Below are 50,178 nucleotides of genomic sequence, written 5' to 3' on the forward strand. Positions count from 1 at the left end.
CCAGTACGCCGCCAAGCAGGCACACCAGCACCGACTCGATCAGGAACTGCTGCAGGATGTCACTGCGACGCGCGCCCACGGCCATGCGCACGCCAATCTCGCGGGTGCGCTCGGTAACTGATACCAGCATGATGTTCATCACTCCTATACCGCCCACCACCAGCGCGATGGCGGCAATGGAGCTGATCATCATGGTGAGGATGCCGGTGGTCTGTTCAATCGACTGGCGGATCTGCGCGTTGTTGCTCATGTAGAAATCGGTGCTGCCATGACGGCGCGTCAGCAACCGTGCAATGGCCTGCTCGGCCGCTTCCATGCTGATCGCATCGGATACGCGCACGGTGATGCTGGACACATGGCTCTGGCCCAACACCCGGGCCATGGCGGTGGTGTAGGGCATCCACACCCGCAGCAGCGAGGCGTCGCCGGCGGCGCCGGCGTCCTTCTTCACCACACCCACCACGCGCACCGGCACGTTGCCCAGCAGCAGGGTCTGCCCGATGGGCTTCTCGGCTGCGGCGAAGAAGCGGGCGCGGGTGTTGGCGTCGATGATCGCAACCTGCTGATAGCCAATCACAGCTGGTGCGCCGAAGAAGGCGCCTTCCCCCAGCTTCAATCCATGCACACGGAAGTACTGTTCGCTGACGCCCTGCACCTGCACGCTGGCGGAGCGGTTGCCACGCATCGCGGTACCCGTGGTGGCTACGCCAGGGGTGGCACTGTCCACGAACGGTTGCCCGGCCAGGGCCACGCTGTCACCCGGGGTAAGGGTCTCCACCCGCGCCGCGTGCAGGTCGCCAAAGCCGGAGCCTGGATAGATTTCGATGGTGCTGGTACCCAGCGAAGAGATGTTGGACAGGATGGCCTGACGCGCGCCCGTACCCAGCGCGACCACTGACACCACCGAGGCGATGCCGATGATGATGCCGAGCATGGTCAGGAAGGTACGCATGCGGTGTGCGTTCATGGCGCGCAGGGCCATGCGGAAAGCCTCGGAGAAGCGATCGCGCACGGCTTGCCAGCCGATGCCATCGTTGCGTTGCGGCATCGCGGTCGGCGCCATGCCCGCTGCCGAGCCAGCACCCGTGGCACGATCATCGACAATCCGACCATCGCGGATCTCGATGATGCGCTGGGCGTGTTCGGCCACCGCCATGTCATGGGTCACCAGCACCACGGTGTGGCCTTCGGCATGCAGCTCGCCGAGGATCTTCATCACTTCCTTGCCCGACTGTGTATCCAGGGCGCCGGTCGGTTCGTCGGCGAAAATCACCGCACCTCCGTTCATCAGTGCGCGGGCAATCGACACGCGTTGCTGCTGGCCCCCCGACAGCTCGCCGGGCAGATGTTGCATGCGTTCCCCCAGGCCCAGCCGCGCCAGCAGTTCGGCGGCCCGCGCGTGGCGCGCGGGGGAGGGCATGCCGACATAGATCGCCGGCACTTCCACGTTGCCCAGCGCGGTCAGGTCGGCCAGCAGGTGGTAACGCTGGAAGATGAAGCCGAAGTGTTCGCGGCGCAGTTCGGCCAGTTCGTCGGGCGACATCTGCGCGGTCTGGCGTCCTGCAATCCGGTATTCGCCGGCAGAGGGGCGATCGAGGCAGCCGAGGATGTTCATCAGCGTCGACTTGCCCGAGCCGGACTGGCCGACAATGGCCACCAGTTCACCGGCATGGATGTCCAGGTCCACACCGTCCAGTACCACCAGCGTCTGCTCGCCGGCGGCGAATTCACGGCGCAGCCCACGTACGCTCAGCAGAGGCTCGCTCATGGGGGCGCTCATCGGGGCTGCGCGGGTGCGGCGGCGTCTTCGTCGCCGGCTTGAGCCAGAACGACCTGCTCGCCTTGCTTCAAGCCGCTGCGTACTTCCACCTGGATCTGGTCATCCAGCCCGATGGCGATGCGCCGCGCCACGGCGCGCCCGTCTGCACCGCGAACCTGCACGCTGTAGCTGCCATCGCCGGCCCGCGCACCCAGCGCGGCGGAGGGGATGGTCAGCACGTTGTAGGCACGGCCGAGCACAATCCGTACCTGCGCGGTCATGTAGCTGCGCAGGCGCCCATCACGGTTGTCCACGTCGAACTGGCCGTTGTAGTACATGGCGGTACGGCTGCCGGCGGACAACGCCGGTGACGTGAGGCTGGATGCATCTTCGTTGGTGATCGATTCGGGCGCTGGCGCAATGTCGCGCAGCGTGCTGCTGTAGCGGCGGCCCGCATCGCCAAGGATGGTGAAGAAGGCTTCCTGGCCGACCGTGATGTGCACAACGTCGGCCTCGGAGATTTCGGCATAGACGGTCATCACGTCCTGGTTGCCCAGCATGACGATGGTGGGTGCGCTCTGTACCGCGTTCACCGTCTGCCCCTGGCGGGCGACCACCGCCAGCACCGTGCCATCGGTAGGCGCGGTGACGCGGGTGTAGTCCAGATTGGTCTGCGCGATATCCACCTCGGTCTGCCGCTGCACGATCTCCCCATCCAGCGCTTTGATCTGTTCGCGGGTTGCCTCCACCTTGGCATTGGCCGCGTCGAAGTCGGCGCGGGCAACCAGCTGCGATGCGACCAGCCGTTGCTGACGCCGCAGGGTCAGTTCGAACTGGCGCAGATCGGTGGCCAGTGCATCGCGGTTGGCGCGTGCGGTGCGCTGCGCTGCCTGCGCACTCAGCAGTGCATTGCGCTGGGTACGGGAGTCGATGTCGGCAATCGGGTCACCTGCCTTCACCTTGTCGCCCAGCTTCACGTGCAGGGCTTCGATTCGTCCGGAAACCTGCGCGCCCACGCTTACCAGCCGTGATGGCTTCAGGGTGCCGGTGGCCTCCACCACCTGCTCGATGTTCCCACGCACCACGGGCGTGAGCCGCAGCGGTGGTGGCGGTGCCGGTCGGAGCCAGAACCAAGCGGCAATGGCAGTGCACAGTACGGCACCGGCGGTCAACAGCAGTCGGCGGTGTTTACGCGGTGCCGTGCTCATTCGCACAGCATCCAGAAGGGGCAGGTCATCGGTGGTCCTCGCGGCAGGGGAGATGCACGCGCCGGGTACCGGGCGTGGATGGCCGTCGAGTCTCAAGGTGATGGATTGCGTGAACCTTGCGGCGCTATCGTGGTTGTCAGGTCACTTCCATGGCGATGACCAGCGCCACGGCGACGAACTGCAAGGCACTGCCCAGCACCAGCAATGCGCTGCGAAGGCGGTTGGACGTCACGCGCATGCTGCAGAGCTGGCACAGCGTGCCGATCACCAGGCCTGCGACAGCGACCGTGCTGGTCGGCTGCGCGTGCACGCGATGTATCACCAGCAGGACCCACGCGCTGGCCAGCATCATCCACGCTGCATGCCTGTCCATGTTGCGCAGGGCGGCAGGGACGGTTCGCGCTGTAGTTGATCGCCATGCGGACAGCGCGTGCAGCGCGGCATGCGCGACGACGAAGAGCAGCACCGCGCTGGTCAGGGCTGCGTGTGCATGGCGGTGCGTTGAAACCACCAGTGCACCGCCTGGCAGCAACAGGAACAGCGCGGCAAAAAGGCGCATCAGAACGTTCGGTCGCTTCGCCGCAGGGATCGCGCGCAGCCACTGTGGCCAATGCGGCAGTCCGCGCGCGCGAGCGGCATGCGAGCGTCTATTCCACGCAGCCGCGGTCAAACCAGATGTAGCTGGTGTCGCGCGGGATCGGGCAGAAGAGGAGGGGGGAGGAACTCCTTCGGTCACGTGCAGGCTTCCTGTCAGGATGGAACGCGATGGCACCGCAGATGCCGTCGGCCCGATGCTGCGCAGCGAACATTGCCGCAACCTTGCGTGTTATCGCTGTCTGCAGCGCACGGACAGGCGGCAGTCACCGACGTGCGGACGTCCTCAGTGCTCTACCGATGGCGCAGAGGCAACGCCCGGGTGCTGTGGGAATTCGACGCGGATCAGCGCGCCGCCACCGGGGGCATCCAGAATCGTGACATGGCCACCGTGACGGTCGATCACCTGCCGCACCAGGTTCAGTCCCAGGCCGGCGCCGGTCTGCCGCGGGCGCAGTCGCTGGAACGGCTCGAACACACGTTCGCGCTGGTCCACCGGAATGCCGGGACCATCGTCTTCCACTTCCAGGCAGCTGCCCTGCACCCGCAGGATGATCTGGCGGCCACCGTGCTCGGCGGCATTCAACACCAGGTTGGAGATCACCCGTTCGACCGCGCCAGCCTCACCCAGCACCGGGAAGTGTGGTTCCACCGCCACCGCCACCGTCTTGTCCGACTGGATCAGAAGGGGCGCAAGATCGGCCGCCACCCGTTTGGCCACCCGGGCGAGGTTGAGGGTTTCCTTCGGGCCGTCCTCTTCCATGCGGTGCAGGTCCAGCAGCTGCTCGGCCAAGGTTGCCAGACGTGCAACTTCCACGGCCAGGCTGCGCGAAGTCGACTCATCAGCGGCATCGATCTTTACCCGCAGGATCGCGATCGGCGTGCGCAACTCATGCGCCGCTGCGGCGATGAAGCGGCGTTGCCGCTCGTGTCCTTCATCCAACCGGTCCAGTGCATCGTTGACGGCGGTCACCAGCGGCGCGATCTCCACCGGCACGGCGGTCTCGGTCAGGCGGATGCCACGACGGCTGGCCGAGATGTTGCGGGCTTCCTGCGCGATGCGCTCGACACCGGCCAGTGCCCGCCGCACGATGATCGGCGTCAGGATGATGGTGGCCAGCGCCAGCAGCAGGAAGATCGGCAGGGTGATGATGTGCGCGGCCAACGCCATCTGCATGGTCAGCGAATCGGTTTCGCCATGGGCCATGATGGTCAGCTTGCCGGCGGGTCCGCTGTGCTGGCGCACCACCACGGCCAGGCCATCGCTGCGATCACGCCCGCGCAGGTCGCCATAGGGGATGCCATCGAGGGCGCCGACCAACGATGAATACGCCGATGGCACATGGCCGAAGGTGACGTGGTGCCCATGCTCGTCCTCGGCGATGAACCAGGCACCGGGGACGATCTTCAGCAGTTCGGCCAGCTCCGCTGTGTGCTGCACGTACAGTTCGCCGTTGCGGTCGCGGTGCACGGCCTCGGCGGCCACCGGCGCGAAGGTCTGGATGGTGAAGTAGCCACCGCTGTCGGCACGGATGAGCACCATCAGCAGGGCGAAGAAGGCCACCAGCAAGGCCAGCAACTGGTAGATCAGCGTCTTGACGATCAGCGGTCGCTTCAACGACGGGCGACGCGCCATCACTTGCTTTCCCGCATCAGATAGCCAACTCCTCGAATGGCGTGGATCTCCACGCCCGCATCGGCGTCAGCGAGTTTCCGGCGTAGGCGCGAGACGTGCGAATCCAGGGTGTTGGAATGGATGCCGTCGTCGAAGCCATACACCGCCATCTCGATGGATTCGCGCAGCACGGTGCGGCCCAGGCGCCGTGCGAGGGCGGCCAGCACCCGGATCTCGCGTCGTGGCAGCTCCAGCCGCTGGCCGCCCACGCTGGCTTCGCCCGAGGCGGGATCGAACACCAATCGGCCGATGCTGATGGACTCCACCTGCAATCCGCTTGGGCGACGGCCCGCAGCACGGATCCGCGCGAACAGCTCCTCCAGCGCGAAGGGCTTGGCCAGGTAGTCATCGGCGCCTTCATCCAGCCCGGCAATCCGGTCCGGCAACTGGCCCAGCGCGCTCAGCACGATGATCGGCACCCCGGGGTTGCGCTCGCGCAGCAGGGAAATCAGCGCCAGGCCATCGCCATCGGGCAGGGTGCGGTCCAGCAGCACCAGATCGTGCAGTCCGCACAGGGCCGCTTCCCGCGCCAGCGCCAGGCTGTTGGCCAGGTCCACCACGTAGCGCTCGCGCTGCAGGGCGGACTTGAGGGTGGCGGCCAGTTCGGTTTCGTCTTCGATCAGCAGGATATGCATCAGCAGGGCTTGGGCAGGGAGAGGCCGCAGAGAGGCGGTTCGGCACGCGCCGGCACCGTATTACAGGAACATTGCGTGAACATGGCGTGCCTGCACAGCCGCCGATAGGTCATGCAGGGATGCGATGACGCCGCGGGGACGGCGCAAGGTTCACGCAATCCAGGCGCTCCAGCCTTGGCGCCCATTCGCAGTTCCCATCCCTGGAGTCACCATGAAGTTGTTCGTTCCGCTGCTGTTCCTCGCCACGCTGACCGGCTGCACCACCGCCAAGATGACCGTCACCCCCGACGGCCGCCGTGGCGTTTCCATCGACTGCAGCGGCTCCAGTTCCTGGAGCGGTTGCTACGAGAAGGCCGGGCAGATGTGCCCCGGTGGCTACGTGGTCTTCAGCAAGGATGGCGATGAGGGCAATGCCATCGCGGTGGGCAACAAGAACGGGGCTGACGCCGGGGGGGCATGGGGCCATGCCACTTCCCCGCCGCGTTGCTCTGCAGCGCTGACCTAGAAGCTGTAACCGGCCTGCACATACACCCGACGCGGCTCGCCCGGGAAATGGCCGTTGCGCTCGATGAATCCACTGGCGGCATACACCTTGTCGAACAGGTTCTTGACGTTGGCCTGGAACTGCCACTGTTTCCACGTGGTTTTCCAGCTCATGTCGAACACGGTGTACGGCTTCACGCGCTGGCCATCCAGGCTGATGCGCTCATCCACGTAGTCGGCACCAAAACCGATGGCTGAACTGATCGCCGGCAGGTCGTAGCGTGACCACAGGCCCAGCTTGTTGCGCGGTGCATTGGCGAAGCGATCGCCAGAGGCATTGGTGATGCCATTCGGGCCTGCGTCTTTCACCCGCGCGTCGTTGTAGGCATAGGTCAGGTTCAGCACCCAGCGCTCGGTCACGTCGGCCAGAAGATCCAGTTCCATGCCGGTGCTGCGCACCAGGCCCAGCGCCGCCAGCTGGTTCACTCCATTGATGACCTCGCCAGTGGCCTGCACGATGTTGCTTCGGTCGATGCGGTAGGCCGCCAGGTTCAGGCTCAGGCGCTCGGCAAGCAGCGATTTCATGCCCACTTCCCACTGCCTGCTGCGCTCGGCATCGAACGGGCCGCCTGCGGCGGAATTCTGGTTGGCCGCCGACTGCGGCACGAAGCCGCTGGCCACGTTGGCATACAGGTTCAGTCCGTCGCGAACGGTGAACGTACTGCCCAGCCGCCAGCTGATGTCGTTGCCATCCACGCTGCTGCCGGCAAGGCGGTCATCGTCCTTGAAACCGTCCCAGCGCAGGCCAGCCAGCACGTGCCAGCGCGGGGTCAGGGCCAGCTCGTCCTGCAGGTAACCGCCATAGCGCCTGCTGCGCGTGCTGGTGCTGCGCCAGGGCAGGCTGGACAGGTTGTAATCGTGCCAGGTGCTGGCGCCATACACCGGATTGAACAGGTCGATGCCACGCACCGGGCCGGCCCCGCGCGCGAGGTCGGCGCTGTTGGCGGTCTGCGCGGTGAAGTCCGCATCCAGCTGGTACACGTCCGCCCCGAACAGCACCTTGTGTTCCACCGGACCGGTGCTTACCCGCCACACCGCATTGGCGTTGGCGGTGAACGCCTCGTTGTCGCGGATCTGGTTGCGCAGCTGCCGGGTCATCCATTCGGCCACGCCATCGCGGTCGCGGTCGATCAGGCCCATCGGCTCGTGGTACATCTGGTGTTCGTTGTTGCTGAACCAGCGCGCGGCAATATCCACGTCCAGGTTGTCGCGCGGCGCGAAACGGTACTGTGCCAGCGCCACCTTGGCCCGCATGTCCAGGAAGTCGCTGGCCTCGTTGTGGTTCCAGCGGCGGTCGGTCAGGAAATTGCCCCTGTCATCGACCGGAACACCGCGCAGGCGATTGCCGCCCAGGTTCTGGGCAATGTCGGTGAACTGCAGCACCAGCTCGCCGGTGTCGCCCACGTCGAAGGCCAGCGAGGCATCGCCGATCACGCTTTCACTGTCGGTGTTCCAGCGCACGCCCTGCTCGTTGTCGCCATACAGGCCGGCGCGGTAGCGCACCGTGCCGGCGGCATTCAATGGGCCGGTACCTTCGATCGAGCCGGCGCGGAAATCCCTGTTTCCCATCTGCAGTTCAACGCGGCGTTCGGCAGTGACTTTCGGCTTGCGGGTCACATAGTTGATGACGCCACCAGCGTCGCCGCCCCCGTACAGCGCGCCGGCCGGTCCCTTCAGCACCTCCACCCGCTCGATGTTGAACAACTGCGGTACCGAGAATCCCGCATAAGGGTCGCCCCGCAGCCCGTCATACAGCACGTTCTCCTGGCGGAAACCGCGCAGGGTCACCCCGGCATAGCTGAAGTAGCTGATGCCGCTGATGCTGCGATAGAGATCGGTCACCTGGCGTGCAGCCTGGTCGTCGATCAGTTCGCGCGGCAGTACCTGGATGGACTGCGGCACCAGTTCCAGCGGCGTATCGGTGCGGGTGCCGACCGCCGCGTCATCCACCCGATACAACGTCTGTGCGCGGCCACGCACCTCTACCTTGTCCAGCTCCTGCACGCGGCTGGGCGGGGCGTCGGCGGCGTATCCGGGGGTGGCCAAAGCCAGTGTCGTCGCCAGGCACAGAATGCTGCGGCGGGGCAGGAAGTGGGGCATGGGCGTATCGGGCTTGTCTGCAAATGAGAAAGATTAGCATTTGCGGTGAGCCGATGCCCATCCCCCGATTGCGTCATGGACGCGCGGACGGATCCGAATACGGCGTGCCGGCCAAAGCCACCAGCACGCCGGTGGCGCCGCCGCGCACGATCAGCGGCAGCATTGCCTGCCGCAGATCGCCACCGCAGGGCAGGACGCGCAGTCCCTGTTCGTAGGCGGCCCCATCGAGGCCATCAGCATCGAGGCGCCCAGTCGCGCCTCGGCATCATCCGCGGACTGCCACACCTGGGATCAGGCGCAGCCCGCGCAGGGTGTGCGCCGCCGTCTTTCAGAGATCCTTCTTCTTGCCGCTCAGGTCCAGCGGCTGGTCACTGCCTTTGCGCTCGCTCGACCAGACCTCAACGCTCTTGCTGCATCGGCTTTCGCGGGCGGCAACCTCAGGCGGCAGGTCCTTCACATGCGGCGACTCCTGGCAAGCTGCGTGCATGGCCGAATCGTCATAGGTGGCACAGGCGCTGATCGAAGCGAGAGCAAGGACACAGACAGAGGAGCGGAGCAGGGGCTGCAGCAGGCGCATGGGAGGATCTCAAGAGGGCCGGTCTGGCCATCGAATTCAATCCGTGACTTGGCTCACGCGCAATCCGACTGGCAGCACTTGTTATTGAGTAACAATTGTGGAACTGCTCGGAAGCTGCCGACTGCCGGTCAGGCAATGCAGATCAGGAACACCGTCGAAAGCGCGAGCATCAGCACGAACACACGCCGGCTCAATGCCAGGCAGGTCAGGCAGGCCGCCAGCGCCCATGCTGCCAACACAGCACATCCCAGCAGCCACAGCGCCACCGTCATCATCGAGCCTGCCGCCGCTGCGGAGAGTGCAAAGGCCTTGAACAGCGCCACGCCCAACACGCTGCCCAGCGCGCCGGCCCGCAGGGCAATCGCATCATGGCAGGTGGGGGAAAGCTGGCGGTGCATGAGGGCTGTGTCGCGCTTGGGGGCTGGCGTGCGCAACTCTGCAACAACGCAGATCTACGCCGTGTGTTTGTCGTACCGCCAGCGCGCAGACGCCGTGATGAGTTCACCACGGCACGTGCATGCTGCCTGCCAGTGCTGCCCGGTCAGCGCGCCGGTTGGGAGGCCAGCATGTCGCGCCCACGCGGGGTCAGGTCGATATCCGCATCTTCCGCCTGCACGGCCAGGCCTTCCTTCACGGCCCACGTCGCCGCATCGCTTCCCACAGGGTGCGCATCGGCAATGGCGCGCAGGATGTTGAACTGTTCTTCAGTCAACGGCATGGTACGTCCTCATACGCCCAGCAGGGGCGGCAGTTGCCAGTCCGAAAGGCGCGCATTGCTGATGGCCTGATGGCAGCCACAGGCATCACAACGGAACAGCGTACCGCCCGGCAGGTGCAACAGGTTTGCATCCTGGGCGCAGGTGATTTCCGCACAATGACAGCATGACACGGTAAGCGAAATGATGCGCTCCACGTCGCCGGAAATATTGAACGCCGCCTCGAAGGCATGGATGGCGAAGTGGCCGGGGTCCGGCATGGTGTTCTCGGTTGCAGACAAGTGTCTCCATCCTCGTTTTCCTGCCGTGATGAGTCTGTCAGGCCGGCGCGGTGGCGAAGTCAACGAGGTCCGCTGCTACGCTTCAGGACTGCGCATGCGGCCGGCATGGCATGCAAGCTGGATTTCCACTCGCCGCTGGTAACGGAGTAGCCCGCAATGGACATCGAACTGGACGGCAACCGCATCCATAGCGAGCGGGCATTCCACGAGACGCTGGCGTTCGAACTGGGTGTCGAGCGCGGTTATGGGAACAATCTCGACGCCCTCTGGGATCTGCTGAGTGCCAGCGTCGAGCGCCCGCTGCAGCTGACCTGGAGCGGCCATCAGGTTTCCAGAGAGGCGCTGGGGGCTCGCTTCCAGCAGATCGTCGATGTGCTTGAGCGGGTGCAGCGCCAGGATGAGGCCATGGCACTGGGCGAACGCTTCAGCTATTACCTGCGGTAGGTTCGGTGTGCAGCCGCTGCCAGCGCGGTGCTATCTGTTGCCTCCAAGGCAACACCGTCGCCTGGGCGACGGCTGACGAACCGTGCGCAGTTCAGCGGCTGCCGGCGATGGCAACCCTGCGCTTCTCCAGCATCACCGACACGCACCACAGCACCAAGCCGCCTACCGCCGTCGCCGCACCGACGTAACCGGTGGTGGCCGGGCTGAAGCCGGCGCTGATCGCCATGCCGCCCAGCCACGGGCCGAGTGCATTGGCGGTGTTGAACGCCGCATGGTTGGAGGCGGCGGCCAGGGTCTGCGCTTCGCCCGCCACGTCCATCAGGCGCGTCTGCAGTACCGCAGCCAGGGCGCCCATCGTGCCCACGGTGATGATCATCGGTCCGATGGTCCACACCGATTCTGCAGCAAGCGGGTACAGCAGCAGCATCACGATCGACCACACCAGCACCACGGCGGCGGCCTTGAAGTGGAATTTGTCGACCAGCCAGCCGCCGGCGATGTTGCCGATGATCGCGCCGATGCCGAATACGCCCACCGCCAGCGGCATCCACGATTCGGCCACGCCGGTCACCTGCACCAGGGTCGGTGCCAGGTAGGTGAACACGCAGAACATGCCGGCAAAGCCCACCGCGCCGATCGAGAGCGCCAGCCAAACCTGGGTCGTGTTGAATGCGCGCAGCTCGCGCATCGGCGAGGTCCGCACCTCATCCGGATCGGGCAGCAGGAAGCGCGCGATCATCGCTACCGTAGCGATGGCCAGCACACTGACCAGGGCGAAGGCGGTGCGCCAGCTCAGCTGCTGGCCCAGCCAGGTGGTCAGCGGATTACCGATCAGGATCGCCACCGACAGCCCCAACAGCACGCGCGACATCGCCTGGCCGCGCTGGCCGGCCGGGCTGATCGCAGCTGCCACCAGCATCGCCACGCCGAAGTAGGCACCATGCGGCAGGCCAGCGACGAAGCGCGCCACCAGCATCGTGCCGTAGTTCGGGGCCAATGCGCTGGCCAGATTGCCGACCGCATAGAACCCCATCAGCGCCAGCAGCAGCTTGCGGCGCGGGAAGCTGGCGCCGACGAAGGCCAGGATCGGTGCGCCCACCACCACGCCGATGGCGTATGCGCTGATCAGGTGGCCGACCTGCGTCTCGCTGATCGACAGGCCGCGGCTGATCTCCAGCATCAGGCCCATGCTGGCGAATTCGCTGGTGCCGATGGCAAAGCCGCCCAGTGACAGGGCGAGGATGATCAGGGTGCGCTGGCGCGGCGTCAGCCGAGCGGCCAGGGAGGAGTTGGGGCTCATTCGGNGGCGCAAAGGCCATTGTACTGCTGCACCGCAGCAGGCATCAGCCGGGCTGGGGGTAAATCAGTGTTCGATCGGTGGTGCTGCCGGCGTGGCCGGCTTGCCCAGCGCCGCCAAGGCCCGTCGGTACTTGTCACGCAGGCGCTCGGCGGTGGCGGCATCCAGCGATGCCAGCCGCGCTTCATCGGCATTGTCGGCGATGTCGGCCAGCTTGACCTTCAGTGCCAGCGGATCCGCCGAAATTCGTGCGTAGTACGTGTCAGCATCCACCGCAGACGTCCGGCTGAGCAGCCGGACCGCGTCCTGCAACGGAGCGGGAAAGGCCTGCACCCACTCAGCGAAAGCCGGGCAGTCCTCGATCACATCATGCAGCCAGGCCACCACCTCGGCGTCATCATCGCCACGCACGGCAGCGGCCACCCGGCCGACGTGGCCGATGTAGGGCTGTCCTGCCTTGTCGACCTGGCCGGCATGGGCCTCCATCGCCAGTGTGCGCGCGCGTTCTACCCAGTCCATTGCGATCTCCCCGGTGCTAGCGTGTATTGTCGTACGGGCTGTCTGCATGCCGCCACCACGGCGGCGCAGGCATCATCGGACGCTGCAGGAATGGCATCTGGATACCATCAGGGAGATGAGACATGCAGGAATACACCCATCAGCTGGAACTACGCGGCCGCTTCCGTCTGGTAGCGGTGACCCACGAGCCGGTGTACGCTCCCGGCGATGTGGTCGGCCATGCGGTCATCGTCGACGGTGGGGAACGTCTGACCGACCTGATGTCGTTGGCCGATGCGCGCCGGTACCTTGAGGAACTGGTGCGGGAAGAGGGCGTGGAGCCCGGGCTGGAGAATGAAGTCAACCTGCGGAGAAAGGCGTCGCAGCGACGCCGCCGCTAAGCCGTCGCGCCCTCGGGCGCATCATGGAGGATTCGGGTGTTGTCCAGTAAGAAGTATCTGCTCATCGCCATCATCACGCTGGCGACCCTGCTGCTCGGGTTCGTGCTTTCCGGTTACCTGACGCTGCTGCTGCTTGGTCTGGATACCAAGCTGCTCACCTGGAATACCTATTACCAGTATTTCCACGCCCTCGGCCAGCCGCAGGTTGCCCCGTTCGTGGGCAAGATCAAGTGGGCCGGCTACCTCGGCTTCGGCCTGCCGCTGCTGGTGCTGGCCATCGTCGGCCTGGTCGTGCTGCTGAAGAAGGACAAGCGCTCGCTGCACGGCGACGCGCGCTTTGCCACCGGCGCCGATCTGGCCAAGCACGGCATGTTCAAGAAGAGCGGCCAGAGCATCGTGGTCGGCAGCCATGGCGGCAAGCTGGTGCGGCTGGACGGACAGCAATTCGTGATCCTGGCGGCCCCGACCCGTTCGGGCAAGGGCGTCGGCGTGGTCATCCCGAACCTGCTGGAGTACGGCGAATCGCTGGTGGTGCTGGACATCAAGCAGGAGAACTTCGACCTGACCAGCGGTTGGCGCGCCAGCCAGGGGCAGGAGATCTACCTGTTCAACCCCTTCGCCGAAGATCGCCGCACCCATCGCTGGAACCCGCTCAGCTATGTCTCCGACGACCCGGCGTTCCGTGTCTCGGACCTGATGAGCATCGGCGCGATGCTGTATCCCGATGGCTCGGAAGACCAGAAGTTCTGGATCAGCCAAGCGCGCAATGCCTTCATCGCCTTCACCCTGTACCTGTTCGAGAACTGGGATGACGAGCGCAGCAGCGGCTTCCCGGGCGGGCAGGGCACGCCGACCCTGGGTGCGGTCTACCGCCTTTCCTCCGGCGATGGCAGCGACCTGAAGAAGTTCCTCAAGGGACTGTCCGAGCGCCCATTCCTGAGCAGTAACGCGCGCTCGGCATTCGCCAACATGCTGTCCCAGGCCGACGAGACCTTCGCCTCGATCCTGGGTACCTTCAAGGAACCGCTGAACCCCTGGATCAATCCGGTCCTGGACAAGGCCACCAGCACCAACGACTTCCTGCTCACCGACGTGCGCAAGAAGAAGATGACCATCTATATCGGCATCCAGCCCAACAAGCTGGCCGAAAGCCGGTTGATCATCAACCTGTTCTTCAGCCAGCTGATCAACCTCAACACCAAGGAACTGCCCAAGTCCAATCCGGACCTGAAGTACCAGTGCCTGTTGTTGATGGACGAATTCACCTCGATCGGCAAGGTCGAGATCATCGCCTCGGCGGTGTCCTACATGGCCGGCTACAACGTGCGCCTGCTGCCGATCATCCAGAGCATGTCGCAGCTGGATGCCACCTACGGCCGCGAGGTCTCGCGCACGATCATCACCAATCACGCGCTGCAGATCCTGTACGCCCCGCGCGAACAGCAGGATGCCAACGACTATTCGGACATGCTGGGTTACACCACCATCCGCAAGAAGAACGTCACCCACGCACGTGAAAAGACCCATAGCTTCACCGAGGAGCGTCGTGCGCTGATGCTGCCGCAGGAGCTCAAGGCGATGGGGCCGGACAAGGAAGTCTTCCTGTACGAAGGCATCCCGCATCCGGTCAAGTGCGACAAGATTCGCTATTACAAGGACCGCTATTTCACGTCACGTCTACTGCCAAAGGTTGACGTGCCGATGCTGGATGTCTAAGTTGCAGACTTGAAAGTGTGACGGATGCACGCGTTCATGGAAGTGAATTAGTGAGCTGCGTCAAAAAAGCACCATACGTCAGTAGATTTCAGACTTGTCTGACATGGAATTGACGCGAGGTTGTGCGAATCTATGCATGGCTTGCGAATCTGTGTGATTCGTCATGCTTTCAGAGTGGCCAGGAGTTTCAGCCATGGGAACAGGGATGGTTCCGACGTTGGTGAGGGTGCGTGAAAGGGGCCTCGGATGAGGTTGCTTCACGCGACTTGGTTGGCAGCTTTCGAGCTGCAGGGGAACCGTGCCCATGTGCTGTTAAGCAGTGCATTCGTTACGTTTTCGGCGTGCATCGCGCAGTGCCGGACGACCAAGGGACCAACATCGGGACTGCTTTTTCGTACGTCAAAGTGAAGCCCGTATGAATCAGGCGTTTATTGCAAAAATGTCCATCGCCGCAGTGGCGGCGTTGATGGTGGCCGGTTGTGCCACCAAGCCCGCCCCCGACTTCGGAGGACGCTGGAAGCCGGTCAACCGTTTCGCGACGGCTCCGACCGAGATCCCGCTGTACTCCAGCTACGTCTATCAGGCGTCGCCGATGGATCGCACGCTGAAGGCCATGCTCGAGCGCTGGGCAAAGGATTCCGGCCGCACGCTGGACTATCGCCTCAGTTCGGATTTCACCCTGTATGGCGCAGTGTCGGAGATCGACACCACCAACGCACAGCAGGCCGTGATCGATCTCACGGCAGCCTATGCGGCGCAGGGCGTTTCCGTCTCCATCGTCGGCAACCAGATCGTCGTGCAGAGTGCTGGATCGACGCCGACCGCGTCGGCCCAGGATCCCGAATCCAGCAGCGGCAGCTGAGACCGCCTCGAAATCATCGAACGTGCCGCACCCCGCGCCGTGCGCAGGGGCGTCGCGCCCATTGATGTTTCAGCAGTACGGAAGAATCCATGTTCCGCAAGAAGGATGCAGGCAACAGCCCCAAGGTCGAGCAGTCGGTCGCCAAGGCGGTCAGCTACGAGATCACCGTGGCCGACATGGCCCGGCGCAGCGAGCGTCGCGCCTGGTGGGTCGCCACCGGCTCGTTGCTGATGTCGCTGGCGTTGGCCGGTGGCTACTACTACATGCTGCCGCTGAAGGAGAAGGTGCCGTTCCTGGTGATGGCCGATGCCTATACGGGTACGGCCACGGTCGCGCGCCTGCGCGGCACGTTCCAGGGTGAAACCATCACCACCAATGAAGCGGTCAATCGCAGCAACGTCGCCCAGTATGTGCTGGCACGCGAGTCGTATGACTCGGCGGTGATGGGTCTGCGGGACTGGGAGCTGGTGTTTGTGATGTCCAGCGATGCCGTCGGTGCGAGCATGAAGCAGCGCTATGCCGGCAATAACCCGCAGAACCCGTTCGTGATGTACGGCCGCGGCAAGGCCATCCGCGTGAAGATACTCAGCATTACGCCGCTGGCCGCGCAGGCCAATGGCAGCTTCCGCGGTGCATCGGTACGCATCCAGCGCAGTCTGCTCGACAAGCGCACCGGAATTACCACCTATCTGGACAACCAGTTGGTGACGATGCGGTTTGAATACAACCAGAACCTGGCGCTGTCCGAACAGGATCGTGTGCTTAACCCGCTGGCGTTTCAGGTCACCGAGTACCGCGTCGACAATGATTACGCCCGTGGCGTGCCGGTGCCCGACGACAGCGCGATGCAACAACAGGCGCAGGAGGCAGCGCAGCGGGCACAGGGTGTCTACGATCCGAATGGTCCTGCAGCCGCCCCAATGATTGATCCTGCCACTGCCCAGACTATGCAGGGACAGCCCGTGCAGGGACAGCCCGTGCAGGGACAGCCCATGCAGGGACAGCCCATGCAGGGACAGCCCATGCAGGGACAGCCCATGCAGGGGCAGCCCATGCAGGGACAGCCCATGCAGGGACAGCCCATGCAGGGACAGCCACAGGGCACGTCGCTGCAGCAGGCGCAACCGATGCGGGGTGGGTAATGAACCGCACACAGAATCAATCCACCGGAAATGCTGATGGAGCAAGCAACCGATGAGTAGTCGAAAAGTCAGGGGGGGCGCATCGGCGCTGCTGTCGTTGCTGTCGCTGGTGTTTTCCACCGCGGCAATGGCACAAGCGGTGGACCGATACGAGTATGAGAAGGATCGGATCTATCCGGTTCGTACCGGGCTGGGTCTGACCACCCAGATCGAGCTGAGTCCGAACGAAAAGATCCTCGACTACAGCACTGGTTTCAGCAACGGCTGGGAACTTACCCGTCGCGAGAACGTGTTTTATCTCAAGCCGAAGAATGTCGACGTGGACACCAACATGATGGTGCGCACCGAAACCCATTCGTACATCTTCGAACTGAAGGTGGTTGCGACCGACTGGCGTCAGCTGGAACAGGCGCGTCGTGCGGGCGTGCAGTACAAGATCGAGTTCGTGTACCCGAACGAGACTGTGTTCGGCGTGGCTCAGGAAGCGGTCGAAGAGGAAGCCAAGCCGTTGCTAAGCACCGAGTTGGCCAAGGATCGTCCGTACAACTTCAATTACTCCTATTCCACCAGCAAGGCGAAGAAGATGGGGTGGCTGATCCCCGTCAACGCTTACGACGATGGTCGCTTCACCTACTTGAAGCTGCCGAACTCGCCCGAGTACAAGACTGGCATTTTCCCGGCGGTGTTCGGTCGCGAGAAGGAGTACGGTGAAGACTTCGTGGTGAACACCACAGTCGAAGGGAACACTTTGATCGTCCACGGGACCTACCCGTACCTGGTCATCCGCCACGGCGACTACGTCGTTGGTCTGCGAAGGAACGTGAAGAAATGAGCCAGCAGAACACTCCGGACAACGACCCGAAACCGTCCCCGTACGGGCAAGGCCCGGCGGGCCAGGAGCCGAGTTCCAACCCGTACTACGGTAACGCCCAGGCCCAGGCTGCACCTGATCTGGATGCCAGCGCGCCGCAGCTTCGCTCGGCTGAAGAGCAGCGCCTCAACCGCAAGGCGCTACTGTTCCTTGGCGGCATTCTGTTGCTGCTGGTGGCGATGGGGTTCCTGCTGTTCCGCGGCAGCCAGGAAGAAGATGAGAGCGCGACCAAGCAGCGTGAAGTCGCGCGCGCCTCAACGCCCGAGCTGCCCAAAATCGATGCGGCGCAGTCGACCGTGCCACCGCCGGTCGAGCCACTGCCGCCGATCCCGATGCTGCCCGATCCGCCGCGTTCCTCGCCGGAGCTGGTGCCGATCTCATCGCGCCCGGAGCAGATGCAGCCGCGTGGCCCGACGCTGCTCGAGCGTCGTATCTCCGGTGCAGATGACGCAGCGGTTGGCGCAGGCAATCGCCCGGGCATGCCGGGGCAGCGTTCCGCTATTGACGAGCAGACTCGGCAGGCACTGCTGGCCAACATGATGCCCAACCAGCAGGGGCCGCAGAAGGAACGTCGCGGTCCGGATGTCGAAGATGTATCCAGCGCCAGCTTCATCCAGAGCCCGGACGCATTGCTGGTACGCGGTACCTACCTGCGGTGCGTTCTTGAAACGCGGATCATCACCGACCTTTCGGGATACACCTCCTGCCTGCTGACTGAGCCGGTCTATTCAATCAACGGTCGTAGCCTGCTGCTGCCGAAGGGATCCAAGATCTACGGAGCGTACGCTGGTGGCCCGAAGGGCAAGCGCGTGGAAGTCATATGGGATCGCGTAACGACCCCCAATGGCATCGATGTCGCCATGTCCAGCCCAGGCGTGGACCAGTTGGGTGGCGCCGGGCATCCGGGCCAGTACAGCGCCCACTGGGGCAGTCGCATCGCTTCGGCGCTGATGGTCAGCCTGATCGCCGACGCATTCAAGTACGCCGCCGCAGAGCACGGTCCGGAGAGCACCACCGTTTCAAGCAGTGGATTCGCCGTGCAGTCACCCTATGAGAGCGCCACTGCGCGCACCATGGAGCGTTTGGCCAACGATGCGCTGAACAGCAGTAACCGTCCGCCGACGGTCACCATCAACCAGGGCACGATCGTGAACGTCTATGTTGCAAAAGACGTTGACTTCACCAACGTGCTGAACCCGCGCCGGTAAACCACGAAACGACCATGGACGCCGAAGTGTCACCCCTCGCCCTCGTCTCCAGCGATTTCCTGCGCTATCAGTACGAAGTGCTGGGCATCGCCGAGTACATGACTTCGCCTGACGTGACGGAAATCTGCATCAACCGTCCGGGCGAGCTGTACCTGGAGACGCGGGCAGGGTGGCAGCACGTGGATGTGCCGGGCCTGACGTTCGAACGGGCCCGGCAGTTCTGCACCGCGGTGGTCAACGAGAGCAACACTGGTCAGCGCATTACCGATGCCGACCCGGTTGTGTCGCTGACCTTCCCGACCGGGCAGCGCGCACAGTTCGTGATCCCGCCTGCCTGCGATGCGGGCAAGGTGTCGATCACGATCCGTCTGCCGTCCAAGCACACCAAGTCACTTACCCAGTATCACGAAGATGGTTTCTTCAACCAGATTCTTGAGCAGGATGGAAGCCTCAGCGAGCAGGATCGCGAACTGCTGGAGCTGCGGCAGCAGCGTGAGTACGCCGAGTTCTTCAGGCGTGCGGTGATGTACCGCAAGAACATCGTCGTCTCTGGCGCCACCGGTAGCGGCAAGACCACCTTCATGAAGGCGCTGGTCAACCATATTCCGGACAGCGAGCGCTTGGTCACCATCGAAGATGCGCGCGAACTGTTTCTGACTCAGCCCAATGTCGTGCACCTGCTTTATTCCAAGGGCGGGCAGAGTGCCAGCAACGTGACGGCCAAGAGCTGCATGGAAGCCTGCCTGCGCATGAAGCCCGAACGCATCATCCTCGCCGAGCTGCGTGGCGATGAGGCGTTCTACTTCATCCGTAATTGCGCGTCTGGTCACCCCGGCTCGATCACCAGCTGCCACGCTGGCAGTCCGGAACAGACCTGGGACCAGCTGGCGCTGATGGTGAAGGCGTCGACCGAAGGTTCGGGTCTGGAATTCAATGTCATCAAGCGTCTGTTGATGATGACCATTGATATCGTCGTACATATCAAGGCGCACGCAGGCTCGCGCTATATCACCGGTATCGATTTCAATCCTGGGCGCGCCCAGGGGCAGGAGGGCTGAGCGATGCTGCCAGGGCTTGAAATGATGGCGTGCCCGGAGATGGCCGTTTCCATGGACGTGATGCAGCACGTCATCAACGTCGAGTCTTCGCGCAACCCCTACGCGATCGGGGTAGTGGGCGGAGCGCTGGTACGCCAGCCCAAGTCGCTTGATGAAGCACTGGCCACGGTGCGCATGCTGGAAGAAAAGGGGTACAACTTCTCCGTGGGTCTCGCGCAGGTCAATCGGTACAACCTGGGCAAGTATGGTCTGGATTCCTACGAAAAGGCGTTCCAGCAGTGCGCAAACCTGCAGGCAGGTTCGCGGATCTTGGCCGACTGCTACAAGCGCTCCGGACAGGATTGGGGCAAGTCATTCAGTTGCTACTACTCGGGGAATTTCGAAACCGGATTCCGCCACGGCTATGTGCAGAAAATCTACGACTCCATGCGTCGTGGACAGCAACTGGCAAGTAATGGCAGCGCGCCCATTGATGTCGTTGGCCGCAGTGAGCGCCGCGTGGTCAAGGTCGAGCACCACCCGCAGAATGCATCGCCGGTGGAAGCGCGAATCGTGGCGCAGAATGCCGTTGCCGTTCCTTTGCCTTCCAATGACCCGGCGCGGGCATATGCGGTCTATCCCTCAACCGGAGCGATGGCCCGTGGAAGTCTGCTCAGTATTGCCGACCAGGCTCTGTCACGGGTTGTGCTGGGGTCGGTGGACCGCATGATGCAGCCGCAGGGGCAGGCCGAGGAGGGCTACGCGCAGCAGAACTACCCACAACAATTGCCGCCGGCTGCCGTTGGGCCAGGTGGGCAGACGCTGCCGAACCAACTTCCGGGTGCGACGGCAGCTGGCAACGAAGGTCCCGTGATGCTCCGCCCTTGGGGGGAGCGCGATCAACCGGCGGCTTCGCCTGGCAACCTGTACAACTCACCGGTCGCGGCACCTGCTGCGCCGATTCAGCAAATTCCCGCAGGGGATGCGGCCTTCGTGTTCTGACGAAGTCGTGGTGTGACCGGTCCCCCGGCCGGTCTGTTCAGTTCTGTTAGTCCATCAACAAGGAAACCCAACCATGAAGCGATTCAATCTCGATGTCGACCAGGCCCAGCGCACGCTGAAGACCATGCTGATGGCTGTCGCCTTCGCCGGCGTGCTGTTCGCCCCGCAAGCTTTTGCCGGTACCGATTACGGCGGCACCGACGAGCGCGTCTGCGGGTTCTTCTCCAACGTGAATGGTTTGCTTAACATGGCATCGATCGCCGTGGTGACCATCGCTGTGGTCTTCGCCGGCTACCAGATCGCCTTCGCTCATAAGCGCATTGGCGATGTGGCCCCGATCCTGATCGGTGGCGTGCTGATCGGCGCTGCCGGTCAGATCGCTCGCATGCTGCTGGGCAAGGACGCGGGCAGCTGTGAGGGTGTCGGTGCTGCTGCCGGGATGGCCCTGGAAGTGGCCAAGCATGCCGGCCACTTCTACGGTGCATAAGAACGTCGTGTTTCGCGGCTGCACCCGCCCCGCGATGTTCTTGGGCGTGCCTTACCTGCCGTTCTTTCTGGTGGCAGGTGGGCTGCTGTTGCTCAGCATGTATACGAACTTCTGGTTCCTGCTGACCATCCCTGTCGCGATTTTCATCATGCGCCAGATGGCCAAGCGCGACGAGATGATCTTCAGGCTGCTGGGGCTGCGGCTGATGGTCAAGCTCAGGGTTCGCAACGTGCGTGAACACGAAGGCATGTGGGTGTTCAGCCCGAATCATTACCGCAACAAGCCGGCTCGCATGGATTGAGCGCCGGCACGGGACCGGCTGTCGCAGTGCGATCGCCGGTCTCGCCAATGGATTTTCTTAAGCATCACCCCTTTGGAAGCAGCCGTATGTTCAGTCCAGACACGTCCATCAGCGAATTCATTCCCCTGTCGTCGCATGTCGCCCCGAACGTGGTGAAGACCACGGGCGGCGACTACCTGTTGACCTGGCATCTGGAAGGCTTGCCGTTCGTCGGTCGCGAGGAATGGGAACTCGAACACCGGCACAACACCTTTAATCGCCTTCTGCAGACATTGCGCGCGCCGGATTTTGTCAACGTCGCCTTCTGGGTGCATGACATCCGCCGCCGCCGCACGCTGAAGAGCAGGAGTACGTTTAAGCAGCGCTTCAACCAGGACGTGTTCGACCAGTACATGGGCATGCTCTCCTCGCAGCGCATCATGCAGAACGAGCTTTACCTGACGATGATTTACCGCCCGGTCGTGACCGGTAAGCGATTTGTGGAAAAGTCGGCCAATATCGACAAGCTGCGTGCCGAGCAGGAACAGGCGATCGAGAAGCTGATGGAGCTGGCCGGCAACGTCGAGGCGGTGATTCGTGACTACGCGCCGTATCGTCTGGGCATGTATGAAGCCAAGAATGGCCTCGTGTTTTCGGAGACGCTGGAGCTGTTCGGCTACATCGTCAACCGCATCGACGAGCCCGTACCAGTGCTGTCGGCGCCGGTGAAGGATTTTCTGCCGGTGAGTCGCCATATGTTCTCGGCGAAAACCGGTGACTTCGTCATCAACACCCCTAATGGCGTCAACCATTTCGGTGCCATCCTGAACATCAAGGAGTACGCCGAAGGGACCTACCCGGGAATTCTCAATGGCCTGAAGTACCTGGACTTCGAGTACGTCATCACCCATTCTTTCAGCCCGATGGGGCGTCAGGACGCGTTGAAGGTGCTGGACCGGACCAAGGGCATGATGATTTCCTCCGGCGACAAGGCGGTCAGTCAGATCGTCGAGCTCGATCAGGCCATGGACCAGTTGTCCTCGGGCAATTTCGTGCTGGGTGAGTACCACTTCATGATGGCTGTCTTCGGCGACAGCCAAGCCAAGCTCTCGCAGAACATCGCCACCACCCGCGCCGAATTGTCCAACGCCGGTTTCGTTTCGACGAAGGAAGACCTCGCAGTTACTTCGTCGTTCTACTCGCAGCTGCCGGGCAACTGGCGCTATCGTACTCGCTTGGCCAATGTCAGTTCGCTGAATTTCCTGGGCTTGTCGCCCCTGCACAACTTCGCCACTGGCAAGCAGCACAACAATCCTTGGGGTGACTGCGTCACCACGCTGCAGACCACCAACGGCCAGCCGTACTACTTCAATTTCCACGCCACCCATCCGTCAGAGAACTCGCTGGGTGAGAAGGCGATCGCCAATACCATGGTCATTGGCAAGTCGGGCACCGGCAAGACTGCTTTGATCAACTTTCTGCTCAGTCAAGTGCAGAAGTATGATCCGTCGCCGACCATTTTCTTCTTCGACAAGGATCGCGGCGCGGAGATATTCGTGCGCGCCTGTGGTGGCAACTATCTGGCGCTGGAAAATGGTGCGCCCACCGGCTTCAATCCATTCCAGTGCGAGAATAGCGAGTCCAACGTGCAGTTCCTGGCCGACCTGATCAAGGTGCTGGCCGGCAAGCGCGAATACAGCGCCCGCGAAGAGGAGGACATCTTCCGGGCGGTGGAGAGCATGCTGGATACTCCGTTGCACCTGCGGAGCATGACCAACTTCCAGAAGAGCCTGCCGAACATGGGCGACGACGGTCTGTACGCCCGTATGCGCCGCTGGACATCGGGAAATTCGCTAGGCTGGGTATTCGATAATCCGATCGATACCGTGGATCTGAGCAAGGCCAACATCATTGGCTTTGATTACACCGACATCATCGACAATCCCGAAGTGCGTGTGCCGGTTATCAACTATCTGCTGCACCGTTTGGAATCGCTGATTGACGGCCGCCCACTTATTTATGTGATGGACGAGTTCTGGAAAATCCTGGACGGCGAAGGTGGCTTGAAAGAGTTTGCGAAGAACAAGCAGAAGACCATTCGTAAGCAGAACGGTCTTGGCATCTTCGCCACGCAGAGTCCGGAGGACGCGCTCAAGAGCGATATCTCCGCAGCGCTGATCGAACAGACTGCGACCTTGATCCTGCTGCCTAACCCGAACGCCAGCAAGAGCGACTACATGGATGGCCTGAAGCTCACCGAGGCGGAATTCAAAGTCGTTACCGCGCTGGACGAGCGCTCCCGTTGCTTCCTGGTCAAGCAGGGCCATGCATCCAGCGTGTGCCAGCTCAACCTCCGCGGTATGGACGACATCCTTTCAGTGATTTCCGCGTCCACCGACAATATCGACATCATGCACCGCGTTCTTCGTGACACGGCCCTTCGCGAGAAGGTGCTGGAGTCGGAACTGACCCCCGAGCAGTGGTTGAGCGAATTCTACAAGAAGCGCAAGGGTTCCGGGAAACCTGCACAAGGCAGCCAGGATGCTGCCGCATGATCGTCGTACAAGCCCGCCGGTAATGCGCCATTCGAATCCGATGGAGAAGAACATGGAAACTTACACCCCGAAAGAGCAGACCCGGCGGCGGCATTTCCGGATGCGACTGAGCGCGCTTGCCCTGTCGTGCGCTCTTACCCTCAACGCCCCCGCCCCTGCATACACCATGCCCGTGGTGGAAATCGGCATGAATCTCTACAACGCGATCATGACCGAGATTCACACGCTGACGGCACAGGCGCAGGCGGCGTACGAGTATGGCGAGAACGCTTTCCGTTTTACCAAAACCTTGGCCAACTGGGCGCAGAAGCTGGCGCGCTTCCAGCAGTTGATCGCATCGCCAATGATGCCGACTGGCTTGGATTTGCAGCCGGTTAAGGAAGATTGGAACGTGCTGGAGCGCTGCGGCGGCACCCCGCTGCTGAGCGTGAGCGGGATGATGTCAGCCTTGAACCTCACTTCTGAAGACGATATCGCCAGCCAGCAGATGAAGATCTGCGCCACCATTCAGGTGCTGCAGAATCGCAAATACAACGAGACGGTGGCGGTCATCCAGAAGACCCTGCCACAGATGAAGGCAGTACTCGACAAAGTTGCCACGATCCGCAATCTTTTCTCGGATGAAGAAGGTCCGATGAACGAAGTGATGGCCAACGCGGCGCTGACCCAGAACTACATGGATTCAGAGTTCATGGCGTGGGAAAGCCAGATCAAGATGTACGACCAGTACATCGGTGTCCTGCAGCAACGGCAGCAGTTGCTTGCCGAACGCGCACTGAAGGGGAGCAAGGAAAACAAGAGCCTGCTCAATCCGCTGGTCAAGACTGCGGCGCTGAAAGCGGCGCTGGATCTGTAATCTCACAGCGCCAAGGCGACGCTGTGGACATATCAATCAGGTGATGTCATGAGTCTAGGGATGGTAGATGGGTTGTTCAGTCAGGGGGCGCTGCAGTGGCTGCAGAACTTCCATGTCGACACCTCGTTGGGCGACTTCGTTTTCTTCAAGCTGATCCTCAACTACCTGCACGAGAAGATCTCCGATTTCGGTGTGGGCCTGCTGGGGCGGATGATGAAGTGGGTCGGCTCCATCGCCTTGACCCTGATGACGCTGTGGGTGTTGATCCAAGGTTTCCGCATCGTGACCGGGCGCAGCCGCGATTCTATGATGGTACTGGTCACGAACATGGCCCGAGCGGCACTTATCGTCTCCATCGCCACCAGCATGGCAATGTTTGGTCAGAAGCTGCACGATTTTCTGAACACCGATGTCAAGAATGAGATCGCCTATCTGATCACTGGTAAGCACGATGCGCCTGAGGACATGATCGACAAGAACCTGGGCTACATGCAGGTTGCTCTGGCTGCCGTGGATGCACTGGATGTGATGGGCGACGTGCCGCTGGATCAGTCCAAGACACGCGCGATGTGGTTCATTGGTCTCGGGACGGGGGGGCCGGCAGTGACCGCGGGTGCGATGCTGCTGCTTTATGAGATTGCATTGGCGCTTTTCATCGGGCTTGGGCCATTGTTCATTCTGTGTCTGCTATTTGATCAGACCAAGCAGTTGTTCCAGCGATGGTTGATGTACGGCATAGGCACCATGTTCTCGATGGGCGTGCTGGCCGCGATGACAACCATTGCGATGGAGATGGTGACGCGTGTCGCGATCGCCTTCTGGGGCAGCACGTTGCTCGGCAAGTTGGTGGGTGAAAATTTCTCCGACGGCATGTCGAGCGTAGCTATGCAGCAGGGAGGCATGGGTCTGATTCTCACAACGCTCATCCTGACCGCGCCTCCGATGGCTGCAATGTTCTTCCAAGGCACTTTGGGCAGCTTCATGGCATATTCGCAGATTGGCGGCGGTGCCGCCGGTGCGCCGAGTTCGGATGGTCGCCCGGCAGGTACCTATACGCCAGCGGCTCCGTCGAAGGGGGCCGAACATGCGGTTGATGGAAATGCCAATCGTGTTGGCACTCCGACAATTCCCATGCCACAGTCGGATGGCGGGCTAACCAGTGGCAAGTTCGGCTCCGCTAAGTAGCTGCCCAGATTCGAATGCTGATTTGAGGGGATGAAAATGGTTGGCTGTTCAGTGTTTATTAGGGCCCTCGCGCCGATCCTGATGCTTGCTGGGCTCGGGGTCTCAGTGAGCGCGTCAGCGGAAGGCGGATGCCCTGCTGGCTCTTATCCCATCGGCGGGCAGGGCGTGCAAGGCTGTGCGCCTATTCCATCGTCAGGTTCCACTTCTTCGGAAGGCCCGAGGCCAAACGGACGATGGATCAAGACTTGGGGCGCAATCGCATTGTCACCTGATGGGGCATCGGGTGCGTCAACTGGAAAGCACACTAAAGCTGCCGCCTCGCGCGAAGCGGAAGGCGTATGCAGCGCAAGCGGCGGAAAAGAGTGTCGAGTCGCATTCACATACAAGAATCAATGTGCCGCTGCATCTGTCCCCACCTCTGGTGCAGGTGGGACGAGCTTCGGACGGGCGGAGACAGAAGAGATTGCAAAGGATCTCGCCCTCAAACAATGCCAGCAAGGCGGTGGGATTGGTTGTAGGGTCGTATTTTCAAACTGTAGCGAGCCCGAGTTTCAATCTTTCTGAGCTTTGCGCCTAACTGAGTAATCACCAGTTTTTATGCCGTCAGCAATCTCTCATTGGACTCGTGGTGGACTGCGCAATGACTAACGTCAGCTACGCTGTTAGAGCTGACCACAAAAGCAATGGTTGACACCACTTGCCTAGCTGCCTTCTAGATTGTCAATGGCAGTAGGCTCCTCAATAGCCTGACTCTGCCGAATTGCAAATAGGCGGCACGGAACTGATCCTGATGTCGCCAACTTTGGCCCTGCCCTGCCGAGAACTGCTGTTTTTCTTGAGGGTATATTCGCATTTGCTTGCCGCCCGCCGCTGCGCCGCTCCGGCGGTCTCCCGAGGGGTGCGCATAAACCCTCAGCGCCTTGCAATGGGCTAGGATAGGTAGATTCAGTTGGCAGAGGCGTAAGCTCCCCCGGCAGCCAGACACCCGATAAGTAGAACTTTCTGGCATCTTTAACCAGCCAGGAAGTTGCATGCGCACATCAAAATTCACCGAGATTCAGATCATCACGATCCTCAAGCAGGGCGATGCCGGGCTTGCGGTGAAGGATCTATGTCGACAAGCCGGTATCAGCACGGCGACGTACTACCAGTGAAGAGCATGTACGGCGGGTTTGAGGCGTCCGAGCTTCGTCGGGTCAAGGACCTCGAAACTGAGAACGCCAAGCTCAAACGCATGTATGCGGAAATGGCGCTGGACAACGCAGCGCTGAAGGACCTGATCGCAAAAAACTGTAGGACCGGGTCAGAAGCGTGAGGCTGTGCGTTTCCTCACCGAAGTGCACGCGCGTCCCCTGAGGCGGTCCTGCAGTTACGTGGGTTTGTCTCGTGCGGCCTGGTATGCGCCGCCACTGGACTGGACTGTGCGCGATGCGGAGTTGATCTCGGCATTGGCCAGGCTGGTCGAGGAACGCCGAAGTCGAGGTTTCTGGAAGTGCAGCGACTAACGCCGCAGGAAGCGACCAGATTGGAATCCGAAGCGGATCTATCGGGTGTACAAGGCGATGAAGCTCAACCTGAGAAGGGCCGCCAAGCGCCGCCTGCCAAAGCGTGAGCGGGTGCAGCTATATGTTCCCAGGCATCCGGATACCGTCTGGTCCATGGACTTCATGAGTGATGCGCTGGCCTGCGGCAAACGATTCCGAACGTTCAACGTGGTTGATGACTTCAACCGCGAGGTGCTGCACATTGAGGTGGATGCCTCGCTCAACTCCGGTCGTCTGGTGCGTGTGTTCGAGCAGCTCAAACGTGAACACGGATTGCCGCAGGTTCTACGGTCGGACAACGGCCCTGAGTTTCTGGGCGAAGCATTCACCCAGTGGGCCAAGCTCAGCGGCGTGGCGCTTAGATACATCCAACCTGGCAAGCCCAACCAGAATGCCTTCATCGAACGCTTCAAACCGCACCTTCCGCGAGGAGGTCCTGGACCAGCACCTCTTCGCGCGCCTTGAGGACGTGCGCGAGGCGGCGCATTGGTGGATGATCGACTACAACGAGATTCGTCCACATGACTCGCTCAGCGGCATGAGCCCCGTCGAGTACCTTACCGCTCACGTCAGAAGCTCTACTTTAGAAGTGTCTGCTTGACGGGGGAGCTTACGTGCGGACCCGGATTTTGTGACTGGTGGCTCCATTTCAGGCTTGCGCTCTTCGACGCAATAGACCTCCTCGCGCTAAGCTCTCCTGGCGTCAGAAAAATGACGCTTCGGCGCTACCGATTGCAGGAGCTTTTCCGTCCATGAGGACCCTGTCTGCCCGTCCGACGGGTGACGCTTGCCACCATCGCTGCCACGGTGCTCCCGGAGCTATCATCCGCATCTGCAGGGTGACCGGCGCGGCCGGGCAACGCCACCGTGCCCGTTATCAACCCGGGCATCGGCAAGACGACATTGAAGGAGTGGGAGGGGATGGACGACAGGTTTGGCGCACACATGGACGATGCCCTGGCATTCGTTCCGTCCGGTGCGAACCTGCTGGAAGCCGTCAGGGGCGAGCTCAACGGCGATGGCATCGAGTACCAGCTGCTGGTCATCGACCAGCCGACGCCGGAAGGGCTGGTGCCTGGTCAGCACGGACCAAACCGGGTGCTGCTGTTGCTGCGCGGTGACGGGCGCGGGCGCTGGCAGCTGGCCGCGCGCAACGACAAGCTGGTGCCGTGTTCCACCCGCGGTGGCCTGGCTGGCGACCCTTTTGCGTATGCAATGGTTGAGGAAGACACCTTCAGCGTGATCACCAACGGCGGCAGCCGCGAGCGCTGGAGCAGCACGTACCGGTTCCGCTACGCATCGGCGGACAAGGCGTGCTGGGTGGATGGGGTGAGACGCAAGGTCGTGGATATCGAGACCGAAGCGACCAACATCCGGGATTTCTCGGTGGCGGAACTGGGCAGGGTGCGGTTCGAGGACTTCGACCCGTCCAGCGTCGCCGAGGTGTCGCTTCCATGAGCCAAGCTCCAACCGGCGGAAAGGAATCCGCGCTGATGAACATCCAGGAGTTGCACTGTGTCGACCGATAGAGAGTCGCAACTGCTGCGGCAGGCGACGAAAGGCGGCATCGACTCCCCCCTTGAACTGGCCAATTTCATGGCCCAGGCAGGGCACGAGTCGCGTGGCCTGAGCCGGCTCAACGAGAGTTTCAACTATACCCGGGGCATCTCGCAGATCCCGGTCGAAGCGGCGTGGCGCAATGGCACCGAGGCGCTGGAGTCTGCGCGCCAGGAAGCCCTGCGGGGGCGTCCGGATGACCTGGCCGAGCTGATGTATGGCGGCCGGATGGGCAACGACGCGCCCGGAGATGCGCTCAAGTACCACGGGCGCGGTTATCTGCCGCTGACCGGCAAGGAAAGCTACGAGCGCGCCGGCACTGCGCTGGATCTGGATCTGGTCAACCAGCCCGAGCTGGCATCGCAGCCGGAACATGCAGGTCGCATCGCGGTGTGGCAGTGGCAGAACCGTGTGCCGGAACACGCGCGCGAGGACGTGCGCGAGGCGACCTACGCCATCAACGGTGCCGTCAACGGGGTGGAGGACCGGCTCAAGCGTTTCGAGGCGTGGCAGCAGAAGCTGACCCCGGACGTGATGGACCGGCTTGCCCGCGGCGAAGTGGGCGAACCTGCACAGTTGCCCGAGCGCGCGCGCGATATGTCCGATCCGGCCCATGCCGGCAACCGGTTGTTCACCGACGCACGGGGTCATCTGCAGCAGATGGGGCCGCAGAGTGGCCTGCGCAGCCAGCAGGAACTGGACAATACGGCCGGAGCCTTGGCGTTGAGCGCACAGAAGGCAGGGATGAGCCGTATCGATCACGTGGTGGCCGGTACCGACGGCAGGGCGCTGTTTGCGGTGCAGGGCGTCATGGGGGACCCTGCGATGCAGCGCTCGATGGTGCAGCGTGAGGCCGCTGCCCAGCTGCCGCTCGAGCAGAGCAGCCAGCAGTTGGCGGCCGAAGCCTCTTCCCGCCAGGAACAGACCGCTTCGGTCACCCGCGAGCAGGAGCAGAACCGCCCGCGATCGCTGTAATCTGGGCACCGCCCGGCAGGTCGGAGACCGGCGGGCCCATCGCACGACACCGAGCACCCTCGGGTGCCTACATGGATCTCTTTGTAAGGACACAACATGCGAAACACGTTCCTGCGTTCCCAAGCGGCCCAGCGTGGCCGCGCTCCGGCACTGTGGCTGCTGCCGCTGGGACTGGCTGCCGCCATGGCCCACGCACAGCAGGCACCGGACGCCCCGGCGGCTCCCGCCGTCGAGGAGGCGGTGCCAGCACAGGTAGTGGCCGCGGCGGACCCGCAGACGCCCGCTGACACCGCAACGGATGCTGTTCCTGCACCGGAACCCGTCGCTGCGCCCGAGCCGGCGCCGTCCCCACCGCCAGCACCCGCACCGCAGCCGGCATCGACGACGGACGCTGCTCCAGAAGCCGTCGCCGCCGAACCCGCAGTTGCGCCAGCGCCATCGCCCGCGGCAGCACCAGCGGCCGACATTACCTCTGCCAATGCTGCGCCCGCTACGCCTGTCGCAGCCCCACCGGCTTCCACGCAGGTGCCGGCCCCCGTTGCCGCTGCTGCACAGGTGCCCGACACCGCACAGGCCCCGGCACCAGTCCCGCCGTTAGCCCCAGCCCCTGTCACACCACCGATTATCCCGCTCGCACCGGACCAGGCCGCCGAGCGCCAGCTCGGTGCGCGCTGCCCGGTCGATCTGGCCGGGCGCCTGGCACCGCAGGGCGATCTGATGATCGGCGCCTGCCAGGGCGCGTTGCCTCCGCACCTGGCGGCGCTGCTGGTGGCCTTGCCTGAGCAGGACATCCACCTGCCGCGCAGCTGGCGCGAGCGCGAAGTGCGCCAGAAGGCGTGGTTCAAGGCCGTGGCCGGCATGGGCCAGCGCCCGGACTTCATCGCCCGCCTGGGAGACATCTGGGTGCGTTCGTTTGAAGGCGCGGATGCGTCGACGACCACCTACCTGGTCTCGGCGCCGTTCGACTGTGCCGATGGCGCACTTCCAAACGAGAACACCGCAGAGCCCGTCCGACTCGCAGCCGGCAGTTGCGGGCAGGCCTACGTCCGCCAGCGCGTGTACCAGGTGGGCAGCGATGGCGTCCCGCAGGACATCACTGCAATGGCAATGCCGGCGGCACCGTCGATCGCCGAGGCCGATCGTGCCCGTCACCGCGCCCGCGAAGGCAAGGTCATCCTGGATCACAGCAAGTTGCAGTACAGACCGGCGATGCGCTGGTTCGTGCAGTACCCGGAGTCACCGCAGAAGACCGGTCCGCATAGCTTCAGCGACTGGAACCGTGAGCACCTGTCCTTCGTGGTCTGGAACGGCACGGGCTTCGAGCTGCGCGATACCGTGACGCGCGCGCAGTGGCCGTGCGATCCGGTGGCGCCGGGCGACAAGGCCTGTGGCGGTTTCCCGGACTCGGGTCCAGATGCGTACGTGCTGGCAGGGCCGGCGGTGAGCTCGGCGGTTTCCAGCCCCTGATCGACCGCGGAAATGACGGGAGCCGGCAGTGCCGGCTCCCGTCTTCATTCCAGCAAGCGTCTCAGGCGTGCAGGCTGCGTTGGATCGCCTGGGTCTGTTCCAGCTGCTGCTCGCGCGCCAGGGCCTGACCGGCAGATTGCTGCTCGATGCGCTGGCTGCTCTGCTCCAGCGGCGTGTTCATCGCAACGGCTGTGTCCACCGATACACGCAGATGGGCAGGGTCACCCCCCTGGCCCTGCACCGCGAAGCTGCGCGAGGCATCGGCGTTCATCACCACTTCGTCGATGCGCTTGCCGCCCGCGGCATGCATTTCGGCGGCCAGGCTGCCGGCCAGCTGCGTACTCATCACATCCGGCACGCGGCCGACGCGCACGTCCTGTGCATGTACGCCACGGATCGCGTCGTTGAATAACGGATTGCCCAGATGATTGGCATCGTCCATGCGCAGCATGCTGGTGTGATGGCCGTTCTTCTCCGCTTCGCGGCGTGCCGGCTCACCGGGCTGCAGCGGGCCACGGATGTGGTCGTACAGATCGATTGCTCCGCCAGGGATGCCGCGTGCAGTACGGGTGACGCCGCGGCGCAGTGATTCCACGTCGTCGCGGTACTCCTCGATCATCTTGGCGTTGTCTTTCGCCAGTTGCTGCGTTTCCGGATGCTTCAGTACCGAGCCGTCGTTGAGGAAGTTGCCCAGTTTGTGCGCGCCGAACGAGCTGCCTGCTGCAAGGATTGGACGATCCGGGATCAGGTCGCGCAGCGGGTGGTTGCTGAAGCCAGCCGCTGACAGCCTCTTGATCTCATCCGGGTTGGCGTAGATGCGTACCTGGCCGAAGTGGGGCGAAGCAGCACTGACCGGATCGGACGCCATGACGTGGTTGATCATGGTGTTGCCGCCTTCGGGGATGCGGTAGCTGAGGCTGACCGCACCATAGGCGTTGAAGGTCTCACCCTTGACGTTGAAGTGGTGCGAGGTGATCTGGGCAAGGGCGCCGCCGAGGGAGTGGCCGGTGACGGTGACCTGGGGAGCATGTGCACCATTCAAGCGGGACTGGAGTGCGGCAGATTCAAGCGTTCTCTGGGTCAATGCGATCGCGTCAGGTGCCTGTACATTGGTGCGCGCTACCACCATGCCGCCATCGGTCAGGATCGCATCGCGGGCAATATCCTCCGTGCCACGATGGGCAATGACGATCTCTTTGCTGTCTACGCGCTGATAGACGGTGCCCTGATAGCCGTTGAGCCGGTTGTCGACATGCTCGAGTATTTTGTACTCATGGCCGTTGAGCGTGACCTTTTCTTCCTGGCCGGGTGCACGTCGGCCGACGGCGCGGTCCTTGTAGGCGTCATCGGATAACGCAGCGTAGTCCTGGGAGGTGATGGTCACGGTGCCACCTCACTCGCAGAAAGGCTGATCGTGAACAGCTTGTCCTGCAGGTCGGCGGCATAGCCGCTGCGATCAGGCTCACCACTGGCCGGGAAATTGGGAACGCGATCTGCCCGCGGATAGACCAGATCCGGATAGTAGAGCGTATGCGCGCTGCCGTCGGTCAGCGGCTTGGCATCGACGAAGGTCAGGAAGCGAGTTTCATCTTCGGCGCCGGTTGCTTTCAGCATGGCACCGGCTCCGCTGAATTCCCATCTGCAGACGCCGCGGCCGTAGTAGTCCTCATCCAGCATACGGTCCACATACAACGTGCCGCGATACTCGCCATCGGCAACCTTGCGCAGCTGCACCGGTTCCTGGCTGGTGATGCGCGCTGCGGTGCCTGTGGCGGGCTCGATGTGACCGCACTGGTCTTCGTTGATGACGTCGTACTGCGCGACGCCCTCGACCACCGCGAAATCGCCGGGGGCATCCTTCAGGCGCAGCACCAGTTCATAGGCCTTGCGCGGGCTGGGGTTGAGCTTGGCGAGGCCACGCCCGCCCTGGGCGACATCGGCTTCGGCAGCGGCACGTTCCTGGTTCATGGCGGACTCCGGGTTGCAGGCGGTCAATAGAAGCAGAGCAAGGCACGGAAGCATCTTGGGGCGCAATGTCGGCCTCCCTGGGGCATAGAGGGATATATGGAGCAGGCCACTCTCCGCGCGAGATTCTGCGCAGTGATCATGGTTGAGAGTAACGCGTCACGCAGATCGACCCGGTAGCGCGTCGGGTTTTTCTCGCCGCTTGCGCCATATCCGGCAATCTCTTCGATGCGCGGGGGACATGCATCAGGAGCGATTCGACGTTCATGCGCTCCCTTTGGCGTGATACGGCGTGGTACATCCATGTCCATGCATCCTTCCCTGGTGACAGGTCCGGCGATTATGGAGTGCCCGGGAAAGCTGGCGCCAGCCGTCTCTGGACAAGGGGGGCGATTTATTGACGCATTCGGCGAAGGGTGATGCCAGTGAATCGACTGCGGCACAGGCGATTCGATAGCGCCAAGGCGTCTGAATGTCGCGATCGGCCCTCACTATCAATTTGTGACTTGAATCATGAATTCACACCTTCGTTACCCTGACAAAGTGCCTGCCATGAACCTTGCAATCCGCCCAGAATCCATCGACGACCATGTCGCCATTCACAAGCTCACCGAAATGGCGTTCCGCGATGCTGTCCACAGCAGCCATACCGAACACCACATCGTCGACGCATTGCGTGAGCGTGGCGAGCTGAGCATGTCGCTGGTGGCAGAGGATGCGGGCCAACTGGTGGGTCATGTCGCGCTGTCCCCGGTCAGCGTGCAGGACGGCAGCCAGGGCTGGTTCGGGCTCGGGCCGATTTCAGTGCTGCCGGAGCAGCAGGGGCGCGGCGTGGGCACGGCATTGGTGCGGGCCGCGATCGAGGCTCTGCGCGAGAAGGGCGCGCGCGGCTGCGTGCTGTTGGGCGAGCCGGCCTACTATGGGCGCTTCGGCTTCCGTGCCGTGCCGGATCTGCTACTACCCGGCGTGCCGGCGGCATATTTCCAGGCTCTGTGCCTGCAACCACCGATGGCACAGGGGGAGGTGCGTTACTCGCCGGCGTTCGACGTGGTTGCCTGACCGGGGAACGGCCGGCGTTCCAACGGCCGGTCAGCCTGGATGGCGCAGGTGGATGAGGGGATACGGACGACCCTGCGAATCCACCGGCGAGCGTCCGGTTTCGATGAAACCCATGCGCCGATAGAAGCCCACGGCCTGCGCATTCTGCGCGTTGACGTCGGTGGTCAGTTGCGGCTGCAGTGCCAGCGCATGCTGCAGCAGCTGGCGGCCGATACCGGTTCCGCGCACGTCGGGATCGATGAACAACGCTTCCATGTGCGAGCCGTCGATCAGCATGAAGCCCTGCGGCTGGTCCTGGTCGCCGACGGCCACGACCATCGGGGCCTGTGGCAGGAAGCCGGCAACTTCAGCGTCGATCGCCTGACGGTCTTCGGCACTGAGGAAATCATGGGTGGCGTCGACGGCCCGGCGCCAGAGATCGACGAGAGCGGCGCCATCGGTGGTGCGGGAAGGGCGCAGGGTGGTCATGGGATCGGCCGAGGTGCTTTGCAGTACCCGGATTGTACCGGTGCGACACCCGCAAACAGAAAGCCCCGCCGAAGCGGGGCCTTGGATGTCACTGTTCGCCGCGCCTTACTGCACGGTGCAGCCGGACAGTGCCGGGAAGCCGATGACTTCGCCATTGCCGGTGCAGGCCAGCGTGACCTTCTGGCCCTTCTTCAGGCTGGCAGCCATGTCCTTGGGCAGGTCGCTGGCCTGTACGAAGCCGAACGGCTTGGCGCTCAGCTGCACGACCGGCTTGTCCATGAAGTCCGAGCTGATCGAGTCGACCGTGCCGGAAACCAGCAGCGCCTTGCCCTTGTACTTGCCATCGGCAGCGATCTCGTTGTCCTGATAGTCGCTGAACATCGTGGTGGCGGTCACTTCCACAGCCGAGGCGGAGGCCGCAGCGGCATCGTTGGTGACGGCGGTGGCTGCCGGTTCTGCAGCCTTGGCGGCAGCATCTGCCTCCGCAGCGGCGGACGAGACGCTGGCTTCAGCAACGGCCGCATCGTACTGGCCCTTGCTCTGCGCGCTGATGCCGCTCACCGTGCCGGCAAAGATCGCCAGGCCGACGAAGTACACGATCGGCGAAACGATGATCGAGCCGAGCAGCTGGAACAGGCCCTTCATGGCGCCGCCCTTGGCCATCGCGACGATGGCGAGGATGAAGGCCACCAGGTTCAGCGGCCAGCCCAGGAACAGGCCCAGGCCGGGGAACGGGACGAGGAAGCACAGCCAAGCGATCGCCAGCGTGATCCATGCGGCTTTTCCGGCAGGGCTGGCCTGCACGGTGGTTTCTGCAACTGCGTTCAAAACTACCCCCTGTAGAGATCGAAAGGTGAAATCGCTGCCAGCAAGCAGCAGTGCACAGTCGTCAGATGACGAAACGCGGTCGTAGCGTGAAGGAGTCTTCACAGCAGATCAAGCGGCGATGCAGCGTTTGCCGGTGCGGCGCTTCGCATCCGCGCATCGGAAGCGCCAAAAGGCCTGCGTTACACTACGCGCGCGCTCATTCCTTGAATCCGAGAAACGCCATGACTGATACCTTGGGCGTGCCGGTGCACGACGTCGACGAGAGCTGGATGCGCCACGCATTGGCATTGGCCGAACGTGCGCAACGCGAGTTTGACGAGATCCCGGTCGGTGCGGTGCTGGTGGGTGCCGACGGTCAGCTGCTGGGCGAGGGCTGGAACCTCAACATTGCCTCGCACGATCCCAGCGCGCATGCCGAGATCGTGGCCATGCGCGAGGGCGGGCGGATGCTGGCCAACCACCGCCTGATCGGCAGCACCCTGTATGTCACCCTGGAGCCGTGCGCGATGTGTGCGATGGCGATCGTGCACGCACGCGTGGCGCGCCTGGTCTACGGTGCCAGCGACCCCAAGACCGGCGCCTGCGGCAGCGTGTTCGATCTGGTCGCTGATGCCCGCCACAATCACCGGGTGGAGGTCCATGCCGGCGTGCTGGCCAAGGAAGCGGGCAACCGGCTGACCAACTACTTCAGGGCCAAGCGTGGCAAGTCGCCGCTGCTGCTGGAGGACCACGCTGGCGAGGGCTGAGTGGCGAAAGGGTATGATGGCCGCCACTTTCCATTACCGGCCGGCCTCGTGCCTGCCCAGCAAAGAGGCGACACGATGGCAGAGAACGGCGCGGCCAACGAGCGGCTGATCTGGATCGACCTGGAAATGACCGGGTTGGATACTGACAACGATTCGATCATCGAGATCGCCACCGTGGTCACCGATGCCCAGCTCAACGTGCTGGCCGAGGGCCCGGAGTTCGCCATCCATCATCCGCTGGAAACGCTGGAAGCGATGGACGAGTGGAACCGCAACCAGCATCGTCGTTCGGGCCTGTGGCAGCGCGTCATCGACAGCACCACCACGCTTGGCCAGGCCGAAGCGCAGACCGTGGCCTTCCTGGCGCAGTGGATTCCGGCCGGCGTGTCACCGATGTCGGGCAACTCCATCTGCCAGGACCGCCGCTTCCTGCACCGGCAGATGCCGCGGCTGGAAAAGTACTTCCACTACCGCAACCTGGACGTGTCCACGGTGAAGGAACTGGCCAAGCGCTGGGCGCCAAGCGTGGCTGCGGGCGTGGGCAAGAACAGCAACCACACCGCACTGAGCGATGTGCACGATTCGATCAACGAGCTGCGCCACTATCGCCAGTTCATGGGCGCGCTGTCGGGGCTGCCGAGCCCGTGAGGGGGAGTGCCGGCCGCTGGCCGGCAATCGCCTGATCCCCGCCGGCGGCGCAGGGTTGTCGTCCAGCGGCCGGCACCACCCTGCGTTCAACTCCCTGGCGCTAAGATCGGCCGCATGAACGAGCCCATCCTGCTGCCCCGCGATATCGCCCACGACGCTGGTGACTGGTCTGACCTGCAGCGGGCGGTAGCACTGCTGGAAGCCCCCACGATCACCGCGCGCATGGCCAACCTGGTCGGAACGCCGCTGGAGTTCGCGGTGAAGGCGCTTCCCACCTCGGTGTCCAACCGCATCCACGGTGCGGTGCAGGCGGCGTTGTCCAAATCGGTGCAGGCCGCGCTGTGGAGCATGGACAACACCCCTGGCAAGGGCGCCTCGACACGTTGGCACAAGCTGGCGGCGGCGACGTCCGGCGCGGTGGGTGGGGCGTTCGGTTTCGCTGCGCTGTTCATCGAGCTGCCGGTGTCGACCACGATCATGATGCGCGCGGTAGCCGACGTCGCCCGCAGCGAAGGCTTCGATCTATCGCAGTTCAGCACCCGCCAGGCCTGCCTGGAGGTGTTCGCACTGGGTGGCAATTCGCCGCGCGACGATGCCAGCGAGACCGGCTACTACCTCGCCCGTGGTTTCACCACCGATGTCATGCGCCACCTCTCGGCCGAACTGGCCGGGCGCGTGGTGACCGGACGTGACCTGACCCTGGGCGTGGCGCCGAAGGAAGCCGGCAAGCTGCTGGCCAAGGTGGTGGAAAAGGTCGCCGCCCGTTTCGGCGTAGTAGTCACCGAGAAGTTTGCCGCGCAGGCGGTACCCATCGTTGGTGCGGCGGCCGGCGCGACGCTCAACACCATGTTCACCGACTACTACCAGGACATGGCCCGCGGCCATTTCATCGTGCGCCGGCTGGAGTTGAAGTACGGCGAAGAGGTCGTGCGCACCTGCTATGACCGCATCGCCCACGGCGGGGCGTTGATCGAGCCGACGTTGTAACGGTGGGGTCAGAGCCCTTTCCTTCGGGAAGGGATCCGACCACGACCGCCGCAGGGAAGGGCTCTGACCCTTGCCTGCCAGGCACAACTGTTTTGCGCGGACGCGCCTGTTGCGCGCGCAGCGCCATCCCCATCCTTGTCGGCAATCCCCCGCAAGAGAGTACCGCCATGTTGTTCACCCCCCACCGCCTGGGCGCGCTGACGCTGCCCAACCGTATCGTGATGCCGCCGATGACCCGCTCGCGCGCGGCTGCCGGCAATGTCGCCACCGCACAGATGGCCGAGTACTACGCCCAGCGCGCTGGTGCCGGGCTGATCGTCAGCGAAGGCACCCAGATCAGCCCGCAGGGCCAGGGCTATGCCTGGACCCCGGGCATCCACAGCGACGAACAGGTGCAGGGCTGGCGCAGGGTCACCGATGCCGTGCACGCGGCGGGTGGGCGCATCTACGCCCAGCTCTGGCATGTCGGCCGTGTCTCCCATGTGGCCCTGCAACCGGACGGCGCGGCGCCGGTCTCTTCCTCGGCACTGCTGGCCGAAGGGGTGAAGGTCTTCGTCGACCCGACCGGCGCCGGTCCGGAATCCGGCGTGAGCGAAATGATCCAGCACTCGATGCCGCGCGCGCTGGGCGAGGACGAGATTCCGGGCATCGTGGCCGACTATGCGCAGGCCACCCGCAATGCACTGGCTGCCGGATTCGATGGCGTCGAACTGCACGGCGCGAACGGCTACCTGATCAACCAGTTCATCGACTCGCAGGCCAACCAGCGTGCCGATGGCTATGGCGGCGCGCTGCGCAATCGCCTGCGCTTCCTGCGCGAGGTGGTGCAGGCGGTGGTCGATGTCGCTGGCGGCGAGCGTGTCGGCGTGCGTCTGGCGCCGCTGACCACGCTGCAGGGGGCGGTGGATGACACGCCGCAGGCGACCTATCTGGCTGCCGCGCACCTGCTGGGCGAGCTGGGTGTGAGTTACCTGCACATCGCCGAGGCCGACTGGGAGGATGCCCCGTTGATGCCCGTCGCGTTCAAGCAGGCGCTGCGGATGATCTATCCGGGCACGTTGATCTACGCCGGCAAGTACACCGCCGAGCGAGCCAGGCAGGCGCTGGAGGAGGGCTGGGCCGACCTGATCGGCTTCGGTCGGCCGTTCATCGCCAATCCCGATCTGCCCGAGCGCCTGCGCACCGGCGCAGCGTTGAATTCGCCCGATCGCGCGACGTACTTCGGTGGTGGCGCGGCGGGATTCACCGACTATCCGGTGCTGGAAGAGGCAGTCGAGGCCTGAAGCAGCGTCCGCCGGGCATGGCCCGGCGCTACCCGTGCCGACCGGTTGAGCAGGTAGCGCCGGGCCATGCCCGGCGAGCGCGCAGCGCGGGATGAGGCAATGCCGCCGGGCCATGCCAGGCGCCACCGCAGTGGTCAGGGCTTGTCGCGCACCAGTGCGTCGGCCTCGACCACGCCGCCATCCTTGCCATGCAGGTACAGGTGCATGTCCTGCTGCGGATACGGGATGTTGATGCCGGCCTTGTCGTAGCCCAGCTTGATCTGTTCGAGCAGGGTGACCTTGGTGCCGAAGTGATCGGCCGACTTCACGTAGCAGCGGATGCCCAGATTGATCGCGTGCGCACCCAGCTCGTACACCACCACGTCCGGTGCCGGCGTCTGCAGCACGCGCGGGTCGGCCTTCATCAGGGCCAGTGCGGTATCACGTGCCAACTGGATGTTGTCTTCGTAACCGATGCCCACCACCAGCTCGACGCGGCGGGTGGGCTCTGCGGTGAGATTGATGATCGGTGCGGCGGTGATCAGCGTGTTCGGAATGGTGGTGTGCTGGTTGTCCGCGCCGGTGATCACGGTCTGGAAAATGCGTACCTCGCGAACCGTGCCGGTCTGCCCGGCGATGGTCACCACGTCGCCTACGCGGAACGGACGCAGGGTCACCAGCATCACGCCGGAGGCGATGTTGGACAGCGAATCCTTCAGCGCCAGGCCAACGGCGAGGCCGGCGGTACCGAGCACGGCCAGCAGCGGAGTGATCTGCACGCCCAGCGTGCCGATGGCCAGGATCACCACGATCACCAGCGAAGCCGCGTAGACCACGTTGCGCAGGAAGCTGCCCAGCATCGGGTCCACGCCCATGCGCGAGGTGGCGCGCGGCATGGCATTGGACAGCCGTCGTGCCAGCCACATGCCGACCAGCAGCACCACGATGGCGGCCAGCAACGGCACGCCGTAGGTCTCCAGCAGGCGTTCCCAGTCGAGTGAGCGGAACCAGGAGGTCGTGGCGGGGGAGGGAGGGGCAGCGGCGATCATTCGGACTCCTTTGCAGCGGGAACAGGTGCGACGGGAACATGGCGTACGCGGACGCCAGAAACAGCAAGCCCCGCAGAGGCGGGGCTTGCGTGCAGCTTCAGTATGGGCAGGCGTCGATGAAAGCGACGTCAGCCATCACACGTCAACAGGTCAACCCTTGGCCTTCAACTTGGCCAGGCGCAACCAGGTATCGACCACGGTGTCCGGGTTCAGCGACACCGACTCGATGCCTTCCTGCATCAGCCATTCGGCCAGATCCGGATGATCGGACGGGCCCTGGCCGCAGATGCCGACGTACTTGCCCTTGGCACGTGCCGACTTGATCGCCATCGACAGCAGCTTCTTCACCGCCGGGTTCCGCTCATCGAACAGGTGCGCCACGATCGACGAATCGCGGTCCAGGCCGAGGGTCAGCTGGGTCAGGTCGTTGGAGCCGATCGAGAAGCCGTCGAAGATCTCCAGGAACTCATCGGCGAGCAGTGCGTTGGACGGCACTTCGCACATCATGATGATCTTCAGGCCGTTCTCGCCCTGCTTGAGGCCGTTCTGGGCCAGCACCTCGACGACCTTGCGCCCTTCTTCCAGGGTGCGCACGAACGGGATCATGACCCACAGGTTGTCCAGGCCCATCTCGTTGCGCACGCGCAGCACGGCCTTGCACTCCAGTGCGAAGGCGGCCGAGAAGCTCGGATCGACGTAACGGCTGGCGCCGCGGAAGCCGATCATCGGGTTCTCTTCGTGCGGCTCGTAGTTGCTGCCGCCGATCAGGTTGGCGTACTCGTTGGACTTGAAGTCCGACAGGCGCACGATCACCGGGTTCGGCGCGACCGAGGCGGTCAGGGTGGCGATGCCTTCGGCCAGACGGTCCACGTAGAAGCCGACCGGGTCGGAATAACCGGCGATCTTCTCGTCGATCTTCTTCTTCGTCGCCGCGTCCTGGCGGTCGTATTCCAGCAGCGCGTTGGGGTGGATGCCGATGTGGCTGGCGATGATCATTTCCAGGCGCGCCAGGCCGATGCCGGCGTTCGGCAGCTGGCCGAAGTCGAAGGCACGTTCCGGGTTGGCCACGTTCATCATGATCTTCAACGGTGCCGGCGGCATGTTGCCCAGATCGGTGGTGGTGCGTTCGAAGCCGAGCTTGCCTTCGTAGATGAAGCCGGTATCGCCTTCAGCGCAGCTGACGGTGACCAGCTGGCCATCCTCGATGACCTTGGTGGCGTTGCCCGAACCGACCACGGCCGGCACGCCCAGCTCGCGCGCGATGATCGCCGCATGGCAGGTACGGCCGCCGCGGTTGGTGACGATCGCCGAGGCGCGCTTCATCACCGGTTCCCAATCGGGATCGGTCATGTCGGCGATCAGCACGTCGCCCGGCTGCACGCGGTTCATGTCTTCCAGCGTCTTTACCACACGCGCCACGCCGGCACCGATCTTGGCGCCCACGGCGCGGCCTTCGGCCAGAACGTTGCCGCCCTTTTCGGTCAGCGCGAAACGCTCGATCTGGGTGGCATGGCTGCGCGACTTCACGGTCTCCGGGCGGGCCTGCACGATGAACAGCTTGCCGCTGACACCGTCCTTGGCCCACTCGATGTCCATCGGGCGGCCGTAGTGCTTTTCGATGGTCAGCGCCTGGCGCGACAGTTCGGCCACGTCTTCATCGTTGATCGAGAAGGTGCTGCGCAGTTCGGCCGGGGTGTCCTCGATCCTGACGCGCTCGCCAGGGACATCCGAATACACCATGCGGATCGCCTTGCTGCCGAGCGAGCGGCGCAGGATCGCCGGCTTGCCGGCCTGCAGGGTGGGCTTGTAGACGTAGAACTCGTCGGGGTTGACCGCGCCCTGCACGACCATTTCGCCCAGGCCGAACGAGGAGGTGACGAACACCACGTCGCGGAAGCCGGATTCGGTGTCCAGGGTGAACAGCACGCCGGACGCGCCCACGCCCGAACGCACCATCAGCTGCACGCCTGCGGACAGGAACACATCCTCGTGCTTGAAGCCATGGTGCACGCGGTAAGCGATGGCACGGTCGTTGTACAGCGAGGCGAACACTTCCTTGACCTTGTGCACGACATCGTCGGCACCGGTGACGTTGAGGAAGGTTTCCTGCTGGCCGGCGAAGGAGGCATCGGGCAGATCTTCGGCGGTGGCCGAGGAGCGCACGGCCACGGCCACGTCGCCGCCGCCGTTGTCGGCGCTCAGCTTGGCGTAGGCGCTGCGGATGTCCTGGTCCAGCTGCGGCTGCAGCGGTGCATCGATCACCCAGCCGCGGATTTCCTTGCCGGCTGCGGTCAGCGCGTTGACGTCCTCGACGTCCAGCGTGGCCAGCTTGTCGAAGATGCGCTTGGACAGGTCGTTGTGCGCGATGAAGTCCTTGAAGGCTTCAGACGTGGTCGCGTAGCCTCCCGGAACGGAGACGCCCAGACCGGCAAGGTTGCCGATCATCTCGCCCAGCGAGGAATTCTTGCCGCCTACGCGGGCCAGGTCGGCCAGACGCAGTTCGTGCAACCACAGGATGTTCTCGTTCAAGCGCGATGCTCCGTTTGGCCATCGCCCGAGGCGGGCTTTGATGGCCGCGTCCGTAGGAAGAAGCCGATATGATGCCGGGCAGACCACCGTCGGCACAAGCTTGTGTTGGCGGCCCTTTTAGGCTTCGTAGGGGGTAAATGCGCGCATGTCGACCATCCGTCCGGTGTTCTACGTTTCCGATGGAACCGGTATCACCGCTGAAACCATTGGGCATAGCCTGCTGACCCAGTTCTCCGGGTTCAGCTTCATTACCGACCGGATGTCATTTGTCGATGACCCCGAAAAAGCCCGCGAAGCCTGTGCCCGGATCCAGGCGGCGGGGGAGCGCTACCAGGTCCGGCCGATCGTGGTGAACTCCTGCGTGGACCAGAGCCTGAGCCTGATCCTGGCCGAAAGCGGGGCGCTGATGCTGGATGTGTTCGCCCCGTTCATCGAGCCGCTGGAGCGCGAACTGTCCAGCTCGCGCCTGAACCGGGTCGGCCAGGCCCACGGCATGGTCGACTTCGATACCTACCACCGGCGCATCAACGCGATGAACTTCGCGCTGACCCACGACGATGGCATCGCGGTGAACTACGACGATGCCGACGTGATCCTGGTGGCGGTGTCGCGGGCGGGCAAGACGCCTACCTGCATCTACCTGGCCCTGCATTACGGGGTGCGCGCGGCCAACTACCCGTTGACCGACGAGGATCTGGAGAGCGACCGCCTGCCGCCGCGCCTGCGCAACTACCGGCGCAAGCTGTTCGGCCTGACCATCGACCCGGACCGCCTGCAGCAGATCCGCCAGGAGCGCCGGCCCAATTCGCGCTACGCCAACCTGGACACCTGCAAGCGCGAGGTGGCTGCGGCGGAGGTCATGTTCCAGATGGAACGCATCCCGACCCTCAGCACCACCCATACCTCGATCGAGGAGATCTCCAGCAAGGTACTCGGTACGCTGGGGCTGCAGCGCGAGCTGTATTGACCGTGGCCTGCCTGCGTGGTGGGTATCGACCGTTGGTCGATACAGGGCCCCTTTGGCCGGGGGCGATCAGTCCCCACGTTGAAGGGCCAACGTGTAGGATCAGCCCATGGCCCGAGCATTGCCCCGTACCGAGCGCATTCCCCGCCTGAGCCGGCTGAGCTGGCTCATGGGGCTGTACGCAGAGAACTATCGTCATCTGGTGCGCCTGTTCGCGCCGGCCGAGCTGGTGGCGGGAAGCTACGTCTCTTCGGTGGGCGATGGCCTGGATGTTCGCCTGGACGTGATCGAGTGCCACCGCTACACGGTCGAGCTGCGCCTGACCTACGACCTGGCCGACCCCGTGACCGGTGAACCGGACCCATCGGCCTTCGTCCGCCTGTACCGGGACGCGCGCCAGGCCGAGACCACCCACTGCTACGTCGGCCGCCGCTGGCAGGACACGATGGGCCTGTACCCACCGCCGGCCGAGCTGATCAGCCATCGCATGCGGATGAACACCTTCCTTGGCAAATGGCTGGAATACCTGGCCGAACGCGGCCATGGCGTGGCCACTCTGCACCGTGATCCAGACGGCAACACCGTGGGTGCCGGCGACCGTCGCCTGTCGCTGGTGCGTTGATCGGCCATAATCCACGGCTGACCCGCCGCCGGATTCGCACATGCCGTATACCCCGATCGTCGCCACCCTGGGCTATGTGCTCTCGCCCGATCGCCGCCAGGTGCTGATGATCCACCGCAATACCCGGCCGGGCGACCACCACCTGGGCAAGTACAACGGCCTGGGCGGCAAGGTCGAGCCGACCGAGGACGTTGCCGCCGGCATGCGCCGGGAAATCGCCGAGGAAGCCGGTATCGACTGCACGGCCATGCGCCTGCGCGGCACCATCAGCTGGCCGGGTTTCGGCAAGCATGGTGAGGACTGGTTCGGTTTCGTGTTCGTCATCGACAGCTTCGAGGGTGCCCCGCACGGCGGCAATCACGAGGGCACCCTGGAGTGGGTGGACGTGGACAAGCTCGACCAGCTGCCGATGTGGGAGGGCGACCGCAACTTCCTGCCGCTGGTGTTCGATGCCGATCCGCGCCCGTTCCACGGAGTGATGCCTTACCGGGATGGGCGCATGCAGAGCTGGTCCTTCAGCCGGCTGTGAGGCATTCCGGAGGCCGCTGCGCTCGCCGGACATGGTCCGGCGCTACCATCCGGCGTACCGGAGGCCGCTGCGCTCGCCGGACATGGTCCGGCGCTACCCATCCGGCGCAGCCTCGGTAGCGCCGGGCCATGCCCGGCGGGGAGAGCTTCAGCGCCGATGTGCCAGCAGCAGGTGGAAGTGCTTTTCCCGCCGCTGGCCGTCATTACCGGTCGTGCATTCGCGATGCGAGCGCCATGCCGTGACGGTGAAGCCGGACACCAGCAGCGCCAGCTCCACTGCGTCCAGCTCATGCAGCTCAACGTCCCCGGCAAAGGGCAGGCTGCGCATGAATCCAGCCTCGCCGAAGGCCAGGCATAGCCGCCGCCGCGATGCAGCACCCGTGCCAGTTCATCCAGTACCGGGGCCAGGTTCGGCCGGCGCAACTGCGCGGCCAGGGTGCGTGCATCCAGCATCAGCATCGTCCGTCGGTAAGGAGTCGAACGTGGCGGCGGCGGGTCCGCCGCAGACCATAGCGCTGGCGGATCGGCTTGGGAAGTAGGGAAACCCCGGCTTGTGGTGATGAGGAAATGTCCAGCGTCGCAGTCGGTGAGAACCAGTTGTCCACAGGGGGTGTGGATTACGCGTGGGCAACTTTGTGGATAAGCGCTGACAGGCGCCACCCCCCTAGGCTGTCAAGATGGGTGGCGAAAAATTCACCGCTGGTGAGGATCGGTGAGTGACGGGTGAAGGACGGGGGCAGGCCACGCTGTTGCCGGTGGCGGCGCTCGCGGTACCCTGTGGGCCTTGATGCCCCGTGAGACTTCATGAAACGTCACTTCTCGATGCTGCGCGAGTTCCATCTGGCGGACTGGTTCACCCTGGCCAACGCTTTCTGCGGCACCGGCGCGGTGTTTGCCGCGATGCGTTTCCTGCAGGATGGCGAGCGCGGCTACCTGCTGTTCGGCATGGCGCTGATCCCGCTGGCTTTCATTTTCGACGCACTGGACGGCCGCATCGCGCGCTGGCGCAAATCCAGTTCGACCCTGGGCCGCGAGCTCGACTCGCTGTCGGATGTCATTTCCTTCGGGGTCGCACCCGCAGCGCTGGCCTATGCCTGTGGCATGCAGGGGGGCTGGGACTGGCTGGTGCTGAGCTACTTCGTCTGCTGCGGCGTCAGCCGCCTGGCCCGTTACAACGTAACCGCCGAGGCGATGAGCGGTGACGAAGGCAAGGTGAAGTACTTCGAGGGAACGCCGATTCCCACCAGCCTGGCGCTGGTGATCGTGCTGGCGATCGCCGCCGGCACCGATGCCATCGGCCACGACCTGTGGCTGGGCCAGTGGCAGATTGGCCCTTGGCAGCTGCATCCGTTGGTGCTGCTGTTCGCGTTGTCCGGGTCGCTGATGATCAGCAAGACCCTGCGCATTCCCAAGCCATGACCCAGCCCTGCGGAGGAGCGCGATGACCAGCTCGGCCAACGACGCCGGCAGCAGCGATTTCGAAAATCTGGCCCGCCAGTACTTCGGCGCCTGGGGTGATGCCTTGCGCCATGCAGCCGTGCCGGGAACCCCGGCGGGCGACGACCCGGGCAGCTGGAAGCGCCTGTTCGACTGGTGGGGCCAACTGCTGCCCGGGACCGGTGCTGCTGCGCCCGAAGAGGCAGTGCGGCGGTTCCGCGAGCAGTCTGGCAGCTGGTACGGCACCATGCAGGAAGTCGCTGCACGCTTTGCCGGCCGCGATGCCAGCAGTGCCGAGGTCGCCCAGGCCTGGCGTGAAGCGGTGAAGGGGCAGGGCGACGGCATGCTGCAGTGGATGCTGCAGGGGGCCCGCGGCAGCACCCATGTGGACGCTGCTCCGCCCGAGTTCACGGCGTGGTTCCAGCAGTTGCAGACGCTGGCTGGCCCTTGGCTGCAGAGCCCGGCGTTCGGGCCCGGCCGCGAGCACCAGGCGCGGTGGCAGGCCCTGCTGCGCGCGCAGGAGGAGTACCAGCAGCATTCGCAGGCCTATGTCGAGCAGATCAAGCAGGCGCTGGAAGAGGCGTTCGACCTGTTCGAGCAGCGACTGGCCGAACACGAGCAGCCCGGCAGCCAGCTGACCAGCGCCCGGGCGATGTTCGATCTGTGGATTGAAGTCGCCGAGGAGGCCTACGCCAAGGTCGCCATGTCCGAGCCGTTCCAGCAGGTGTATGCCTCGCTGGGCAACGCACAGATGCGCCTGCGCGCAGGCCTGCAGCGCGAGGTTGAACAGATGAGTGAACGCATCGGCCTGCCCACCCGCAGCGAGATGGATGCCGCCCACCGTCGCATTGCCGAGCTCGAGCGCAGCCTGCGCCGGGTGCAGGCACAGGTGGCGGCGCTTGCCGGTACCGATGCCGTCGATCCGGTGGCCCAGCCAGCGCCTGCCAGGGTCAAGCCCGTCGCGCGCAAGCCAGCAGCGAAGAAGGCTGCAGCGAAGAAGCCTGCTGCGAAGAAAGCTGCTGCGAAAAAAGCGCCAGCGAAGAAGGCCACCACCCGCGCGACCACGCGGAAGTCGTAAGCCATGAAAGGACCGCTGGGCTTCAATGCCGATGACCTGATGCAGGAGACCCTGGCCATGCAGCGCAAGCTGATGGAAGGGTTGAAGCTGTTGCCGCAGGTCGAGGATGTCGACTATGGCGCCACCGCCCGCGAGGAAGTCTGGCGCGATGGCAAGGTGGTGCTGTATCGCTTCGTCGGCGAAAACGCGCCGGTGCTTCGCACACCGCTGCTGATCGTGTACGCACTGGTCAACCGCCCGTACATGGTGGACCTGCAGGCCGATCGGTCGCTGGTGCAGAAGCTGCTGGCATTGGGCCAGGACGTCTATGTGCTGGACTGGGGTTATCCGGACCGTTCCGAACGCTACCAGACGCTTGAGGACTATCTGCTGCGCTACATCGATGGCGCGGTGGATGCGCTGCGCGCACGCAGTGGAGGCCCGGTCGACATGCTGGGCATCTGCCAGGGCGGCGTGTTCGCCCTGTGCTACGCCGCACTGCGGCGGCAGAAGCTCGGCAACCTGATCACCATGGTCACCCCGGTCGACTTCCAGACCACCGACAACATGCTGTCGCACTGGGCGCAGCAGGTGGATGTGGATCTGCTGGTGGATACGCTGGGCAACATCCCGGCCGATCTGATGAATGCCAGCTACCTGATGCTCAAGCCATTCCGCCTGAACGTGCAGAAGTACGTGGGCCTGCTCGACATCCTCGATGACAAGGCCGCGCTGGAGGATTTCCTGCGCATGGAAAAGTGGATCTTCGACTCGCCGGACCTCGCGGGTGAAGCCTTCCGCGAGTTCATCAAGCAGTTCTACCAGGGCAACGGCCTGGTCAACGGCACCGTGCGCATCGGCGAAGAGGCGGTGGATCTGTCGCAGGTGACCCTGCCGGTGCTGAACATCTACGCCGAACAGGATCACCTGGTGCCACCGGATGCATCACGCGCGATGCGTGGCCGGCTGGGCACGCAGGACTACACCGAATCCAGTTTCCGCGGTGGGCATATCGGCATCTACGTCTCCGGCCGCGCGCAGCGCGAAGTGCCGGCGACCATCGACAACTGGCTGAAGGAACGCACGCCATGAAACATTCCCCTCTGCTCGCGCTTGCCCTGGCCCTTGCGCCGGGCCTCGCCGGTGCTGCGCCGAGCGCCGATGCGCGCCGCGAGATCGCGCAGTTGATCGGAAGCCTGGATGGCTCCCAGTGCCAGTTCCAGCGAAACGGCAGCTGGTACGGTCCGGCCGATGCGCGTTCCCACCTTCAGCGCAAGTACGACTACCTGCTGAAAAAGGACTTGGTCGACACTGCCGAGCAGTTCATCGAACGTGCGGCGAGCCAGAGCAGCATGAGTGGCAAGGCGTACCGGATCCGCTGCCCCGGCCAGCCCGAACAGACCTCCGCGGCGTGGTTCGGCGCCCGCCTGCAGGCCTTGCGCCAACGCACGCCGTAGACATTGCAGGCGCTACAGTGGCAACAGCCAGTCAGCCGGGAGACCTCGCCATGAACGCTGTGCCGCGCACCCTGTCGCGCTCGCTGAACGACCGCATGATTGCCGGGGTGATGGGCGGCATCGCCCATCGTTTCGGCTGGAACCCCACCCTGGTACGGGTGCTGTACGTGGTGGTCTCGCTGGCGTCGGCCGCCTTTCCCGGCATCCTGGTCTACCTGCTGCTGTGGCTGCTGATCCCCAACGAGGCGGATTGAACACCGCGTCCCGTCCCTGGCCGATCTGGCTGCGCGCGCTGCAGCTGCTGGGCGCGCTGTGGACCGCGCCCAATACCCTGATCGGTCTGCTGGGCGGTCTGGCCGGGTTGCTGGGGGGGGCGAAGATGCGCTGGAGCCGACGCGATTGCGCGGTGGTGTTCGACCACTGGCCCTGGGGCCCGGGCGGAGCGATCACCCTGGGCAACGTGATCCTGCACACCGGCCACGACCTGGGCATGTGCTGCCGTACCTACGCGCATCAGGCGGGGTGGGGCGTGGAGCCCTTGATCCGGCTGGAAGACCATGAGCGTGCTCACGTGTACCAGTATCTGGTGCTGGGGCCGCTGTATCTGCCGGTGTATCTGCTGTGTGGTGGTGTCAGTGCGCGTAATCCGTTCGAGCGTGCGGCCGATCATTACGCGCGGTTCGGGCACGGCTGGTGGCCATAGATTCCAGCCAACGGCGCAGCCCCTCGTGGGTGGGTCGCGAAATGCGATTCATGTGATCGGGCCGGGCAGGTGGGTTGCGCAGGGGCCGCTGCAAGTACGTCCTTGTAAGCTCGGTCGCCGCATCCATGCGGCTCACGCCCCTGCGCAACCCACCTGCCCGACCCCCTGACAGTTTCTCGGCGCGTCCACCCACGGACAAAGAAAAAGAACAGCAGAAGCGGGGTCGCGCGCTGCGCTTGCTCGTGTAGAGCCGAGCATGGGCTCGGCTCTACAGGAAACGGCCGGCCAGGCCGCTTTTGCTTTTGATNTTCTTTTTCTTTTCCGTGGGTGGCAGACCGCAGAAATCTGTCAGAGGGCGGTNGGGCTGGGTTCGCGGGGGTGTCCGCGGCATGGATGC

At 63.9% G+C, this 50,178-nt stretch carries 50 protein-coding genes and 3 pseudogenes (1 of these 53 cut by a window edge); 34 read left to right on the forward strand and 19 right to left on the reverse strand.

Annotated features, from left to right (window positions below; genetic code table 11):
- The 5 genes from TEP_RS07375 to TEP_RS07395 form a co-directional block, all read right to left on the reverse strand.
- On the reverse strand, nt 1-1,780 hold the 5' portion of the coding sequence (locus tag TEP_RS07375; protein WP_132824797.1) for a MacB family efflux pump subunit. It extends 185 nt beyond the left edge of the window; 1,780 of the gene's 1,965 nt are visible here — the first part of the coding sequence; its start codon is at nt 1,778-1,780; its stop codon lies beyond the left edge, outside the window.
- Nucleotides 1,777-2,967 (reverse strand): efflux RND transporter periplasmic adaptor subunit, encoded by a 1,191-nt coding sequence (locus TEP_RS07380; protein ID WP_132824798.1) that lies wholly within the window; start codon nt 2,965-2,967, stop codon nt 1,777-1,779. The genes TEP_RS07375 and TEP_RS07380 overlap by 4 nt, the downstream gene beginning before the upstream one ends.
- Before the next feature lie 136 nt (nt 2,968-3,103).
- On the reverse strand, nt 3,104-3,526 hold the full coding sequence (locus TEP_RS07385; RefSeq protein ID WP_132824799.1) for a hypothetical protein: 423 nt from the start codon (nt 3,524-3,526) through the stop codon (nt 3,104-3,106).
- Between the two features lie 321 nt (nt 3,527-3,847).
- A complete protein-coding gene (locus TEP_RS07390) occupies nt 3,848-5,197 on the reverse strand; it encodes a HAMP domain-containing sensor histidine kinase (protein WP_132824800.1) in 1,350 nt (449 codons plus the stop codon).
- The gene (locus TEP_RS07395) at nt 5,197-5,871 is read right to left on the reverse strand and encodes a response regulator transcription factor (RefSeq protein WP_132824801.1); all 675 of its coding nucleotides are present in this window, start codon (nt 5,869-5,871) and stop codon (nt 5,197-5,199) included. Before TEP_RS07395 ends, TEP_RS07390 begins: the two co-directional genes overlap by 1 nt.
- 211 nt (nt 5,872-6,082) lie before the next feature.
- Between TEP_RS07395 and TEP_RS07400 the strand changes: the two genes are divergently transcribed.
- Nucleotides 6,083-6,376, forward strand: coding sequence for a hypothetical protein (locus TEP_RS07400; protein WP_240790647.1), 294 nt, complete (start codon nt 6,083-6,085; stop codon nt 6,374-6,376).
- On the opposite strand, the gene TEP_RS07405 is transcribed toward TEP_RS07400, so the two are convergent.
- The 5 genes from TEP_RS07405 to TEP_RS07425 form a co-directional block, all read right to left on the reverse strand.
- Nucleotides 6,373-8,514 carry a TonB-dependent receptor gene (locus TEP_RS07405; protein ID WP_132824802.1) on the reverse strand — a complete coding sequence of 714 codons (2,142 nt, stop codon included), beginning with the start codon at nt 8,512-8,514 and terminating at the stop codon, nt 6,373-6,375. The genes TEP_RS07400 and TEP_RS07405 overlap by 4 nt on opposite strands.
- A 328-nt stretch (nt 8,515-8,842) precedes the next feature.
- Entirely contained in the window at nt 8,843-9,091 is a 249-nt protein-coding gene (locus TEP_RS07415) for a hypothetical protein (protein ID WP_132824803.1), read from the reverse strand.
- Nucleotides 9,092-9,219: 128 nt separating this feature from the next.
- Nucleotides 9,220-9,489: a hypothetical protein gene (locus TEP_RS07420; protein ID WP_132824804.1), complete on the reverse strand. Its 270-nt coding sequence runs from the start codon at nt 9,487-9,489 to the stop codon at nt 9,220-9,222.
- A gap of 143 nt (nt 9,490-9,632) precedes the next feature.
- A complete protein-coding gene (locus TEP_RS19755) occupies nt 9,633-9,809 on the reverse strand; it encodes a hypothetical protein (RefSeq protein ID WP_165933902.1) in 177 nt (58 codons plus the stop codon).
- A 9-nt stretch (nt 9,810-9,818) separates the two neighbouring features.
- Complete coding sequence (locus tag TEP_RS07425; protein WP_132824805.1) at nt 9,819-10,067, reverse strand: hypothetical protein; 249 nt, start codon at nt 10,065-10,067, stop codon at nt 9,819-9,821.
- A gap of 177 nt (nt 10,068-10,244) precedes the next feature.
- Between TEP_RS07425 and TEP_RS07430 the strand changes: the two genes are divergently transcribed.
- Nucleotides 10,245-10,532, forward strand: a complete 288-nt coding sequence (locus tag TEP_RS07430) for a barstar family protein (protein ID WP_132824806.1) — start codon at nt 10,245-10,247, stop codon at nt 10,530-10,532.
- A gap of 91 nt (nt 10,533-10,623) precedes the next feature.
- On the opposite strand, the gene TEP_RS07435 is transcribed toward TEP_RS07430, so the two are convergent.
- On the reverse strand, nt 10,624-11,832 hold the full coding sequence (locus tag TEP_RS07435; RefSeq protein WP_132824807.1) for an MFS transporter: 1,209 nt from the start codon (nt 11,830-11,832) through the stop codon (nt 10,624-10,626).
- A gap of 63 nt (nt 11,833-11,895) precedes the next feature.
- The gene (locus TEP_RS07440) at nt 11,896-12,348 is read right to left on the reverse strand and encodes an HD domain-containing protein (RefSeq protein ID WP_132824808.1); all 453 of its coding nucleotides are present in this window, start codon (nt 12,346-12,348) and stop codon (nt 11,896-11,898) included.
- 122 nt (nt 12,349-12,470) lie between these two features.
- Between TEP_RS07440 and TEP_RS07445 the strand changes: the two genes are divergently transcribed.
- From TEP_RS07445 to TEP_RS19830, 18 genes and pseudogenes are all read left to right on the forward strand, one after another.
- On the forward strand, nt 12,471-12,728 hold the full coding sequence (locus TEP_RS07445; RefSeq protein WP_025878723.1) for a hypothetical protein: 258 nt from the start codon (nt 12,471-12,473) through the stop codon (nt 12,726-12,728).
- A 36-nt stretch (nt 12,729-12,764) separates the two neighbouring features.
- Nucleotides 12,765-14,444, forward strand: coding sequence for a type IV secretory system conjugative DNA transfer family protein (locus TEP_RS07450; RefSeq protein WP_032976218.1), 1,680 nt, complete (start codon nt 12,765-12,767; stop codon nt 14,442-14,444).
- A 415-nt stretch (nt 14,445-14,859) separates the two neighbouring features.
- Nucleotides 14,860-15,306 carry a hypothetical protein gene (locus tag TEP_RS07455; RefSeq protein WP_132824809.1) on the forward strand — a complete coding sequence of 149 codons (447 nt, stop codon included), beginning with the start codon at nt 14,860-14,862 and terminating at the stop codon, nt 15,304-15,306.
- An 89-nt stretch (nt 15,307-15,395) separates the two neighbouring features.
- Nucleotides 15,396-16,504: pseudogene (locus tag TEP_RS07460) on the forward strand (type IV secretion system protein).
- Nucleotides 16,501-17,280 carry a TrbG/VirB9 family P-type conjugative transfer protein gene (locus tag TEP_RS07465; RefSeq protein WP_132824810.1) on the forward strand — a complete coding sequence of 260 codons (780 nt, stop codon included), beginning with the start codon at nt 16,501-16,503 and terminating at the stop codon, nt 17,278-17,280. Before TEP_RS07460 ends, TEP_RS07465 begins: the two are co-directional and overlap by 4 nt.
- Nucleotides 17,277-18,527, forward strand: coding sequence for a TrbI/VirB10 family protein (locus TEP_RS07470; protein WP_132824811.1), 1,251 nt, complete (start codon nt 17,277-17,279; stop codon nt 18,525-18,527). Before TEP_RS07465 ends, TEP_RS07470 begins: the two co-directional genes overlap by 4 nt.
- Nucleotides 18,528-18,541: 14 nt before the next feature.
- On the forward strand, nt 18,542-19,585 hold the full coding sequence (gene virB11, locus TEP_RS07475) for a P-type DNA transfer ATPase VirB11 (RefSeq protein WP_132824812.1): 1,044 nt from the start codon (nt 18,542-18,544) through the stop codon (nt 19,583-19,585).
- 3 nt (nt 19,586-19,588) lie between these two features.
- On the forward strand, nt 19,589-20,566 hold the full coding sequence (locus TEP_RS07480) for a lytic transglycosylase domain-containing protein (protein ID WP_132824813.1): 978 nt from the start codon (nt 19,589-19,591) through the stop codon (nt 20,564-20,566).
- Nucleotides 20,567-20,639: 73 nt separating this feature from the next.
- Nucleotides 20,640-21,053, forward strand: a complete 414-nt coding sequence (locus TEP_RS07485; RefSeq protein WP_132824814.1) for a TrbC/VirB2 family protein — start codon at nt 20,640-20,642, stop codon at nt 21,051-21,053.
- Nucleotides 21,046-21,354, forward strand: a complete 309-nt coding sequence (locus TEP_RS07490) for a VirB3 family type IV secretion system protein (protein ID WP_132826475.1) — start codon at nt 21,046-21,048, stop codon at nt 21,352-21,354. The genes TEP_RS07485 and TEP_RS07490 overlap by 8 nt, the downstream gene beginning before the upstream one ends.
- An 86-nt stretch (nt 21,355-21,440) precedes the next feature.
- The gene (locus TEP_RS07495; RefSeq protein WP_132826476.1) at nt 21,441-23,888 is read left to right on the forward strand and encodes a VirB4 family type IV secretion/conjugal transfer ATPase; all 2,448 of its coding nucleotides are present in this window, start codon (nt 21,441-21,443) and stop codon (nt 23,886-23,888) included.
- A gap of 52 nt (nt 23,889-23,940) precedes the next feature.
- Complete coding sequence (locus TEP_RS07500; RefSeq protein ID WP_132824815.1) at nt 23,941-24,744, forward strand: hypothetical protein; 804 nt, start codon at nt 23,941-23,943, stop codon at nt 24,742-24,744.
- Between the two features lie 48 nt (nt 24,745-24,792).
- Entirely contained in the window at nt 24,793-25,929 is a 1,137-nt protein-coding gene (locus TEP_RS07505) for a type IV secretion system protein (protein WP_132824816.1), read from the forward strand.
- Between the two features lie 81 nt (nt 25,930-26,010).
- Entirely contained in the window at nt 26,011-26,493 is a 483-nt protein-coding gene (locus TEP_RS07510; RefSeq protein ID WP_240790748.1) for a DUF4189 domain-containing protein, read from the forward strand.
- Nucleotides 26,494-26,960: 467 nt separating this feature from the next.
- Nucleotides 26,961-28,074, forward strand: a pseudogene (locus TEP_RS07515) (IS3 family transposase).
- 320 nt (nt 28,075-28,394) lie between these two features.
- Entirely contained in the window at nt 28,395-28,931 is a 537-nt protein-coding gene (locus TEP_RS07520) for a hypothetical protein (RefSeq protein WP_032952144.1), read from the forward strand.
- Nucleotides 28,932-28,988: 57 nt separating this feature from the next.
- Nucleotides 28,989-30,005: an XVIPCD domain-containing protein gene (locus tag TEP_RS07525; protein WP_132824817.1), complete on the forward strand. Its 1,017-nt coding sequence runs from the start codon at nt 28,989-28,991 to the stop codon at nt 30,003-30,005.
- A 525-nt stretch (nt 30,006-30,530) separates the two neighbouring features.
- Complete coding sequence (locus TEP_RS19830; protein ID WP_240790649.1) at nt 30,531-31,472, forward strand: hypothetical protein; 942 nt, start codon at nt 30,531-30,533, stop codon at nt 31,470-31,472.
- A 61-nt stretch (nt 31,473-31,533) separates the two neighbouring features.
- On the opposite strand, the gene TEP_RS07535 is transcribed toward TEP_RS19830, so the two are convergent.
- On the reverse strand, nt 31,534-32,856 hold the full coding sequence (locus TEP_RS07535; protein WP_132824818.1) for an XVIPCD domain-containing protein: 1,323 nt from the start codon (nt 32,854-32,856) through the stop codon (nt 31,534-31,536).
- Nucleotides 32,853-33,506, reverse strand: coding sequence for a hypothetical protein (locus TEP_RS07540; protein ID WP_132824819.1), 654 nt, complete (start codon nt 33,504-33,506; stop codon nt 32,853-32,855). Before TEP_RS07540 ends, TEP_RS07535 begins: the two co-directional genes overlap by 4 nt.
- 483 nt (nt 33,507-33,989) lie before the next feature.
- Here TEP_RS07540 and TEP_RS07545 point away from each other — a divergent pair, with 483 nt between their 5' ends.
- Entirely contained in the window at nt 33,990-34,496 is a 507-nt protein-coding gene (locus TEP_RS07545; RefSeq protein ID WP_132824820.1) for an N-acetyltransferase, read from the forward strand.
- A gap of 30 nt (nt 34,497-34,526) precedes the next feature.
- On the opposite strand, the gene TEP_RS07550 is transcribed toward TEP_RS07545, so the two are convergent.
- Nucleotides 34,527-34,964, reverse strand: a complete 438-nt coding sequence (locus TEP_RS07550) for an acetyltransferase (RefSeq protein WP_132824821.1) — start codon at nt 34,962-34,964, stop codon at nt 34,527-34,529.
- A gap of 105 nt (nt 34,965-35,069) precedes the next feature.
- Nucleotides 35,070-35,792, reverse strand: coding sequence for a hypothetical protein (locus TEP_RS07555; protein ID WP_206140197.1), 723 nt, complete (start codon nt 35,790-35,792; stop codon nt 35,070-35,072).
- A 221-nt stretch (nt 35,793-36,013) separates the two neighbouring features.
- Between TEP_RS07555 and tadA the strand changes: the two genes are divergently transcribed.
- From tadA to TEP_RS07575, 4 genes are all read left to right on the forward strand, one after another.
- Nucleotides 36,014-36,538: a tRNA adenosine(34) deaminase TadA gene (tadA, locus tag TEP_RS07560; protein WP_132824822.1), complete on the forward strand. Its 525-nt coding sequence runs from the start codon at nt 36,014-36,016 to the stop codon at nt 36,536-36,538.
- A 75-nt stretch (nt 36,539-36,613) separates the two neighbouring features.
- Nucleotides 36,614-37,186 carry an oligoribonuclease gene (gene orn / locus TEP_RS07565; RefSeq protein ID WP_025879267.1) on the forward strand — a complete coding sequence of 191 codons (573 nt, stop codon included), beginning with the start codon at nt 36,614-36,616 and terminating at the stop codon, nt 37,184-37,186.
- Between the two features lie 114 nt (nt 37,187-37,300).
- Complete coding sequence (locus TEP_RS07570; RefSeq protein ID WP_132824823.1) at nt 37,301-38,173, forward strand: EcsC family protein; 873 nt, start codon at nt 37,301-37,303, stop codon at nt 38,171-38,173.
- A gap of 167 nt (nt 38,174-38,340) precedes the next feature.
- Nucleotides 38,341-39,456 carry an alkene reductase gene (locus tag TEP_RS07575; protein ID WP_132824824.1) on the forward strand — a complete coding sequence of 372 codons (1,116 nt, stop codon included), beginning with the start codon at nt 38,341-38,343 and terminating at the stop codon, nt 39,454-39,456.
- A 134-nt stretch (nt 39,457-39,590) separates the two neighbouring features.
- On the opposite strand, the gene TEP_RS07580 is transcribed toward TEP_RS07575, so the two are convergent.
- Together TEP_RS07580 and ppsA are read right to left on the reverse strand one after the other, a co-directional pair.
- The gene (locus TEP_RS07580) at nt 39,591-40,484 is read right to left on the reverse strand and encodes a mechanosensitive ion channel domain-containing protein (protein ID WP_025879264.1); all 894 of its coding nucleotides are present in this window, start codon (nt 40,482-40,484) and stop codon (nt 39,591-39,593) included.
- A 150-nt stretch (nt 40,485-40,634) separates the two neighbouring features.
- Nucleotides 40,635-43,013 (reverse strand): phosphoenolpyruvate synthase, encoded by a 2,379-nt coding sequence (gene ppsA, locus TEP_RS07585; RefSeq protein WP_093819147.1) that lies wholly within the window; start codon nt 43,011-43,013, stop codon nt 40,635-40,637.
- 145 nt (nt 43,014-43,158) lie between these two features.
- On the opposite strand from ppsA, the gene TEP_RS07590 reads away from it, so the two are divergent.
- The 3 genes from TEP_RS07590 (at nt 43,159) to TEP_RS07600 (ending at nt 45,128) form a co-directional block, all read left to right on the forward strand.
- Nucleotides 43,159-43,980: a pyruvate, water dikinase regulatory protein gene (locus tag TEP_RS07590; RefSeq protein ID WP_025879262.1), complete on the forward strand. Its 822-nt coding sequence runs from the start codon at nt 43,159-43,161 to the stop codon at nt 43,978-43,980.
- A 106-nt stretch (nt 43,981-44,086) separates the two neighbouring features.
- Nucleotides 44,087-44,599 (forward strand): DUF1249 domain-containing protein, encoded by a 513-nt coding sequence (locus TEP_RS07595; RefSeq protein WP_132824825.1) that lies wholly within the window; start codon nt 44,087-44,089, stop codon nt 44,597-44,599.
- Between the two features lie 40 nt (nt 44,600-44,639).
- Nucleotides 44,640-45,128 carry an 8-oxo-dGTP diphosphatase gene (locus tag TEP_RS07600; protein WP_093819148.1) on the forward strand — a complete coding sequence of 163 codons (489 nt, stop codon included), beginning with the start codon at nt 44,640-44,642 and terminating at the stop codon, nt 45,126-45,128.
- 147 nt (nt 45,129-45,275) lie between these two features.
- Here the strand turns inward: TEP_RS07600 and TEP_RS07605 are convergent.
- Nucleotides 45,276-45,541, reverse strand: a pseudogene (locus TEP_RS07605) (methyltransferase); the annotation flags it as partial.
- Between the two features lie 390 nt (nt 45,542-45,931).
- On the opposite strand from TEP_RS07605, the gene TEP_RS07610 reads away from it, so the two are divergent.
- From TEP_RS07610 to TEP_RS07635, 6 genes are read left to right on the forward strand one after another with little or no spacing between them, the layout of a single operon-like run.
- Nucleotides 45,932-46,546 carry a phosphatidylcholine/phosphatidylserine synthase gene (locus TEP_RS07610; RefSeq protein WP_025879258.1) on the forward strand — a complete coding sequence of 205 codons (615 nt, stop codon included), beginning with the start codon at nt 45,932-45,934 and terminating at the stop codon, nt 46,544-46,546.
- A gap of 22 nt (nt 46,547-46,568) precedes the next feature.
- Nucleotides 46,569-47,642, forward strand: a complete 1,074-nt coding sequence (gene phaE, locus TEP_RS07615) for a class III poly(R)-hydroxyalkanoic acid synthase subunit PhaE (protein WP_132824826.1) — start codon at nt 46,569-46,571, stop codon at nt 47,640-47,642.
- Between the two features lie 3 nt (nt 47,643-47,645).
- Nucleotides 47,646-48,713 carry a class III poly(R)-hydroxyalkanoic acid synthase subunit PhaC gene (locus TEP_RS07620; protein WP_132824827.1) on the forward strand — a complete coding sequence of 356 codons (1,068 nt, stop codon included), beginning with the start codon at nt 47,646-47,648 and terminating at the stop codon, nt 48,711-48,713.
- Complete coding sequence (locus TEP_RS07625; protein ID WP_132824828.1) at nt 48,710-49,078, forward strand: YfeK family protein; 369 nt, start codon at nt 48,710-48,712, stop codon at nt 49,076-49,078. The genes TEP_RS07620 and TEP_RS07625 overlap by 4 nt, the downstream gene beginning before the upstream one ends.
- A 50-nt stretch (nt 49,079-49,128) precedes the next feature.
- On the forward strand, nt 49,129-49,332 hold the full coding sequence (locus tag TEP_RS07630) for a PspC domain-containing protein (RefSeq protein WP_025879254.1): 204 nt from the start codon (nt 49,129-49,131) through the stop codon (nt 49,330-49,332).
- The gene (locus TEP_RS07635) at nt 49,329-49,781 is read left to right on the forward strand and encodes a hypothetical protein (protein ID WP_132824829.1); all 453 of its coding nucleotides are present in this window, start codon (nt 49,329-49,331) and stop codon (nt 49,779-49,781) included. The genes TEP_RS07630 and TEP_RS07635 overlap by 4 nt, the downstream gene beginning before the upstream one ends.
- Nucleotides 49,782-50,178: the final 397 nt, after the last annotated feature.

Source organism: Stenotrophomonas sp. TEPEL (assembly GCF_004348785.1).
GTDB classification, from domain to species: Bacteria; Pseudomonadota; Gammaproteobacteria; order Xanthomonadales; family Xanthomonadaceae; genus Stenotrophomonas; species Stenotrophomonas indicatrix.

Bases quoted from the DNA above. Each gene is read 5' to 3' on its own strand.
- TEP_RS07380 (WP_132824798.1), bottom strand. From the start codon at position 2,967: ATGAGCACGGCACCGCGTAAACACCGCCGACTGCTGTTGACCGCCGGT.
- TEP_RS07385 (WP_132824799.1), bottom strand. From the start codon at position 3,526: ATGCGCCTTTTTGCCGCGCTGTTCCTGTTGCTGCCAGGCGGTGCACTG.
- TEP_RS07390 (WP_132824800.1), bottom strand. From the start codon at position 5,197: ATGGCGCGTCGCCCGTCGTTGAAGCGACCGCTGATCGTCAAGACGCTG.
- TEP_RS07395 (WP_132824801.1), bottom strand. From the start codon at position 5,871: ATGCATATCCTGCTGATCGAAGACGAAACCGAACTGGCCGCCACCCTC.
- TEP_RS07400 (WP_240790647.1), top strand. From the start codon at position 6,083: ATGAAGTTGTTCGTTCCGCTGCTGTTCCTCGCCACGCTGACCGGCTGC.
- TEP_RS07405 (WP_132824802.1), bottom strand. From the start codon at position 8,514: ATGCCCCACTTCCTGCCCCGCCGCAGCATTCTGTGCCTGGCGACGACA.
- TEP_RS07415 (WP_132824803.1), bottom strand. From the start codon at position 9,091: ATGCGCCTGCTGCAGCCCCTGCTCCGCTCCTCTGTCTGTGTCCTTGCT.
- TEP_RS07420 (WP_132824804.1), bottom strand. From the start codon at position 9,489: ATGCACCGCCAGCTTTCCCCCACCTGCCATGATGCGATTGCCCTGCGG.
- TEP_RS19755 (WP_165933902.1), bottom strand. From the start codon at position 9,809: ATGCCGTTGACTGAAGAACAGTTCAACATCCTGCGCGCCATTGCCGAT.
- TEP_RS07425 (WP_132824805.1), bottom strand. From the start codon at position 10,067: ATGCCGGACCCCGGCCACTTCGCCATCCATGCCTTCGAGGCGGCGTTC.
- TEP_RS07430 (WP_132824806.1), top strand. From the start codon at position 10,245: ATGGACATCGAACTGGACGGCAACCGCATCCATAGCGAGCGGGCATTC.
- TEP_RS07435 (WP_132824807.1), bottom strand. From the start codon at position 11,832: ATGAGCCCCAACTCCTCCCTGGCCGCTCGGCTGACGCCGCGCCAGCGC.
- TEP_RS07440 (WP_132824808.1), bottom strand. From the start codon at position 12,348: ATGGACTGGGTAGAACGCGCGCGCACACTGGCGATGGAGGCCCATGCC.
- TEP_RS07445 (WP_025878723.1), top strand. From the start codon at position 12,471: ATGCAGGAATACACCCATCAGCTGGAACTACGCGGCCGCTTCCGTCTG.
- TEP_RS07455 (WP_132824809.1), top strand. From the start codon at position 14,860: ATGAATCAGGCGTTTATTGCAAAAATGTCCATCGCCGCAGTGGCGGCG.
- TEP_RS07465 (WP_132824810.1), top strand. From the start codon at position 16,501: ATGAGTAGTCGAAAAGTCAGGGGGGGCGCATCGGCGCTGCTGTCGTTG.
- TEP_RS07470 (WP_132824811.1), top strand. From the start codon at position 17,277: ATGAGCCAGCAGAACACTCCGGACAACGACCCGAAACCGTCCCCGTAC.
- virB11 (WP_132824812.1), top strand. From the start codon at position 18,542: ATGGACGCCGAAGTGTCACCCCTCGCCCTCGTCTCCAGCGATTTCCTG.
- TEP_RS07480 (WP_132824813.1), top strand. From the start codon at position 19,589: ATGCTGCCAGGGCTTGAAATGATGGCGTGCCCGGAGATGGCCGTTTCC.
- TEP_RS07485 (WP_132824814.1), top strand. From the start codon at position 20,640: ATGAAGCGATTCAATCTCGATGTCGACCAGGCCCAGCGCACGCTGAAG.
- TEP_RS07495 (WP_132826476.1), top strand. From the start codon at position 21,441: ATGTTCAGTCCAGACACGTCCATCAGCGAATTCATTCCCCTGTCGTCG.
- TEP_RS07500 (WP_132824815.1), top strand. From the start codon at position 23,941: ATGGAAACTTACACCCCGAAAGAGCAGACCCGGCGGCGGCATTTCCGG.
- TEP_RS07505 (WP_132824816.1), top strand. From the start codon at position 24,793: ATGAGTCTAGGGATGGTAGATGGGTTGTTCAGTCAGGGGGCGCTGCAG.
- TEP_RS07510 (WP_240790748.1), top strand. From the start codon at position 26,011: ATGCTTGCTGGGCTCGGGGTCTCAGTGAGCGCGTCAGCGGAAGGCGGA.
- TEP_RS07520 (WP_032952144.1), top strand. From the start codon at position 28,395: ATGGACGACAGGTTTGGCGCACACATGGACGATGCCCTGGCATTCGTT.
- TEP_RS07545 (WP_132824820.1), top strand. From the start codon at position 33,990: ATGAACCTTGCAATCCGCCCAGAATCCATCGACGACCATGTCGCCATT.
- TEP_RS07550 (WP_132824821.1), bottom strand. From the start codon at position 34,964: ATGACCACCCTGCGCCCTTCCCGCACCACCGATGGCGCCGCTCTCGTC.
- tadA (WP_132824822.1), top strand. From the start codon at position 36,014: ATGACTGATACCTTGGGCGTGCCGGTGCACGACGTCGACGAGAGCTGG.
- orn (WP_025879267.1), top strand. From the start codon at position 36,614: ATGGCAGAGAACGGCGCGGCCAACGAGCGGCTGATCTGGATCGACCTG.
- TEP_RS07570 (WP_132824823.1), top strand. From the start codon at position 37,301: ATGAACGAGCCCATCCTGCTGCCCCGCGATATCGCCCACGACGCTGGT.
- TEP_RS07575 (WP_132824824.1), top strand. From the start codon at position 38,341: ATGTTGTTCACCCCCCACCGCCTGGGCGCGCTGACGCTGCCCAACCGT.
- TEP_RS07580 (WP_025879264.1), bottom strand. From the start codon at position 40,484: ATGATCGCCGCTGCCCCTCCCTCCCCCGCCACGACCTCCTGGTTCCGC.
- TEP_RS07590 (WP_025879262.1), top strand. From the start codon at position 43,159: ATGTCGACCATCCGTCCGGTGTTCTACGTTTCCGATGGAACCGGTATC.
- TEP_RS07595 (WP_132824825.1), top strand. From the start codon at position 44,087: ATGGCCCGAGCATTGCCCCGTACCGAGCGCATTCCCCGCCTGAGCCGG.
- TEP_RS07600 (WP_093819148.1), top strand. From the start codon at position 44,640: ATGCCGTATACCCCGATCGTCGCCACCCTGGGCTATGTGCTCTCGCCC.
- TEP_RS07610 (WP_025879258.1), top strand. From the start codon at position 45,932: ATGAAACGTCACTTCTCGATGCTGCGCGAGTTCCATCTGGCGGACTGG.
- phaE (WP_132824826.1), top strand. From the start codon at position 46,569: ATGACCAGCTCGGCCAACGACGCCGGCAGCAGCGATTTCGAAAATCTG.
- TEP_RS07620 (WP_132824827.1), top strand. From the start codon at position 47,646: ATGAAAGGACCGCTGGGCTTCAATGCCGATGACCTGATGCAGGAGACC.
- TEP_RS07625 (WP_132824828.1), top strand. From the start codon at position 48,710: ATGAAACATTCCCCTCTGCTCGCGCTTGCCCTGGCCCTTGCGCCGGGC.
- TEP_RS07630 (WP_025879254.1), top strand. From the start codon at position 49,129: ATGAACGCTGTGCCGCGCACCCTGTCGCGCTCGCTGAACGACCGCATG.